The sequence below is a fragment of the [Mycobacterium] stephanolepidis genome (assembly GCF_002356335.1).
GTDB classification, from domain to species: domain Bacteria; phylum Actinomycetota; class Actinomycetes; order Mycobacteriales; family Mycobacteriaceae; genus Mycobacterium; species Mycobacterium stephanolepidis.
In genome coordinates this window covers 797246-854916 of record NZ_AP018165.1, presented here as the reverse complement: position 1 = coordinate 854916, position 57671 = coordinate 797246, and the positions used below count along the sequence as shown (strand labels likewise).

Annotated in this window: 44 protein-coding genes (2 of these 44 running past the window's edge); 16 read left to right on the top strand and 28 right to left on the bottom strand. The window is 63.9% G+C overall.

Annotation, left to right across the window (positions count from 1 at the left end; translation table 11 throughout):
• Both MSTE_RS04285 and MSTE_RS04280 read left to right on the top strand, forming a co-directional pair.
• Positions 1-58 carry the 3' end of a flavin-containing monooxygenase gene (locus tag MSTE_RS04285; RefSeq protein ID WP_157997629.1) on the top strand. Its footprint begins 1415 nt before the window's first position, so 58 of the gene's 1473 nt are visible here — the last part of the coding sequence; its start codon lies off the left edge, out of view; it ends in the stop codon at positions 56-58.
• 7 nt (positions 59-65) lie between these two features.
• The gene (locus MSTE_RS04280; protein WP_231896989.1) at positions 66-1595 is read left to right on the top strand and encodes a succinic semialdehyde dehydrogenase; all 1530 of its coding nucleotides are present in this window, start codon (positions 66-68) and stop codon (positions 1593-1595) included.
• A gap of 6 nt (positions 1596-1601) precedes the next feature.
• Here the strand turns inward: MSTE_RS04280 and MSTE_RS04275 are convergent, their stop codons facing one another.
• From MSTE_RS04275 to MSTE_RS04210, 14 genes are all read right to left on the bottom strand, one after another.
• The gene (locus MSTE_RS04275; protein ID WP_231896988.1) at positions 1602-2381 is read right to left on the bottom strand and encodes an RsiV family protein; all 780 of its coding nucleotides are present in this window, start codon (positions 2379-2381) and stop codon (positions 1602-1604) included.
• A gap of 13 nt (positions 2382-2394) precedes the next feature.
• Entirely contained in the window at positions 2395-3663 is a 1269-nt protein-coding gene (locus MSTE_RS04270) for an MlaD family protein (protein ID WP_096499269.1), read from the bottom strand.
• Entirely contained in the window at positions 3660-4724 is a 1065-nt protein-coding gene (locus MSTE_RS04265; RefSeq protein ID WP_231896987.1) for an MlaD family protein, read from the bottom strand. Before MSTE_RS04265 ends, MSTE_RS04270 begins: the two co-directional genes overlap by 4 nt.
• Positions 4725-4777: 53 nt before the next feature.
• Positions 4778-5878 carry an MCE family protein gene (locus MSTE_RS04260; protein ID WP_096499265.1) on the bottom strand — a complete coding sequence of 367 codons (1101 nt, stop codon included), beginning with the start codon at positions 5876-5878 and terminating at the stop codon, positions 4778-4780.
• Positions 5875-6888, bottom strand: a complete 1014-nt coding sequence (locus MSTE_RS04255) for an MCE family protein (protein WP_231896986.1) — start codon at positions 6886-6888, stop codon at positions 5875-5877. Before MSTE_RS04255 ends, MSTE_RS04260 begins: the two co-directional genes overlap by 4 nt.
• A 19-nt stretch (positions 6889-6907) precedes the next feature.
• The gene (locus tag MSTE_RS04250; RefSeq protein ID WP_096499261.1) at positions 6908-7948 is read right to left on the bottom strand and encodes an MCE family protein; all 1041 of its coding nucleotides are present in this window, start codon (positions 7946-7948) and stop codon (positions 6908-6910) included.
• Entirely contained in the window at positions 7945-9372 is a 1428-nt protein-coding gene (locus tag MSTE_RS04245) for an MlaD family protein (protein WP_096499259.1), read from the bottom strand. The genes MSTE_RS04250 and MSTE_RS04245 overlap by 4 nt, the downstream gene beginning before the upstream one ends.
• Before the next feature lie 2 nt (positions 9373-9374).
• Entirely contained in the window at positions 9375-10232 is an 858-nt protein-coding gene (locus MSTE_RS04240) for an ABC transporter permease (RefSeq protein ID WP_096499257.1), read from the bottom strand.
• 2 nt (positions 10233-10234) lie between these two features.
• Positions 10235-11071: an MlaE family ABC transporter permease gene (locus MSTE_RS04235; RefSeq protein ID WP_096505415.1), complete on the bottom strand. Its 837-nt coding sequence runs from the start codon at positions 11069-11071 to the stop codon at positions 10235-10237.
• Between the two features lie 658 nt (positions 11072-11729).
• Positions 11730-12488, bottom strand: a complete 759-nt coding sequence (locus MSTE_RS04230; RefSeq protein ID WP_096499255.1) for a DJ-1/PfpI family protein — start codon at positions 12486-12488, stop codon at positions 11730-11732.
• On the bottom strand, positions 12485-13462 hold the full coding sequence (locus tag MSTE_RS04225; RefSeq protein ID WP_096499253.1) for a GlxA family transcriptional regulator: 978 nt from the start codon (positions 13460-13462) through the stop codon (positions 12485-12487). Before MSTE_RS04225 ends, MSTE_RS04230 begins: the two co-directional genes overlap by 4 nt.
• Positions 13463-13524: 62 nt before the next feature.
• Positions 13525-14901, bottom strand: a complete 1377-nt coding sequence (locus MSTE_RS04220) for a DUF2252 domain-containing protein (RefSeq protein ID WP_096499252.1) — start codon at positions 14899-14901, stop codon at positions 13525-13527.
• A gap of 10 nt (positions 14902-14911) precedes the next feature.
• Complete coding sequence (locus MSTE_RS04215; RefSeq protein WP_096505413.1) at positions 14912-16189, bottom strand: MFS transporter; 1278 nt, start codon at positions 16187-16189, stop codon at positions 14912-14914.
• A gap of 110 nt (positions 16190-16299) precedes the next feature.
• Positions 16300-27405 carry a type I polyketide synthase gene (locus MSTE_RS04210; RefSeq protein ID WP_096499250.1) on the bottom strand — a complete coding sequence of 3702 codons (11106 nt, stop codon included), beginning with the start codon at positions 27403-27405 and terminating at the stop codon, positions 16300-16302.
• Positions 27406-27704: 299 nt separating this feature from the next.
• Between MSTE_RS04210 and MSTE_RS04205 the strand changes: the two genes are divergently transcribed.
• Genes MSTE_RS04205 through MSTE_RS04190 form a run of 4 tightly spaced genes read left to right on the top strand, consistent with a single transcriptional unit; the run spans position 27705 to position 35184 of the window.
• Entirely contained in the window at positions 27705-29126 is a 1422-nt protein-coding gene (locus MSTE_RS04205) for a condensation domain-containing protein (protein ID WP_096499248.1), read from the top strand.
• A gap of 33 nt (positions 29127-29159) precedes the next feature.
• Positions 29160-32180: an MMPL/RND family transporter gene (locus MSTE_RS04200; RefSeq protein WP_096499246.1), complete on the top strand. Its 3021-nt coding sequence runs from the start codon at positions 29160-29162 to the stop codon at positions 32178-32180.
• 52 nt (positions 32181-32232) lie between these two features.
• Positions 32233-33399 (top strand): acyltransferase PE, encoded by a 1167-nt coding sequence (pe, locus tag MSTE_RS04195; RefSeq protein WP_096499244.1) that lies wholly within the window; start codon positions 32233-32235, stop codon positions 33397-33399.
• Positions 33400-33414: 15 nt separating this feature from the next.
• Positions 33415-35184 (top strand): AMP-binding protein, encoded by a 1770-nt coding sequence (locus MSTE_RS04190; RefSeq protein ID WP_096499242.1) that lies wholly within the window; start codon positions 33415-33417, stop codon positions 35182-35184.
• Between the two features lie 24 nt (positions 35185-35208).
• On the opposite strand, the gene MSTE_RS04185 is transcribed toward MSTE_RS04190, so the two are convergent.
• Both MSTE_RS04185 and pdxH read right to left on the bottom strand, forming a co-directional pair.
• On the bottom strand, positions 35209-35862 hold the full coding sequence (locus MSTE_RS04185; RefSeq protein ID WP_070941989.1) for a GAP family protein: 654 nt from the start codon (positions 35860-35862) through the stop codon (positions 35209-35211).
• Between the two features lie 3 nt (positions 35863-35865).
• Positions 35866-36513 carry a pyridoxamine 5'-phosphate oxidase gene (gene pdxH / locus MSTE_RS04180; protein WP_162291363.1) on the bottom strand — a complete coding sequence of 216 codons (648 nt, stop codon included), beginning with the start codon at positions 36511-36513 and terminating at the stop codon, positions 35866-35868.
• Positions 36514-36623: 110 nt separating this feature from the next.
• Here pdxH and MSTE_RS04175 point away from each other — a divergent pair, with 110 nt between their 5' ends.
• On the top strand, positions 36624-37760 hold the full coding sequence (locus tag MSTE_RS04175) for a citrate synthase 2 (RefSeq protein ID WP_096499240.1): 1137 nt from the start codon (positions 36624-36626) through the stop codon (positions 37758-37760).
• 46 nt (positions 37761-37806) lie between these two features.
• Complete coding sequence (locus MSTE_RS04170; protein ID WP_096499238.1) at positions 37807-38274, top strand: VOC family protein; 468 nt, start codon at positions 37807-37809, stop codon at positions 38272-38274.
• Between the two features lie 3 nt (positions 38275-38277).
• Here MSTE_RS04170 and MSTE_RS04165 read toward each other — a convergent pair whose 3' ends face one another.
• Both MSTE_RS04165 and MSTE_RS04160 read right to left on the bottom strand, forming a co-directional pair.
• Complete coding sequence (locus MSTE_RS04165) at positions 38278-39960, bottom strand: FAD-dependent oxidoreductase (protein WP_157997628.1); 1683 nt, start codon at positions 39958-39960, stop codon at positions 38278-38280.
• Positions 39960-41015 (bottom strand): AurF N-oxygenase family protein, encoded by a 1056-nt coding sequence (locus MSTE_RS04160; protein ID WP_057966592.1) that lies wholly within the window; start codon positions 41013-41015, stop codon positions 39960-39962. Before MSTE_RS04160 ends, MSTE_RS04165 begins: the two co-directional genes overlap by 1 nt.
• A 214-nt stretch (positions 41016-41229) precedes the next feature.
• Between MSTE_RS04160 and serC the strand changes: the two genes are divergently transcribed.
• Positions 41230-42345 (top strand): phosphoserine transaminase, encoded by a 1116-nt coding sequence (gene serC / locus MSTE_RS04155; RefSeq protein WP_096499234.1) that lies wholly within the window; start codon positions 41230-41232, stop codon positions 42343-42345.
• Positions 42346-42425: 80 nt separating this feature from the next.
• On the opposite strand, the gene MSTE_RS04150 is transcribed toward serC, so the two are convergent.
• From MSTE_RS04150 to MSTE_RS04130, 5 genes are all read right to left on the bottom strand, one after another.
• Positions 42426-44294, bottom strand: a complete 1869-nt coding sequence (locus MSTE_RS04150) for a glycosyltransferase family 39 protein (protein WP_096505409.1) — start codon at positions 44292-44294, stop codon at positions 42426-42428.
• Entirely contained in the window at positions 44294-45517 is a 1224-nt protein-coding gene (locus MSTE_RS04145) for a bifunctional glycosyltransferase family 2/GtrA family protein (protein WP_096499232.1), read from the bottom strand. The genes MSTE_RS04150 and MSTE_RS04145 overlap by 1 nt, the downstream gene beginning before the upstream one ends.
• A gap of 66 nt (positions 45518-45583) precedes the next feature.
• A complete protein-coding gene (locus MSTE_RS04140; protein ID WP_231896984.1) occupies positions 45584-46429 on the bottom strand; it encodes an alpha/beta hydrolase in 846 nt (281 codons plus the stop codon).
• Positions 46430-46487: 58 nt separating this feature from the next.
• On the bottom strand, positions 46488-47966 hold the full coding sequence (locus MSTE_RS04135) for a flavin-containing monooxygenase (RefSeq protein WP_096499228.1): 1479 nt from the start codon (positions 47964-47966) through the stop codon (positions 46488-46490).
• On the bottom strand, positions 47963-48805 hold the full coding sequence (locus tag MSTE_RS04130; RefSeq protein WP_096505407.1) for a short-chain dehydrogenase/reductase: 843 nt from the start codon (positions 48803-48805) through the stop codon (positions 47963-47965). The genes MSTE_RS04135 and MSTE_RS04130 overlap by 4 nt, the downstream gene beginning before the upstream one ends.
• Before the next feature lie 71 nt (positions 48806-48876).
• On the opposite strand from MSTE_RS04130, the gene MSTE_RS04125 reads away from it, so the two are divergent.
• The 3 genes from MSTE_RS04125 (at position 48877) to MSTE_RS04115 (ending at position 51380) form a co-directional block, all read left to right on the top strand.
• Positions 48877-49893, top strand: coding sequence for an AraC family transcriptional regulator (locus MSTE_RS04125; protein ID WP_096499226.1), 1017 nt, complete (start codon positions 48877-48879; stop codon positions 49891-49893).
• Between the two features lie 99 nt (positions 49894-49992).
• Positions 49993-50991 carry an alpha/beta hydrolase family protein gene (locus tag MSTE_RS04120; protein ID WP_408645903.1) on the top strand — a complete coding sequence of 333 codons (999 nt, stop codon included), beginning with the start codon at positions 49993-49995 and terminating at the stop codon, positions 50989-50991.
• A 5-nt stretch (positions 50992-50996) separates the two neighbouring features.
• Positions 50997-51380 carry a hypothetical protein gene (locus tag MSTE_RS04115; protein ID WP_096505405.1) on the top strand — a complete coding sequence of 128 codons (384 nt, stop codon included), beginning with the start codon at positions 50997-50999 and terminating at the stop codon, positions 51378-51380.
• On the opposite strand, the gene MSTE_RS04110 is transcribed toward MSTE_RS04115, so the two are convergent.
• Entirely contained in the window at positions 51373-52233 is an 861-nt protein-coding gene (locus MSTE_RS04110; RefSeq protein ID WP_096499222.1) for a PaaX family transcriptional regulator C-terminal domain-containing protein, read from the bottom strand. The genes MSTE_RS04115 and MSTE_RS04110 overlap by 8 nt on opposite strands.
• A 67-nt stretch (positions 52234-52300) precedes the next feature.
• Positions 52301-53530, bottom strand: a complete 1230-nt coding sequence (locus tag MSTE_RS04105) for a saccharopine dehydrogenase family protein (RefSeq protein WP_096499220.1) — start codon at positions 53528-53530, stop codon at positions 52301-52303.
• A gap of 52 nt (positions 53531-53582) precedes the next feature.
• On the opposite strand from MSTE_RS04105, the gene MSTE_RS04100 reads away from it, so the two are divergent.
• The 4 genes from MSTE_RS04100 to sepH all read left to right on the top strand — a co-directional run bounded on the left by MSTE_RS04100 (position 53583) and on the right by sepH (position 55963).
• Positions 53583-53981, top strand: a complete 399-nt coding sequence (locus MSTE_RS04100) for a YidH family protein (protein ID WP_408645857.1) — start codon at positions 53583-53585, stop codon at positions 53979-53981.
• Positions 53978-54286 carry a DUF202 domain-containing protein gene (locus tag MSTE_RS04095; protein WP_096499218.1) on the top strand — a complete coding sequence of 103 codons (309 nt, stop codon included), beginning with the start codon at positions 53978-53980 and terminating at the stop codon, positions 54284-54286. Before MSTE_RS04100 ends, MSTE_RS04095 begins: the two co-directional genes overlap by 4 nt.
• 90 nt (positions 54287-54376) lie before the next feature.
• Complete coding sequence (locus MSTE_RS04090) at positions 54377-54838, top strand: lipoprotein LpqH (RefSeq protein ID WP_096499216.1); 462 nt, start codon at positions 54377-54379, stop codon at positions 54836-54838.
• A 312-nt stretch (positions 54839-55150) separates the two neighbouring features.
• A complete protein-coding gene (gene sepH / locus MSTE_RS04085) occupies positions 55151-55963 on the top strand; it encodes a septation protein SepH (protein ID WP_096499214.1) in 813 nt (270 codons plus the stop codon).
• 11 nt (positions 55964-55974) lie between these two features.
• Here the strand turns inward: sepH and MSTE_RS04080 are convergent, their stop codons facing one another.
• The 3 genes in view from MSTE_RS04080 to MSTE_RS04070 are tightly spaced (each overlapping or abutting the next) and all read right to left on the bottom strand, a layout consistent with a single transcriptional unit that may run on beyond the window.
• Positions 55975-56286 (bottom strand): DUF2537 domain-containing protein, encoded by a 312-nt coding sequence (locus tag MSTE_RS04080; protein WP_269458225.1) that lies wholly within the window; start codon positions 56284-56286, stop codon positions 55975-55977.
• Positions 56283-57095 carry a TrmH family RNA methyltransferase gene (locus MSTE_RS04075; protein ID WP_096499212.1) on the bottom strand — a complete coding sequence of 271 codons (813 nt, stop codon included), beginning with the start codon at positions 57093-57095 and terminating at the stop codon, positions 56283-56285. The genes MSTE_RS04080 and MSTE_RS04075 overlap by 4 nt, the downstream gene beginning before the upstream one ends.
• Positions 57096-57671, bottom strand: partial view of an MFS transporter gene (locus MSTE_RS04070; protein WP_096499210.1) — the final stretch only. It continues 747 nt past the right edge of the window; 576 of the gene's 1323 nt are visible here — the last part of the coding sequence; its start codon lies off the right edge, out of view — the gene reads right to left on this strand; it ends in the stop codon at positions 57096-57098.

Genomic DNA, 57671 nt, shown 5'->3' with positions numbered 1-57671 from the left:
GACAAGGCGGTTCAAAGCAGACCAATACGAACTGGAGGGCGTGAACAGCGCCGACTAGCGCGCGCGTGCGGCTGCTGCCGTCAGAGATCACCGACCGCCTCACCGCACAGCTGACCGGAACGGCCTCTGAACACGCCAACATCGCCCCGGCCACAGGCGAACCCATTGCCACCCTGCGCCATTCATCGACCGATGATGTCGCGGAGGCATTCACCCGTGCCCGGAAGGCACAGCAACGGTGGGCAGCCACCGCGCTGAGGCATCGCACCGGCCCATTTGTCCGATTCCACGACGGCATCCTCACCGATCGGCTCGCACTCGACATCGTCCAGGCCGAGACCGGCAAGGCGCGGGCATACGCGTTCGAAGAGGTCCTCGACGCGGCCGGAGTGGCGCTGTACTACGGTCGGAACGCTCCGAAGTTCCTGGCCTCCCGCCAGCGGTCGGGCGCAATACCGTTCGCCACCAGAGCAACTGAACTGCGGCACCCGAAAGGCGTCGTCGGCGTGATCTCGCCGTGGAACGCACCCCTGTCACTTGGCATCGTCGACATCATTCCCGCGCTGTTGGCGGGCAACGCGGTGGTGCACAAACCCGCGACGCAGACCGCACTGTACGCACGCAGCGTCCTCATCGAGAATGGCTTGGACCCCGACCTGTGGCAGATCGTGGTCGGATCCTCGAGCGTCGTCGGCCCGGCGATAATCGACAACGCCGACCACATCTGCTTTACCGGATCGACATCGGCCGGTCGCGCGATAGCCCAACGGGCTGCCGGTCGACTCATCTCATGCTGCCTCGAGCTCGGCGGAAAGAACCCGATGATCGTGCTCGACGATGCGGACGTGGGGAAGGCCGCAAAGGGCGCCGTACGAGCATGTTTCGGCCACACCGGACAGCTATGCCTCGGCATCGAGCGGATCTACGTCGCTGATTCCGTCTACGACGAATTCCTCGGTGTCTTCACCGAGTCAACACGCGCCTTGAAGCTCGGCAACTCCCTTGACTACGGCTACGACGTGGGCACGCTGTCCAGCGAACGTCAGTTGGACACAGTTGAAAGCCATGTCCGCGACGCCCGTTCGCACGGTGCAACGGTGCGTGCGGGCGGGCGGGCGCGCCCGGAGCTGGGGCCGTTCTTTTACGAGCCAACCATCCTGACCAACGTGACACCCGGAATGGCAGTCTATGCCGAAGAGACCTTCGGGCCGGTGGCCTCCGTTTACCGATTCGACACAGACGCCGAAGCCATCCAGTTGGCCAATGACACCGTGTACGGCCTCAACGCCTCCGTGTGGACCAAGAATGCCGCCCGTGGTCGCCGAGTGGGAGCGCAGATACGTTGCGGCACTGTCAATATCAATGAAGGATACGGATCGGCATACGCGTCCACCGATGCGCCCATGGGCGGCATGCGCGGCTCAGGACTGGGCCGCCGGCACGGTGAACACGGGCTGCTCGAATACACCGAATTGCAGACGGTGGCGAGTCAGCACCTGGTCGGCTTCGATCCCCCATGGGGCATCAGTGCCCAGAAAAATGTGTCGATCCTGACCAAGACATTCCAGCTCGCCAAGGCACTCCGAATCAAATAGCGCCGCTCACAGGCCGGCGCGCAGGATCGGGCGCAGGCTTGGCAGCGGAATGCGGACCGTGACGGCGCCACCGTCCATCGACCAGACCAGCCTGTCCCGCGGCGTCGGATTTTCATGTGCCATAGGAACATCGGGCATGTAGAGAATCAACTCATCGCCCGTGAGCGCGAATGCACGGTACTCCCCTGAGTAACCCGAGCCATCGGGCTGCGGTTCCCACTCCTGGGTTGCGAATGGATAGGAGCCCGGATCGTGGGGTGGCGCCGCGGCATCCAATGCATCCAACAGGAACGGCCGGGCAAGTGGCGGTAAGGCCGTCCGCGGGTCAACGCCCGGTCGGAATAGGTCGGCGAGCACCAGTCGCCTACCCTGGGCCAGGTCAAAGGTGAAAGTTCGGTACGCGTTATTGGCGTTGGTTCCTTCTGTCCGCCACACTTCGTGTAAAACAACGGATTTCACGGAATTTGAGTGTACGTACACACGCGAATCGATGGCTGACGAGCTGTCGCGGACGTTCGTGTCACCGGCCTTGCGCCACTCGCTGACACGCCTTTCGGCATATGCCCGGAGCACCGGACCCACGGTTGAATCGTCGATAACCTCGTCCGGCAACTGCACCGAGATATCCATCGTCGCCTTGCTGTTTGATGTCACTGTGACCAGGCACGCACCGCCGTCCCACGTGCCGCGCAGGCTACTGACGCACCAGTTATCGGGCGCAGCGGCCGCCGTCGGCACCGTCAGCGCCATCGTCATAAAGACAATCCCCGGCAAACGCATCATCATGTCAGCCCCATCCTTAGTTAGGAGGTACCACCGGCATCTGGGGTCCGCCGTATGGCAGCGGAACAGTGTGTGGGCCAACGGGTATTGGGTCGGTTGTAGCCAGCCGGTCATACCCAGGTGGTGGCCCAGCCGTATCGTCGCCGGGCGGCCGCGGGGCATTACGGGCACCCCGAACGAGGACCGCGGGGTCTGGATTCTCGCAGTAGGTGTAACGGTACGGTTCGTGCGCATCAGCACGTGAGGGCGCGTGCCGGGGCAACTTGTAATCACAGCTGTATCGCGGATAGATGTCGGCAACAGCCCAGATCCCACCGTCTCGGATCACAGATGTCGCAGCCTCCAGCATCGATCCGCGCGTCGTGGGGAACAACGCCTGAAGAGCGGGGACTCGAACATAGGACAGCTGTGCAATCGTGGTGAGATTTCCCAGCAGCTGCACCATCGAGTCGGAATTGTCGTTGATGACATTATCCAGCGCAGCTATCGGCTTCCCGCCGTCGTCGACGAGAGTACGGAAACCTCCATCCATCTTCCGTACTCCTTGCAGGGTCAACTGCAGATTCTTGCTGGTATCAATCAAGGCGGGCACGCCCTCCGACAATGTTGACAACACCGTGCGACTGTTCCGGATCACGCTCACCGTTTGGGGCAGAACAGAATCAAGAGTTGTCAACAGGAAGGCGCCCCCATCAAACACATCTTGGAGTTTCTCCGGCCCACGAACGCTGACACGGAGTTCATCGGATATGGCGGCCAACTTGTCCGGATCGAGCTGGGCCAGCGCCCCGTCCGCATCGCCCAGCAGCCGGGCCAGGGAGACCGGAATCGCGGTCTGGCGCTGATCGATTGAACTGCCGTCCGTCAACGCGGGGCCACCATCCCCGTTCGGGCGAAAGTCTAGGTATTGTTCGCCTGCCGGAGACAACGCGGATACGCGCACCGGACTGCTTCGCGGTATGCGGACGTCGGCGTCGATCGTGGCAACGGCTTCGACTCCGCCCGCAGTGAAATTCACCGCTGCTACACGACCTATCGACGTGCCTCGCAAGGTGACGTCTTGATTGGGCAGAAGTCCGCCTGACTCCACTAACTGCACCCGGACTGCAATCGTCGAACGCACAAGATTGAAGCGGAGCCCGCCCACCAGCACATAGGAACCCGCAATGAGCATCGTCAACACCAGACCGATACACGACGCCACCGCGCGATGCGTAGCACAAAAACGGACAGCGTCCACCAGCAATCGCACTGATCGTTCCAGCAGGTGGGGCTTGGCCGTCATCTGTCGCCACCCATCACCTTGCTCAGCATGAGGTTCCACTGATAGCGCAGGCTGCCAATCATGGCGTGGTAGTCAGTGCCATCCGGCCCATGAAATCCGGGATCACCGGGATAGTTCTTGTCCGGCAAGGAACCTAGGGCAAGTTTGGCAACCACGGCGTTAACGGCTCCGCCGGTGCCGGTCGTGGCCTTCATGACCGGGCCTACCAACGTATTCAGCGGTGTCAGCGACAGATTGGGATCAACGGCGATGGCATTGAATGTCGCAGAAAGACGATTGAGATCCGCGATCAGGCTCCGGGTATCGGTACCCTTCATCGAGGGAAAGCGCGCCAGTTGATCGGTGATGCGAGCGATGGCGCCGGTCAGATCGACTATCGCGTTGGTGTTGTCCGCGATGGTACTGGTTGCCGGATTCGCTGCGGCGAGAGCGGTGTTGAGGGTTTCCTGTTGAGCGGTGATCGCCGCGGCGAGATCCGATGTGTTGCGAAGGGCTCCATCTATCTGACCGGTTCGTTCATTCAGCCTGGAAACCAACAGCGTTGACTGGCGCAGCAATTCGGCGACTTTGTCGCCGCGCCCGCCCACTGCCGAACCCGCCCCGTTGGTGACTGTCACCAACCGCCGGATCACTCCGCCGTTCACCAGCAGCGCGGCCGAACTGAGAACGTCTTCGATCGTCGCCGCCGCCGTGGTGCCCGCTCGGGGAATGTTGTCGCCGTCACGCAGTAGGGACGTATCTGCGGCCGGCATGGGGTCAGGCCGAATCGCCACAAACAAATCACCGAGCGGGGTCGCCGACCGCAATTCGGCCGTGCTGCCGACATACAACGGTACATCTGCGCGAATCCGCAGCTTCGCAAGGGCATTGAAATCACGAGTGCCAATCGAGGAGACCTCGCCAATGTCTGCGCCGTTCAGCTTGACCTTCGCTTTGGCCGGCAGGTTCAGTGCATTCGAGAACTCGGCGGTCAGCACGATACTGTCGGAATTGAGGCCGGGTGCCGGCAACGGGAGTGAATCCAGTCCCGCAGCGCAGCCCGCGACAGGCAGCGATATCATCGCCGCCAAGAACCCCCGCATTCGGCGGCTGAATACATCAGGACACCAACGCATTAGCGTGTCTCGGCCATTATCTGCAGCATGCTGGTGAGACCAAAGTCTGGGGCATAGTCCTGCATGGTTCCCGTGGCGCATCCCAGTTGCTTCTTCTGGATGAGATTGCAGACCTCCTTCGCGAACTGGCCGTCGAGCAGCACCTTGTCGATGGACAGATGCGCCCGAACGACGCCCGCATTGGGATCGATGGCCCGATCGAAGTTGTCCACCACCAGGGGCAGAAGATCGAAGAACTCGGACATCTCACGGCGATAGTCCGAGATTGCGGTAGTCACTACCCCAAAGTCGTTGACCGTGTTCTTGAGACGGTCCCGATTGTTCTCCAGCAGCGCGGTTGCCTGAGCCAGAATCTGATTCACCTTTGCACCGGTGGTGCCGGCCCCGAGGTTCTCGTCTGCCAGGATGTCGCTGAGTTGACGAAGGTTCGAGCCGAACTCCCTTATCGCGGTGTCGTTGTCGGCCGATGCCTGTGTCAGCTCAGCGAGGTTGGCGACGATCGACTGAATGTTCTTCTGACTACCCGCGCCTTGGTCGGTACCGAGACGAAGCGCGTGCGACAGCTGACCGAGCGTCTCTTTGAGCTTCTCGCCATTTCCCGTGGCGATCTGTGAGCTCGCTCCAACAAGATCGGCGAGGGGGCCCTGGCCTTGCCCGTCACCACCAAGTGCCCGCGACAGCTTGTCAACCATCGTCAGCGTCCGATCGAACTCGACCGGTGTACGGGTTCGCATCAGCCCAAGGGCGTCGCCATTCTTCAGCTTGGGCCCACCGCGATAGGGCGGGGTAAGTTCCACATGCCTATCAGTGAGGATCGATGTCGACACGGTGACCGCATGAACATCGGCCGGAAGATCCACCCCGCCATCGACATCTATTTGCACTTCCACGTACCCATCCTGTGGGGCAATGGCAGTCACCTCGCCAATCTGCATGCCTAGCAACGAAACAGCATTACCTTCATACAGGCCGACGGTGTCTTCGAACTGTGCGGTAATCCGCAATGTACGTTCAGTGAATCGCGGGATTGCGATGGCAGCGACAATCGCCAACAGCGCGACCGTTACCGCGACCGCAATGACAGGGCGTCTCCGGTTCATTCGCAATCCTTGTAGTACTCGACGAGGTTGAACTGTTTGGCGCGTCCGCTGATCGCACACATCCACGAGTCGATCATCGGAACCCCGGGCGCCCCCACCTCAATGGAGTTCCCAGACCCGCTGGCATTGGCGAGATTTCGAATCGGCAACGGCAGCGCCTGCAGGGTGTTCCGCAGCAGCGCGTCATGCTCGCCGATCATCCGAGTGAAATCCTGCAGTGAGGCCAGCATCCCGTTGATTCCGGGCGAATCGTCCAAGATCCGTTTGAGGGTATCCACCAGCGCGGTGGCGCTAGCAAGCAGTCTCTTCAGCGCCTCGCGCCGAGTTGCAATCTCTCCGAGCACCTCTCGCCCCTGAAGCACCATGGAGCCAAGATTGGCCCGCTCGTCTCTGATCAGGGTGGTAACGGAGTCCACGTTCTTCAGGAGCGTCCCAATTTGATCGCGTCGTCCTGAGATCACCTCGGCAAGCGACTTGACGTTGTCCAGCGCCAGCGGAAGCGCGTCGGGTAGTCCGTTCAGACTGCGTGACAGCGTGGTAAACGATTCTGCGACCCGATCGGCATCTACTTGCTCGAAGGTAGTGGTCGAGTCGGCGAGCGTCTTTTGCAAATCGTAAGGAACTGTCGTGTTCGCGATGGGGATTGTCCTGTCGCGCAATGTGCCATCGGCGGCGGGCGTGAGCTGAAGGTATCGGGATCCGAGAATCGTGGTCAGCTTCACCGCGGCACGAGTCTGTGCGCCGAGGTGCACATCGTTACGAGCGACGAAGGTAACGACCACGTGATTACCAGCAAGCTTTAGTTTCTTGACCTTGCCCACCGAGATTCCGGCGACGGTCACTTGATCACCGGGCCGGATCTGCGCTGCTTGCACAAACTGAGCCTGGTATCTGGTGTAACCGATCCCGGCCGCACCGATCATCACGATGACCGCAACGATCACACCGATGAGGGCCAGTGAGATTGCTCCGAGCCAGATCTTGTTGTAGCTCTCAAGGGGTCGCTTCATTCCTTTGACTTTCATTGGCCTACCTGCACATCGGAGTGTGTTGAATGACGCCACCGGGTGTTGCGTGCTCCACGATGCTGGGGATGAGTCGTCCTAGGAACGCAAAGATGGTGATATTGAGATCGCACGGGTAGGCGTTGAGCCTGGCTCCATCCTCCGAGGCACGAGCAAACCCCTTGAGTAGATAGGGAAGATTCGCTCCAAAGAAGGCGAATCTATCTCGGCCATCTCCCGCGAGGTGTCCCGTAAATCCCGGTTCTCGGACGATCAATGACTGCAAGTCTGGGAACACTGAGCCTGTAATCGCGGCGAGCCTGCCCACCGCGCTGTTTGTTGAGCCCACCGCGCCGACCAACTCTTGGCGGCGATTGGCCAGACCGCTCATCACCTGACGCGCCTGCCGGATCACTGTCTGGATGTCTGACCGCTGCCGGGCCAAGTTGGTTACCACTGTGTTCAGGCTGTCGATGACGCCGCCGAGAATCTGATCGGGGCCCGCGAATGTCTCTGCAAGGGAAGATGTTTGGGTTATTAAAGCCAACAGTGATCCCGAATCACCTTGTAATGATTGAATTATCCCGTTGGTCAGGTTGTCCACCTGTTGCGGGTCCAGCAGCACGAAAAGCGGTTCGAACCCGTCAAGGAGGTAGGCGATGTCGAACGACGGGACAGTGTGCTCGAGCGGAATCTGGCCGTCCCTAGGCAGCAGCACCCGATCCTGCACATCGCCCTGCGCCAGACCAAGATATCGCTGCCCAATAATGTTCTGGTAGGTCACCGATGCGATCGTGTTTCGATAGAGAACCTGATCCTTCTGCACCCGGAAGGTGACCTTGGCGGCGGTGCCGACGAGATCTATCGCATCGACTCGCCCGACCCTGACGCCCGCGACGCGGACATCATCCCCTGGATGTAGTCCAGATACATCGGTGAATACCGCCGAATAGGTGTTTGTCGAGCCCGAGACTTCTCGCCGCAACGTCACGAACACCATGGAAGTCACAACGATCGCGAGCATCAGGAACAGTGACAGGCCAATCAGTGGCTTACGGTAGCTCATCGATCCACCTGACTGCTTGCCCGGATGACATGGACGTCGGACCCCCTTGCGAGAGGACCCAACAACAACTGGGTCGCCGGGCCAGCCTTGGCGCCCAAGATCTCACCGAGCTGCTGGCGCTCCCGCACGCTCCCCACTGGCCCCACATTCCCGCCGACAAACGCCGCCGGCTGCACAGGAGCAGGTTCCGGCGTTGGCGGCTCGGGGGAATCCGGCCGATCGGGTGCTCTCACCGAGTCACGCGGCGGCGCGAGATTGGGGCGATTCTCCGAAACACCAGGGGGTAGCGGGAATCCCATCGAACCCAGCGCCGACTCGAGCGAGGGCGTCGTCGGAATCTCGGGCGCCGTTTCGCAGCTCGGTCCGGACAGTGCGCCATAGCGGGGGCAGTCGGCACGCACGTAAGTGCGCGTCGGGGTGAACGCCACCACGCCCTTGAGCGTCAACTGGTTGGTCTCTGGGTTCCACGCCTCGCTGTAGATCTGGTTTGCGACGGCCTGCACACGAGAAGCGATAGCCGGGAACTGCTCTGCGTTGTCCGCGAGCACACCCACTACCGGCTCGAGTTGCGTGGTGATGTTGATCAGGCGATCAGTTTGGTGCTCAAAAGAATCACCGAGCAAGCCTGCGGTATTCAGTCCGGCAGACAGCAAGCCAGACAAGGCGACCCGCTTCTCGGCCAGACTCCTCATCGGTTGCACCGCGCCGCTAAGCGCATCGAAGAGATCCGGCGCCGCTTGCCGCAATCCGCTGGTAGCCTGCGTAAGCGCGGCCAGCGTTGAGTGCTCCGCACGGTCGCCCATGACCGCATTGAGCTGGGTAACGATCTCGTTCAGACTGCGACCCGCATTGAGCAGCCGATCGCCGCGCCCCTCCGTGGCTTTGCCCAGGGCCTCTAGCATTCCGACACTGTCGGGCGAGGGCGAGCGGCCCACCGCCTTGAGCAGCTGGCGGAACTTGCTCAGCGTCGTCTGGAACAACACGGTAGGCAAGCTTTGATCCTCATGAATAACCGCCCCAGGCCGCAGAGGCGCGGCACTGCCGCCGTTATCCACCAACTGAATCGATGACACGGCGAAGACGTTCGAGGGGACCACGCGCGCAGTCACCGTGCTTGGAATACCCTGCGCGTAGTTAGTTTTCAGGTCGATATAGACGATGTTGGGCCGGCCGACCTTCGCGGGTACGACACGGGTGACAAATCCGGCCAGCACCCCCCGGAACTTCACATCCGATTTCGCGGGCAACCCATCTCCGACATTCACCAGCTCGGCGGTCACTCGCACCATCCGATCGAGCCGACCTTGCGACTTCGCGATCAGAAGGGCTGCGACCACACACCCAAGCGCCACGAAGGCAACACCAGCGACGGCCAACCGGTGGTTGGACGGGCCACGGCCATCACCATCGAACGAGTTCGGCATGGTCAACCACCAAATCTCGCGCCGGCGTCGACGCCCCACATCGCCATGGTCATCAGCATGTTCAGGACGATGATTGCGGTGATGCTCGCGCGCATCGCCCGGCCGGCCGCGACCCCCACACCCTGTGGACCGCCGGATGCGTAGTACCCGAAGTAGCACTGAATCGCCGACGAAACAAACACGAACACAGCTGCTTTCGTGGTCGCAAAGATTACGTCGCGCCCGTTGACGAACAGTGAGAAGTAATGCAGATACGTTCCAGACGATTGACCGGCCGATATGCCCACAACGACCTGGCATGCCAGATAGGTCACGGCAAGACAAGCGATGAACAACGGGATTGCGGCGACCACTGCCGCTAGCGTCCGGGTGCCTACCAGATATGGGATCGGGTTGATGGCAATCGATTCCATCGCATCGATCTCATCGTTGATACGCATGGCACCCAGTTGGGCGGTGAATCGACATCCGGCCTGCGTGGTGAACGCCAATGCAATCATGACGGGAGCCAGTTCCCGAGTCGACCCGAATGACGATAACAAGCCGGTGGCGGGGCCCAGACCCAAAAGGTTGAGCGCGTTGTAACCCTCCACCCCGATCAATGCGCCCGCGGTGAATCCGAGCACCAGCGCCACCCCTACCGTGCCGCCGCCAACCACGATCGACCCATTACCCCACGCGATGTCGGAGAGAACACGAAAGAACTCGCGCGAATAGCTTCGCAGAGTGACCGGTACCGCCATCACGATGCGGACGAAGAAATACACGGAGTGGCCGATCTTGGCCAATGCCGTCTCTGCGGCAACAGCCGAGTTGACAATCGCTCGGGCGCCTGGCGGGTAGTGGCGTGCAACAACCATCGTCACAAGCTCTCTCGCGGGAACACCAGGATGTAGAGCTGACTCAATACAACATTGACAATCATCAGCAGCAGAATCGATTCCACCACAGACGCATTCACAGAGTTGGCGACTCCGGCAGGCCCACCGCGTGTATCAAGCCCCTTGTGGCAACTGACAATTGCCACAATTGCGCCGAAGATCACCGCCTTGACCAGCGCCAGCACCATATCCCCGACGGTGGCGAATGACGAGAAGGTCGCCAGAAATGAGCCGGCCACCCCGTTCTGCATGTACACGTTGAACAGATACCCGGCGATGAATCCCACGAAGCATGTCAATCCGGTCAGCGCGACGCCTACAACGATCACAGCGGCGAATCGCGGGACAACCAGTCGACGGATCGGTGAAACACCCATCACCTCCATCGCGTCGATCTCCTCCCGCATGGCGCGCGAACCGAGATCTGCAGAGACCGCCGAGCCGACCGCTGCCGCCAGCAGAATCGCAGCCACAAGAGAAGCTCCCTGCCGAATGACCACCAAGCCCGTGGCCGCACCCGACAATGACGTTGCGCCGACCTGCCCGGCGAGCAGACTGAACTGAATGGACAATGTCACCGCGATCGGCAATGTGACGAAAAGCGTTGGAAGAAAAGCCGTTCCTGCCATGAACGCGGCCTGATGAACGAACTCGGCATACCGGAAACGCCCGGTGAACAGGTCTGCAAAGAAATATTGGACGGTGCGAGCGCCCAAGACCACCTGTCCGCCGACGGTGTGCAACGACGCCAATGGGTGTGACCGCACATATCGCTTGGTCCAGGCGTCAACCTCCGCAATCGCAGAACGCTCCGCGATTTCCGGCTTGGGAATCTGCTGGGTTGTCACTGAGATCTCCTGCTCAACAGAAGATTTCGATATCTGCAGTCAGGGCACCGCCAGGCTGCCGATTGAGCCCTCATCGAGCTTACCGGCGCTCCGCCCAGCCTTCTCACGAGATGGTCATCCGACACGCGATGTCAACAAGATAGTTATGAGACAAGGCTGTTCACCGTTCATCCGCAGAGCACCAGGTAGCTTCCGCAAACCGTCACCATTCAAGGTGCGATAGAAGTTATCATGATGCTAATTATGCTGTCAACGGTTTGGCGCGACGCCCCACTCCGTGCTGCGGCCACCCGCGCGAACGCCGGTGCACGTGGGATGACGCGCCAGCCGGCGTGATGATGCCGGTTGCCAATCGGCAATGGTGGGGCTCTCGGTTCTCGCCCCGCCGGATTCCGGTCCTCGCTGAACTGAGATCTCGACCGGCTATGCCACACATGGCCTCACGAACATAAGCTGTTGCTGCCAGCGGCCTCGGCAAGGTATCAGCGGCATGTCCATCACACCATCAGATAACATCTACCGCCCGCCTCGGCGACACACCATGACCTTCGAGCGCTACACGCCAAGCGCAGTAGTTATCACCAAGATAATTGACTTATGGGTCTGCCCGCGCGAACCCATCCCACGGTCAGGGTCTGAGTCTGAAACGTCGGCCAACAGTCCGCGCCCGCACCGTCGCGAGCGCGCCATCCCACAACAACAGCGCACCCGCCGAGATGACCGTCGGCTTGAAAATGTCCTTGGCAAGCCCGGCGGTCGCCGTGGCCTTGGTGGCGGCACTGGCCTTGGACATGTGCCCGGAGTCGAAGGGCGGCTGCGGGTCGTATTCGATACTCAGCTGAATCGCCTTGGCCCGCTCCTCCCCGGCGATGAGGCCCGCGAGCCACAGCCCCAGGTCGATACCCGCGGACACCCCCGCCGCGGTGACCACACCGCCGTCATCCGCACGCACGATGCGCTCATCACCGACCGGGGTCACCCCGAACGGCTTCAGCAGCGGCAGCGTGGACCAGTGCGAGGTTGCCCGCTGGCCCTCGAGGAGACCGGCTGCCGCTAATACCAGCGAACCACTGCACACCGAGGTGGTCCACGCGGCCGTCGGATGCACTCGGCGCAGCCACTCCAGTAGCCCTTCATCGCGGGCCGCCATGGTCGTTCCCGGCCCTCCGGGCACCAGCACGACATCGGGTGCGGGGGTCTCGTCGAACGAGTGCGTGGCGCCGATGACCAGCACGCCCGAATCGGCGGTGATGGGTCCCGGCTTGTGCCAGACGAATCGGACTTCGGTGTCGGGCATGAAGCGCAACACCTCGTAAGGACCGATGAAATCCAGTGCGGTGAAATCCGGGTACAGCACGATGGCGATTTGAGTCACAGGTGAATTCATGAGGAAGCCCTTTCGGTGCGATAGAAGGTCTTGCGGTACTGGTCGGGCGATACGCCCATGCGGCGAACAAAGTTGCGGCGCAGGGATTCCGCAGATCCGAACCCGCAGCGATCCGCGATCACCACCATGGTGTCGTCGGTCTCTTCGAGCTGACGGCGCGCAGCCTCGGATCGGATGCGCTCCACGTAGGCCGACGGCGCCTCGCCGACTTCCGCGGTGAAGACCCGGGTGAAATGCCGCGGGCTCATCGCGGCCAGGCGCGCCAGCTCGGGTACTCGGTGTGATCGGCCGGGCTGCGCCTCGATGGCCTCCTGCACATCGCGGATCGGCATGCGTTTGGCCCGCGGCATCCACACCGGGGCCGCGAATTGGGACTGTCCACCCGGGCGGCGCAGGTACAGAACAAGCCAGCGCGCCACCGTCTGCGCCACCTCGGCACCGTGATCGTCTTCGACGAGGGCCAGCGCCAGATCAATACCCGCCGTCACCCCGGCCGCCGTCCACGTCTTGTCCGAGCTGCGTATGAAGATCGGGTCGGGATCCACTGTGATGCTTGGGAATTCACTGGCAAGGGTCTCAGCGATAGCCCAGTGGGTGGTGGCCCGGCAGCCGTCGAGCAGGCCGGCCTCCGCAGCCAGGAATGCACCGTTACAGACGCTGACCACCCGTCGTGCGGAGCGCGCCGAAGCGCGGATCCATTCCATGACGGCCGGGTCCCGCTGAACGGCGGGCACACCGACGCCACCCGGCAGGACCAAGGTGTCGCATCCGGCACCGGAATCAGGCAACGGACGGGTGGCCAACTCCATACCCGAACCGGTCGCGATCGGGGCGCCGTCGCTCGACACCAGCGACACGTCGTAGCCGGGGGTACCGGTCAAGTACTGGGATGCGGTCGCGAACACCTCGTACGGCCCCACCAGATCGAGGGCCTGGACTCCTGGGAAACCCAGAACCACCACCGAACGCGTCACGCCCCTTAGTGTTCGCCACCTGGGCAATGGCGTCCAGGTCGGGTATCCCACAAATTAGGACATCAGGAGCTCGGCAGCCACTGCTCCTCGGAGGCAGCGAGCAGCCGCTGGTGGTCCTCACGATTGACCCTCACGTAGGCATCGGCGAAATCAGCGAAGGCCGCATCGGCAACATTGGGATCGGCCCCCGCGCCGAGGTAGCCCGCAATCACCCCGGGCACACCCGATTGGGCGTGGGCACGCGCGAGCGCCATCGCACACAGGGACCCGTACAGCGCCAGGTCGTTGGGATCCGTGAGACTGGCGATCTCGACCGACCCCTTCATGTCGCGGAACTGCCGCACGTAGAAGCTGCCGCGACGCGACGAGGACACATAACCGAGGAAGGGATCACCGCTGGCCTGCATGATCCGCTGGCCTGCCACCACCCGGCGCCCATGGTCCAGCCGCAACTCCTGCGGAAAGTACGGCTCGATCACCGAGGCAGAAGCCTCCTTCATCTGCAGGAACAGCGGCGACCCATCGGCATCCGTGAGCAGGGCTAGATAGCAACGGGTGCCCACGCTTCCGACACCCACCACTCGCACCACGGCGTCCTCGAACTGATGGCATGCCAGCAGTGCCACGACGTCCTCGGGCACCGAACCGAAGTACTCCTCCACCATCGCGGCGGCTTCCGAGAAACCCACCTCCGGGACCCGGACCGCAATGTCCTGCTGCTCCACGATCCGGTAATGACCGTCGACGGTGGTGGCCGTCAGCTTCTTCAAGGCACGGTGCGAGGTGTTGCGGGAGGCCTTCGAGACCGTTTCGGTTGCCAGCTTGGACGCGCTCTTGGACAGTCGAGAGACCAGATCCAGCACCTCGAGCGCGGTCGTCTTGAGATAGAACCGCTCCAGGGCGGACAGCTGAGCCAATTCCTGCATCCGGGTGCGGTATGCGGCGGCGGTCTTGATGGCCGTCGCACGCACCGCGTCGCCCGACATCCCGAATTCCTGGCCGAGAATCGCCACGCTCGTAACCAGACGTTTGACATCCCATTCCCACGGACCGATCGCGGTCTCGTCGAAATCGTTGACATCGAACAGCAGGGCGCGCTCACGCGAGGCGAAGAGGCCGAAGTTGGAAAGGTGCGCGTCACCGCAGATCTGAATCGGTACCCCGGTGGTTGCGGTGTCGGCAAGGTCGGAGGCCATGACCGCGGCCGCCCCGCGGTAGAACGCGAACGGCGATTCCGACATGCGCTCCCGGCGCACCGGAACCAGCGACGGGATCCGGGACGTGTTCTGCGCGGCGAGCACCGCGATCGGATCCCGGTGCGGTTGATCGGGAAGTTCCGCAAGGCGTCGCCGTGGCATCTGGTCACGCAGCCCGCGACCAAGAGCAAGCTGCTTGTCCCGCGAAAGCCGCCGGAAGTCCACTGGCGTCAGAGCATCCATGGGGTGAAACCTACTGGGGTTGCACCGTGTCCTGACCGGCCTCGCTCGCATCCTCCGCTGTGATCTCGTCCGACGTCCGGAACCGTACGAACACCGGAACGAGGAGCGCGGCAATGATCACCCCCACCACCACAAGCGCACCACCACCGGCGGCGGCTGCCGTCGTACCCACGACCGCGGCGGCCGCACCGTGCGTGAAGTCGGCAACCCGCGGCCCTCCGGCCACCACCACCGTGAACACACCCTGCAAGCGGCCGCGCACATCGTCCGTCGCCACCGATTGCAGGATCGTTGTCCGGAAGGCCGCCGACACCATGTCGGCGATGCCGCCGATCACCAGGAACACCAGCGACAGCCACAGCAGCGGCGCGTGCGCGGTGAGCCCAAAACCCACCATCGCCAGCCCCCACACCACGATGCTGACCACCACCGCCAGACCCTGGCGATCGATCCGATGGAACCAGCCGGAGAACACCCCGCCGATCACCGCACCCACCGATATCGCCGCCGATAGCAGCGCGATCACGGTGCCGCCGTCGGCCGGGTCGCCGAACCCCTCGTGGGCAATCTGCGGGAACAGGATGCGCGGCATCCCGAAGATCATGGCGATGAGGTCCACCACGAAAGACATCAGGACGATCTTGTGCCCGGCCAGATAGCGGAAACCCTCGAGGACGTCACGAAGGCCAGAAGTGTTGGCTTGCAGATCTTTTGATGCACTACTCGGCGGCATCCTGTGCAGCCGGACTGTCGCCCAGATCGGCGCCAAGCACGCGATGGCGTCAATCAGATACAAGGTGGACAGATCCACCCACTTCAGCAGCACCCCGGCCAGCAGCGGCCCCGCGATGAACCCGAACTGCTGGACCGTCATGTTCAGCGCGTTGGCGGCCGGCAGCTGATCGAGCGGAAGCATCCGCGGAATCGCCGCGGCGCGCGTCGGTGAATTCACCGCGAAGAAGGCCTGCTGCACCGAGAGCAGGCACAGCACCACCCACACGTTGTCGACGGATAACGCGGCCTGCAGCCACAACAGCACCGAAGAAACACCCAGCCCGATGGCCGTAATGATCAGCAGGGTCCGCCGGTCCATCCGGTCCGCCAGCGCGCCGCCCCACAGTCCGAACACCACCAACGGCACCAAACCGAAAACGCCCGTCAGTCCCACGTACGCCGAACTGTGGGTGAGCGCATAGATCTGAACAGGGACCGCGAACAGCGTGAGCCCTGCGCCGATGACCGTGACGACCCCGGCCAGCCACAGACGCCGGAAATCGGCGTTGCGCAGAGGAGTGATGTCCGCAAAAAATCGACTCAGACCGCACCCGCTCCACTCATTACCGGCCAACAGATACCGCAGCCGTCCAGGCTGGCTAACTTACCTGGACGGCTACGGGTTCACCTCGCAGGCTCGGATACTTCGTCAGATGGCGCGGGCACCGGCTCCGACTCGGATTGTGCAGGCTCCGCGGCGGGTTGCGCCTCCTCTGATTCCGATTCCGCATCCGGCAGTTGAGCCACGAGGTACTCCGCGAGCCCGCCGATGGTCGGGTAGTCGAACACCGCCGTTGCGTTGATCGTGAACTTGCCGCCGAACTGGCTGTGCAGCCGGTTACGCAGCTCGATCGCCATCAGCGAATCCGTACCGAGGTCCAAGAACCGGCTCGTCGCAGCCGGCGGCTGCGCCAGGCGCAGGAAGTTCTGCACCTCGCGCTGCAGGAACTCGGTCACGAAACCAGCCCGCTGGGGCACCGGTATCTCCATCAGTTGCTTGAGCAACTCGCTGTCACCGGTCACCTCGCCCACGGCGCTCGGCAACACGAGGTCCAGGATCGGCGGACGCGAACTGCCCAGCACCTTCGCCGCACGCTGCCAGTTGGCCTTGATGACGGTGGCCTGGCCGGTGCCGTTGGCGATGACCTCGGCCAGAGCCGCGAGCGCCGCCGAGGGATCCAGCGGAATCAGGCCCTGCGCACTGATGTTCGCGGTCGCCGCCTCCGAGGAGGCCATACCTCCCTGACCCCAGGGGCCAAAGTTGACGCCGGTGGCGGGCAGGCCCTGCGACCTGCGCCGCGCGATCAGACCGTCGAGCCACGCATTGGCCGTCGCGTAGTTCGACTGACCAGGCGAACCGAACAGGCTGGACACCGAGGAGGACACGATGAAGAAGTCCAGATCCTCGTCCTTCGTCAGCCTGTCAAGGTAATCGGCACCGAACGCCTTGGGCGCCAAGGTGGTCCGGAACCGCTCCACGCTCTGCTGACCCAGCAGGGCGTCGTCGAGCACGCCTGCCAGATGCGCGATGCCGCCGAGCGGGGGCAGCTCCGCCCGAATCCGCTCCAGCAGCTTCACAACCTCGGACTCCTCGCCGACATCGGCGGTGAAGACGTGGATGCGGGCCTTGGAGCGCTCGCTGATCTCCTCGATCAACCGTTGCGCGTCCACATCTGGAGCACGGCGACTGGTCAGCACGATGTCACCGGCACCGAGCTGAGCCAGATACGACGCGGTGTGCAGGCCGATCGCACCCAGTCCACCAGTGATCAGATAGGTCCGATCCTGCTGTGGTGCCAGCGGATTCGGCATCTGGCACACGATCTTGCCGATATGGCGGGCCTGCTGCATGCGGCGGAAAGCCGTCCTGGCCTCCGTCAGCGGGTAGATCTCGGCGGGCAGTGGTGTCCACTCCCCCTTGGCCAAACCGTCCGAAACCTCCGTCAGCAAGCCCCGAATGCGTTCGGGCTCTTGGAACATCACCGTGTCCAACGCGACGATCTCGTAGGCGATATCTGGGCGGGCCTCGGCCATCTGCTCCGAAGTCCAGATATCACGCTTGGCGATCTCGGCGAAACGGCCGTTCTTGGCAGTGGCCCGCACGGTCGCCTCAACGAACCCTTCGCTGGTGAGACTGTTGAGCACCACGTCAACACCATACCCATCGGTGTCGGCGAGGATCTGGTCGGCGAAATCGGTTGTACGCGAGTCATACACATACTTCACGCCGAGCTTTCGCACGGTCGCCCGCTTGAAGGTGCTCGCCGTCGCATAAACCTCGGCGCCGCACTGTTGGGCCATCTGGATTGCGGCCAACCCCACACCACCACTGGCGGCATGGATGAGCACACGATCGCCGGGCTTCAGCTGCGCCCAGTCGAAGGCGAGCCGAACCGTCAGTGCCGCGGCCGGAATCGTGGCGGCCTCGACCGCGCTAACCCCGTCCGGAATCGGCGCCAGGAACTGAGCCGGCGCGTTGAACCGGCTGGCGAAGGCACCCTGCATGGAGCCATAGACCCGCTGACCCACCGCGACCTCGGTGACGCCCTCACCCAATTGCGTGACAACACCGGCGAAGTCACCACCGATCGGGCCCGGATCACCCGGGTACAGACCCAGCACGTTGAGCACGTCGCGGAAGTTGAGACCCGCGGCCTCCACCCGCACCTGCACGTAACCCTCGTCCGGTGCCTCAACCTCCTTCTCGGTGATCCGCAGGTTGTCGATGGCACCACGTTCGGTGGGCAACAGGGCGTAGTCACTCCCGCGCGGCACCGTGAGATTGCCACTGCGCGACCACGGCAACAACCGTGAGGCAAGCAGCTTGCCCTGCCGCACCGCGATTTCCGGCTCCTCGACCGGCGTTGCCAACAGATTCGCCAGCGCCTGCACGGCCTCGGGCGAGCCGTCACAATCAACGAGCTTGGCGCGCAGCGCCGGTTCCTCGTTGATGGTGGTGCGCCCGAATCCCCACAGGGAAGCCTGTATCGGATCCACAGGTTCGCCCGACTCGGTGGCCACGGCACGCTCGGTGACGATCCAGAGACCATCGGGAAGTTTCACGCCATTTTGCGCACCGTTCTGCACCGTGTGCACGGCACTGAGCAGGTTGGCGATCTCGGTCTCCAGACGCGCGATCTCATCCGTGCTCGACTCCTGCGCACCCGAAGCGGCAGCACGCCAGACGACACCGGAGAACGGCACACCGCGCTCCTTGGCCTCTACCAACACCTGTCCGAGAAGTTCCGGATTGCTCGCCCTGTCGAACGGGATGCAGCCCGGCACCCTGGCGGCCAGCTCGTCGAACCCGGCGATCAGCCAGGTACCGCTTGCCGCTGCGGTGCCGTCCTCCGAAGGCGGCACCGGAACCTCGTGCCAACCAAGGGTGTACAGCAGGCGGGTGGCATCGCCGCCCAGCCCACGCAGCAGTGCCTCGCGCGGCGCACGTTTCACCGTGAACTCACGAATCCCACCCAGGTGGCGGCCATCGCGATCCAGGTATTCGAGATCGAAGACCTGGGTCTCGCTGTCCAGGGCGCTCTCATGCCACCGGGCGCGGCAGTAGAAGCGCCGTGGCATCTTCTCCTTCAACGTCACCTGGCCGTACCGCAAGGGCAGGAACAGATCGTTGATGCCCTGTTCGGCCGCGAGTAGGGCCGGGAACGCGGGGAAGGCGACACCGGTGCACAGATCCATCAGCACGGGGTGCATCGGTTCGGTACCGAGCTGTTCGGCGAGTTCTTCACCGACGAGGACGTCGCCGATGGCCTCACCCTGACCAAGCCAGAGCGACTTCAGAGACCCGGACCAGGTTGGGCCCCAGGACAGTTCCAGATCAGCGAAGGTTTCGAACAGCTCGTTCGGACGCATGCGCTCCATCCGCTCGATGGCCGCGTCAACCGGCTCGGCCTCCGAGGTTTGGCCGGCCGCATCGTCGGCGCTCTCATCGATACCCGGCACGACGGTGCCTTCGGCGTTCAACGACCAGTCGACATCGCGTTCGCCGTAGGGGCGGCTGTGCACCTGGAACTTCGATCCACTGCCGTCCTCCAGTGGATGCAACGTCAGCTGCACCTCACGAGAGCTCTTCTCCGGCAGAATGATCGGCTCGTAGAAGAACACGTCCTTGGCCCGTGCCGGAGTACCGACGGCAGCCAGGGCCATCGCGGCATAGGTTGCGCCGGGGACGACGACGGTGCCGTAGATGACGTGGTCGGACAGCCACGGCTGCGACCTGACCGACAACCGGCTGATGTAGACGGAATCGCCGGAGGCCAGATCCTCGCCTCTACCCAGGATGCCCGCGGACAAGCCGCCCCCGCCTTCGATGGCGGCGCCGGACGACTTCGGCCAGAAGCGGCGACGCTGGAAAGGATAGGTCGGCAGTTCCAGCGTGTTACGCGGGTGGCGCTGCAGCGCAGCGAAATTGGGTCGATGACCACCGACGTACGCTGCGGCCAGGGCCTCGGCGATCTGGCGTCGGTCGCCGACTCCCTTGCGCAGCGAGACAATTGCCCGCGGAGCGGCCAAGTGCTCCGGCCAGACCTGCACCGCGGCACCGGTCAGCACCGGCTGCGGGCCGATCTCCATCAGCACTGAGCATCCCAGTGCGGCCACGGTGCGCACACTCTCGGCGAACTGCACCGGCTGACGGGAATGCCGTCGCCAGTACTGGGCGTCGATCGGGGTCTGCGCCGTCAGCACCGCACCCGTGCGGTTGCACACCAGCGGCAACGTGGGCGTCGCGAACTGCACTTGCGCTGCATACGACTCGAATTCGTCGAGAACCGGGTCCAGCAGCTCGGAATGGAAAGCATGGCTGGTCTCCAGCCAGGTGCACCGGATTCCCTCTTCCTCGAAGCGCGCGACCGCCTGCTCCACGTCCTCGCCCGGACCCGAGAGCACGGTGTTCGGTCCGTTGTAGGCGCCCACAGACACACGTGGAAAATCACTCGCGATCTGTTCGACATGCTTGGCGTCGCTGAAGACGGCCACCATCCGACCGCCCGCAGGAAGACTGCCGAAGAGCCTGCCGCGCTCGGCGATCAGTCGCGCACCGTCCTCCAGACTGAACACTCCCGCGACGCATGCGGCCGCGTACTGGCCCACGCTATGGCCCAGCACCACATCGGGCTCAATGCCCCACGACTGCCACAGCCGGGCTAGACCCATCTCCACGGCGAAGATCGCCGGCTGTGCGAATGACGTGTGCCGCAGCACCTTCCCTGCTTCTCCGCCGGTTTCGCGGTCGGTGGCGAACATCACCTCCAGCAAGGGGCGCTCGACGATGTCCTTGACAGCTTCCGCGCAACGCGTGACGGTCTCGGCGAAAACCGGCTCTGCGTCAAACAACTCACGCGCCATGCCGGGATACTGACTGCCCTGTCCGGTGAACAGCCACGCCGTCGTCGGGTGATTCGTGTGCTCGCCACGAACTACACCGGGGCGTAAGCGATTCTGAACCAACTCGGCCAGACCCTCGCGCGCGGACTCCACCGAGTCCACGACGAGAGCGGCACGATGTTCGAAGTGCGACCGGCCACTCCCCGCCGTGAGGCACACATCCTCGATGTCGACCTCTGGATGGGCGCTCAACCAGGACTCATAGCGCTGCGCCACCGCGGCCAGCGCCTCCGGCGACCTGGCGGACAACGGAAGGACTTTCACCTTGTCGCCCTGGGCTTCTGGTGTAGCGGCGGTGCCGTCGGGGCCACCTTCATCTGTCACCACTGCCCGTCGCGGTGCCTCCTCGATGAGCACGTGGGCGTTGGTGCCGGTGAATCCGAACGAGCTCACCCCGGCGCGCCGTGGTCGACCGTTGGGCTCCCACGGAATGGCCTTGTCCACCACCCGAACTGGCAGCGAATCCCACGGGATGTGCGGCGACGGCTTTTCGAAGTGCAGACTCTGCGGCAGCACCCCGTTTTGAAGAGAGAGCACCACCTTGATGAGACCTGCTGCACCGGAAGCCGATTCGGTGTGGCCGATGTTGGATTTGACCGAGCCCATCAGCAGCGGCCGGTCCGCCTCGCGCGAGCCACCGTAGGCCGCGGCGGCAGCCTGAACCTCGATCGGATCACCCAGCGGGGTGCCCGTTCCGTGCGCCTCGAGGTAATCGACGTCCCCACCCGCCAGACCGGCCCGCGCGAGCACCGTTCCGATGAGTCGTTGCTGCGCCCCACCGTTGGGAACGGTCAGTCCACTGGATGCGCCGTCCTGGTTCACCGCGCTACCCGGAATCACGGCCAGGACCCGGTCCCCGTCGCGCTCCGCATCGCTCAATCTCTTGAGCACAAGAATCCCGCAGCCTTCACTGCGCACATAGCCGTCGGCAGACGCGTCGAATGTCTTGCAACGTCCGACCGGCGAAAGCATTCTGGCGCGCGAGGCGGCAATGACTGTCACCGGGCTCAGCAGAACGTTCACACCACCGGCCACCGCTAGATCGCAGTCACCGGAGTGCAAGGCCTGGACAGCTTGGTGCACCGCCACCAACGCCGAGCTGCACGCGGTGTCCACTGCCACCGCCGGCCCCTCGAATCCCAGCGCGAAGGCAACGCGCCCGGAGATCGCGTTGAGCGCGTTACCGGTGATGAAGTAGGGCTCGATCTTGTCGATCGATTCCGACGACAGCAGGTGTGCGTATTCGTTCGCGCCCACACCTGCGAATATTCCGGTTCGGCTGCCGCGCAACGCGGCCGGCGAGTATCCGGCGCGTTCCAAGCCCTCCCATACCGTCTCGAGCATCAGTCGCTGCTGCGGCTCGATCCAGACGGCTTCACGCGGGGAAATACCGAAGAACTCGGGATCGAATCCATCGATACCGTCCAGGAATCCGCCAAATCGTGTGTACGTCTTGCCGGCGGTCTCCGGATCCGGGTCATAGAACTCGTCGATGTCGAAGCGGTCCTCGGGCACCTCGCGAATCGCGTCGACGCCCCCGGAAAGCACCTCCCAGAAGGCCTCCGGATCCGGCGCGCCGGGGAATCGGCATGACACCGAGACGATCGCGATCGGCTCGTCGGTGCGATCCGTGACAGCCGGTACCCGTTGTGCCGTCGGCTTGGCTTGTTCGCTGAGGCCCAGCACCTCGCCGAGCAGATAGTCGGCAACATCGGAAATGCGGGGATGATCCATCACCAGGGTGACCGGAATCTCCTTGCCCACACCCTGTTCCATGCGTTGGCGAAGTTCGACGGCCATCAACGAATCCATGCCGAGATCGAAGAACCCCGCATCCTCGCGGATCTCCGAGACATCCACGCGCGTCACCTCGGCCACCGCATCGCGCAGGTAATCGGTCAGAAGCTTCTTGCGCTGCTGCACCGGAGCGCCCGCGAGCCGTTCGACCAACTGCGTCGTGCCCGACTGCGTGACACCCTGCGATGCGGCCAGATGCGAAGGCACCTCACGCTCCAGCTCCGCCAGGAATGCTCGCCTCCCGGCCTGCTGGTAGAGCGGCAGGAAACGGGCCCAGTCGATGCGGGCGACGACGCCCTGCGCCCCGCCGTTCGATTGGGAGGCCGCCACCACATCGGCCAGGCCGGCCAATGCATCGGCCGGGGACAACGTCTTGATTCCACGTTGTTCGAGTCGCGCACGAGATTCCGCGTCCGCCATGCCCGCCGTCCACGGACCGAAATTGACGCTGGTCCCGGCGATGCCCTGTTCACGCAAACGCCAGGCGAGTCCATCGAGGAAGGCGTTCGCCGCGCTGTAGGCGGTCTGACCGAAGCCACCCCACACCGAAGCGATGGAGGAGGTGCTGATGAAGAAGTCGAGCTTCAGGTCGGCCGCCGCTTCGCTCAGATGCCAGGCACCCCACACCTTGCCTGCGAAGACACGGTCTACTTCGGAGTCGTCAAGGTCGCTGAGCGGGGTGGTGCCGATCTCTCCCGCGGCATGGACGATGCCCACCAACGGCGGCAACTCGGCCTGCACGCCTGCCAACAGTCGTGCCACGTCATGTGCGTCCGCGACATCGGCGGTAACCACCCGGACCTCGCAGCCGTGCTGCGCGCCCAGTGCGTCGATACGCTGCTGTGCGGTCTCGTTCGGTTCGCGCCGACTCGTCAGCACCAGGTTCTTGGCGCCGCGCGCGGCGAGGTACCCGGCGATCTCCAGTCCGATCGAGCCCAACCCGCCGGTTACCAAGTACGTCGCGTTATCGCGTACTTCCAGCGGAGTGCCGCTGGGCAGATTCTCCCGCCGAACAAGCCGGGGAACGTAGACCGACTGATCGCGCAATGCGATCTGATCCTCCCTGGCGGACGCATCGCTCGACGCGGAAGCGCGGCTGATGAACTGTGACCATTCGGCGGCACTGGCCTCGGCCAGATCAGCGAGTCCACCCCACACCTGCGGAAGTTCAAGTGCCGCCGCACGGCCAAATCCCCACAGGACACTCTGCTCCGGCGCCACGGTGTCGGCATCGGTGATCCGCTGGGCACCACGTGTTACCAGCCAGATGGGTGCGCGCAGTTCGGCAGCGGCGGCCGCGCGGAAGAGCCGCCGGGTTCCGCCCAATACCTGGTGTTGTATCCGCAGCAGCGAACGCGCCGACGAGGCACCCCCATCGAGAGCCGCGACATGCACGATGCGGAGCGCGGAATCGTCTGATACCGCGGAACGGAACTCATCGGCGAGCTGCTGCTCGTCGGCGTCGGACGTTGGCAACCCGAGAATCCGGTACCGCTGTCCACGCGCAGTGAGCGCATCGACCAGCGGCGCGGCCGCGCCTGCCACATCACCCACCAGAAGCCAGGTGGTACCCGTGCCGGTATCCGCACCCGTTAGCGGCGTGGGCGACTTGTCCCATCGGAACTGGTAGCGATCATCCGCGATGGATTGCGTGGTGCGTTGCTGATTATGTTGTGCAGCAAGCTTTGTCAGGACTGCGAGAGTCTGTTGGTCACCACGTGCACCGCCAAGCAGGTTCGCGAGTTCCTCGATCTTTCCGTCCTCAAGCAGACGGACGGCCTCGGTGCGCGGCCCGGAAGCACGCTGTTGCTGGTTCGTGGCGTCACGGTTGTCGCCGTTTCGCTTATCGCTGAACCAGTACTGGCGATGCTCGAACGGATAGGTGGGTAGGTCGAGCTTTCGCGCGTGACCGTGGCGGAAAGCACCGAAATCGGGCACGTGACCCAGGACGTACGCATCGGCAGCGGCTTCGGTGATCTGCCTGTGGTCCGCGGTGTTTCGGCGCAGGGAGGCGATCGCCCGCGGCGCGGTGGCCGGGTCGGGCCATGCACGAAGGGCTGCGGCAGTGAGCACCGGTTGCGGGCCGATCTCGAACAACACCTTGCAATTCATGTCGGCAAGGGTGCGCACACTCTTGGCGAACTCCACCGGTTGACGTGCGTGCCGACGCCAGTACGCCCCGTCTAGTTTCACGCTTCTGCCGAGCGCGGTGCCCGTGCGGTTATCGATCAGAATCCGTTGAGGTGTCTTGTAATTGAACTTGTTGGCATATGCCTCGAACTCGTCAAGGATCGGGTCAAGCAAGGCCGAGTGGAACGCATGACTGGTCTCCAGGAAGTCGCACCGAACGCCCTCGGCGACCAACCCCGCCACCGCTTTCTCCAGATCCTGTGCAGGACCGGACAATACGGTGTTGGCACCGTTGTAGGCGGCAACCGACAGGCTGGGGAAATCGTCGGTCAGGCTCTCCACCCGCTCGGCGGCGGCGAATATCGCTGCCATCCGCCCACCGGCGGGCAGACTGCCGAACAAGCGGCCGCGCTCGGCCATCAACGCAGCGCCGTCCTCAAGACTGAACACGCCCGCGACGCAGGCCGCCGCGTACTGACCAACGCTGTGACCCAACACCACATCCGGCTCGAAGCCCCACGATTGCCAGAGCCGGGCCAAGCCCATCTCCACCGCGAACAAGGCGGGCTGCGCGTAAGAGGTCTGCCGCAGCGTCTCCTCGGCATCTGGACCGTCTACATCGAAAATGACATCCAGCAGATGCTTTTCGAGAACATCGTCCACCACCGCCGCGCAACGCTTCAGCGTCTCGGCGAACACCGGCTCGGTCTCGAACAACTCCCGGGCCATACCCGGGTACTGGCTGCCCTGGCCGGTAAACAGCCACGCGGTCTTCGGCGTGTCATGAGATTCTCCACGCCCCAGGCCCGGTGCCGGGCGGTCATCGGCGACGGCGCCGAGCAGTTCCACCGCGGCCTCGCGGGAATTGACCACCAGCGCGGCGCGATGCTCCAAGTGCGCGCGCCCCACTCCGGCGGTGAAGCACAGGTCCGCCAACGTGGACTCGGGGTGCCTGTTCAGCCAGCTGCGGTATTGATCGGCGATCTGCACCAACGCGGCGGGTGTACGTGCCGAGAGCGGCAGAATGCTGAACCGGTCCCCCGTCGACTGAGGCTCTTCGGCCGATTCACTCTCGGCCGCTACCGGGGCCTCTTCGAGAATGACGTGAGCGTTGGTCCCGGCGAACCCGAAGGAGCTAACTCCGGCAATACGCGGGCGCTCGTTGCGCTCCCACGCAGTGGCCTCCTTGACGACCTCCACCGGGAGCCGGTCCCAGGGGATATGCGGCGATGGATTCTGAAAGTTACGGTGCTGCGGCAACAATTCGTTCTCGAGTGACAGCACGACCTTGATGACACCCGCGATACCCGCGGCCGCCTCCAGATGGCCGATGTTCGTCTTCGCTGAGCCGATCAACAACGGATCGTTCGCCGCGCGGCCGATGCCATACGCCGCGCCGGCGGCCTGGGCCTCAATCGGATCGCCCAGTGATGTTCCAGTGCCGTGCGCCTCCAGATACCCGACGTCACTCGGCGCGATGCCGGCACGCTTGAGTGCATCGGCGATAACACGCTGCTGAGCAACGCCATTGGGCACCGTCAGCCCGCCCGATGCGCCGTCCTGGTTAATCGCACTGCCCCGAATCACGGCCCGGATTCGATCACCGTCGCGGATCGCATCCTCAAGGCGCTTGATGACGATGACGCCAGATCCCTCACCACGCACGTAGCCGTCTGCGGCCGCGTCGAACGTCTTGCATTTGCCGTCGGGCGCCAGCATGTGCGCGTGCGAAAACGTGATCATTGTCGCAGGGGTCAGCAGGACATTCGCACCGCCGGCCAGCGCGAGGTCGCACTCTCCGAGTTGAAGCGCTTGGCACGCTTGATGAATTGCTACCAACGACGAGCTGCACGCCGTGTCGACGGCAACCGAGGGTCCCTGCAACCCCAGCCGGTAGCTGATGCGGCCCGCAGCAGCAGCGTTGGAGGTACCGATGGCCATGTAGGCCTCGATCTCCGGGAAAGTCAGCTCATCGGATGCCATTCCCAGGTAGTCATGGGTGGCCAAACCCACGAACACGCCGGCGTTGGTCTCGGCCAAATCCGTTGGGGCGATTCCGGAATGCTCCACCGCCCGCCACGCCATCTCCAGCAACAGTCGGTGCTGCGGATCCATCAGCCTGACCTCGCGTGTCGACATACCGAAGAACGGTGCGTCAAACCCCGTCACGTCATCGACGAAGCCGGCACGGCGGGTCACGACCTTGCCGGGCGCTCCGGGTTCAGAGTCAAAGAATTCATCGGCATCCCACCGGTCGGCGGGTACGTCCGATATCGCGTCACGGCCCTCACGCAGCACGTCCCAGAACTCGTCCGCGTTCGCGGCACCGGGAAAACGCGCTGCATATCCGATGATTGCAAAACGTGGGGCTGGATTGATCGGATGGTCAGCGGATTCCATGCTGTGGCCTCCTTGCGTCGGCGGGTGGGGAGAGTGGTCCTCGACGTCGTCGGGCGAGAGTGTGACTCTGGACATCGGCGGGTGCGAACGCGACTCTAGCCGAACAAGTATCGTGCGCACTGTTGTTCCCAAACTTCGTGGTAACTAGGACAGTAAGTTCTAGTTATTCCCGGTATGCCATGTGGCGCATGGGGTTTCCGGGTCTTGGCCGACCGCGCGTTGCGCGGTCAAACCGAGGGTATGTTGGGCCACCGACGAGAGATGCCGGAGCGGGGCCGGCCGAGCGAGAGGACGGCGCTTTGCGCATAGGCACGATAACTGTTGGCGCACTTGATGAATGGACGTTGAGCCCCGGCTCCGTCACCTCGTGGCACGCCACCTCGGCCGCGGCCGAGAAGGCCCGGCAAGCACCTGTGAGTTTGGTGCCAGTCAGCTACATGCAGAGCCAACATCTGCGAAATTACTACGAACGGAACGAAGCTGGCCTAAACTTCTCGCGCCAAATTATCGCCAGCTGTGATGTCGCGGGTCAGTGCGACATCTCCGCGATGGACCATGCCCTCAACGCGTACCTGCGTAGGCATGACACCTTCCGCAGCTGGTTCGAGCGCGCCGAGGACGGCACGTTCGTACGGCACTCCATCAGCGATCCAAGCGAAATCGAGTTCGAGCCTGTAACACAAGGGCATATGACGGTCGATGAAATACGCAACCACGTCATCGACATACCGAGCCCACTGGAATGGGGATGCTTCACCTTTGGAATCATCCAGAGCGAGAACCACTTCACGTTCTTCGCTGCCATGGATCACGTACATGGTGATGCGACGTTGATCGGCACCACCATGATGGAAGCCAACGGAATGTACTCCGCGTTGAGCGGAGGAGGGCAGGCCCTCACGCTTCCCGACGCAGGCAGCTTCGACGACTTCTGCACTCGCGAGCGCGAGTTCACATCGGCATTAACCCTGGATTCGCCCGGGGTGCGCGCGTGGATCGACTTTGCCGAGAACAACAATGGGACGTTTCCCGAGTTCCCGCTTCCGCTGGGCAATCCGGCCGAGGCGACCACCAGCACCATGACCTCGCTGTCGCTGATGAGCCCGGAGCAGACGGACCGATTCGAGTCCGCCTGCTCGACTGCCGGGTCACGGTTTGTCGGTGGTCTGTTCGCCTGCCTCGGTCTGGTCGAGCACGAATTCACAGGGGCGGTCACCTATTACGGTCTGACTCCGAGGGATTCGCGTACAGCTAGCGACAATTTCATGACGCAAGGCTGGTTTACCGGCCTGATCCCGATCACCGTTCCGATCGCGGCAACCTCTTTCAACGAGGCGGCGTACGCCGCACAGACCGCCTTCGATTCGAGTCTGGACATGTCCCGGGTGCCGTACTACCGGGTCCTGGAATTGGCGCCGTGGCTGAAGTGGCCGGAACCGAACTTTCCGGTGTCGAACTTCTTCCACGGTGGCGCCGCTCCGCTCAACGCCATCCTGGCGGCGGGCGAGCTGGGCCTTGCCGACAACATCGGCATCTATCCGGACGGCCGATTCTCCTATCAGTTGACCATCTACATATTCCGGTACGGGGAAGGGACTGCGATGGCGATCATGCATCCCGACAACCCCATCGCCGAGAAGTCGGCACTGCGCTACATGGAGGCCATGAAGTCGGTGTGCGGGCGAGTCGCGGACACCGGTCACTGGGGACGCGTCGCGTAGCTTGAGCGACATCAAAGTGAGGGTGAGGAAGATATGCGGCGGCTAGCCGATCTCGTGGTGCGATGGCCATGGGCGGTGATAGGCGCCTGGGTGGCGCTGGCCATCGCCCTGCCGCTGACCTTCCCCTCACTGACCGAAATGGCGGAGAAGCATCCGCTCGCCATTTTGCCGGCCGATGCTCCGTCGAGCGTCGCCGCCAAGAAGATGACCGAGGCGTTTCACGAATCGAGCAATGACGACCTGCTCCTGGTCGTGTTCATCAACGAGAACGGACTGGGGCCCGAGGACACCGCGACCTACCGCAAGGTGGTGGATGCGGTCCGACACGACCTGACCAGCGTCGTGTCGGTCCAGGACTTCATCGGCACGCCCGAACTGCGAAAATTTCTGACTAGCCAGGACAACAAGACCTGGATCCTGCCGATCGGCCTTGCGGGCGAGCTGGGCACGCCCAAGGCCTTCGACTCCTACAACCGGGTTACCGGCCTCATCCAGCGCAGCGTCGAGGGCAGTTCGACGACCGTGCACATCACCGGTCCGGCGGCCACGGTCGCCGACCTCACCGTCGCAGGACAACAGGACCGTCTACCGATCGAACTCGCGATCGCCATCCTGGTGCTCGCGGTACTGCTGCTGGTCTATCGCAGCGCACTGACGATGATGCTTCCGCTGGTGACGATCGGGTCCTCGCTGGTAATCGCGCAGTCCGTGGTGGCTGCCTACTCGCAGCTGACCGGGGCAGGCGTCTCAAACCAGTCCATCGTGTTCCTCAGCGCGATCCTGGCCGGCGCAGGCACCGACTATGCGGTCTTCCTCATCAGTCGCTATCACGACTATCTGCGGGCGGGTAAGACCTACGACCAGGCGGTCCGGGCCGCGATGATGTCGATCGGAAAGGTGATCACCGCATCCGCCACGACGGTGGGTATCACCTTCTTGCTCTTGAGCTTCGCCAAGATGGGCGTCTTCCAAACGGTCGGAGTGTCGTCGGCCATCGGAATCGGTGTCGCATACCTGTCCGGAATGACCCTGCTGCCCGCAATCCTGGTGCTGGCCGGACCACGCGGCTGGGTCAGGCCACGGCGCGAACTCACCGCCCAGTTCTGGCGGCGGTCCGGCATACGCATCGTTCGTCGTCCGATTCCACATCTGGTGGCCAGTGTGGTGGTGCTGGCCCTGCTGGGGAGCTGCGCGCTACTGGCGCGCTACAACTACGACGACCGCAAGGCCGTGTCGCCGTCTGCGCCCAGTTCGGTCGGGTACACCGCGCTGGAACGGCACTTCCCGCTCAGCCAGTCCATCCCCGAATACATCCTCATCCAATCGCCGCGTGACCTACGCACCCCACAGGCTCTCGCCGATTTGGAACAGATGGCGTCCCGCATCGCCCAGCTGCCCGACGTCGGCCTGGTCAGCGGTGTCACCCGGCCACTCGGTGAGGTGCCGCCCGAGTTCCGGGCCACCTATCAGGCAGGGCTCGTCGGCAGCCGGCTGGCCGACGGCTCCAACCAGATCAGCCAGCGCAGCAGCGACCTCAACCGGCTCACCGCCGGCGCCAACACTTTGGCCGGCAGCCTCGGCGACCTGCGCACCCAGCTCAACAAGATCGTCCCCGGCCTGCAGAGCCTGCTCGATGCGTCCAACTCGCTGAAGACCAAATCGGGCGGCGACGAACTGGTGCGGAACGTGGACAACGCCGCTAAGCTCGTCGACGCCATCAACGCGCTCGCCAATGACATGGGGTGGAAATTCTCCGCCGCAAAGGACATGTTCGCCTGGATCAATCCCGTGTTGAACGCATTACAGGCCAACCCGGTCTGCGATGCCGATGTCTCCTGCGCCACCACCCGCGGCCAGTTCGAGCGACTCGTCGGCGAACGCAACAGCGGACGCCTCGACGAAATCAATCAGCTCGCCCATCAGCTCGGGAATTCACCGGGCAACAAGGCAACACTTTCCGCGACGGTGACCAAGCTCAACGCCTCGCTCATGAGCGTCATGAACGGGCTGCAGGCCATGGGCCTGGACAAGCCCGGCGGTCCGCAAGCCGGACTCAACCAGCTGCGGCAGGGCGCCGACCGCCTGGCCGGCGGCAGCCAGCAGGTGGCCGGCGGTGTGGATCAGCTCGTCGGGCAGATCAAGGTGATCGTCAACGGACTCAACCAGGCATCGGCCTTCCTGCTGACGATGAAGACCAACGCCGCGGACCCGGCGCAAGCGGGATTCAACATTCCCGCCGAAGTGCTGAACAATCCGGACTTCCAAAGGGCGGCCAAGGCGTTCATCTCACCGGACGGCCATTCCGTGCGGTACCTCGTTCAGACCAAGCTCAACCCGTTCAGCCCCGAGGCGATGGATCAGGTCAACCAGATCAGCGATGTCGCCAAGGGCGCCCAGCCCAACACCACACTGGCCGACGCCACGATATCGATGGGCGGGTTTCCGACTGCCTTGCGCGATACGCGCGACTACTACCAGCACGACATCCAGTTCATCATCGCGGCGACACTCATCGTCGTGCTGCTGACACTGATGGTGTTGCTGCGGGCGATCGTCGCACCCCTGTACCTCGTCGGGTCGGTGGTGCTGTCCTATTTCGCGGCCATCGGCATCGGGGTCCTCACGTTCCAATTCCTGCTCGGCCAGCAGTTGCATTGGACCGTGCCGCCTTTGGCCTTCGTTGTGCTGGTCGCGGTGGGCGCCGACTACAACATGCTCTTCGTGTCACGAATGCGGGACGAGTCGACCAACAGTGTGCGCTACGGAATCATCCGCGCCCTGAATTCCACAGGTGGCGTGATCACCGCGGCCGGGCTGATCTTCGCTGCGTCGGTCGGTGGCCTGCTGTTCTCTAGCATTGGAATCGTGGTCCAGGGCGGCTTCGTGATCGGCGTGGGAATTCTGCTGGACACCTTCGTCGTCCGAACCATCACCGTGCCCGCCATCGCGGCACTGGTGGGATGGGCCAACTGGTGGCCGTCACAGGTCAGCAAGCGCCAGAGACCGTCGGTGACGTCACCGCCACCCGCAGCACCCGCGACGCAGGCGGGCTAGCACCAGAAATGTATGTGACACTGAAAATGAAGCCGAGCGGTCAGGAGCACGGATGAAAGACCTCCTCGCAGGAGCGGCCCTGCTGGTAGTCGCCAGCATGACAGGCTGTTTTGGCATCCCGTCCGCTGTCGCCGATGACCCACAGGTGCCCGGACCGCCTATCCCCCGAATCGCGGCAGACGGGACTGCGATGGCCGCGCCGGTATCGCCGGATCGGACCGCATATGCCCTGGGCGGTGCGCACGTGCTCGGCATCCCCTATGACGAGTACATCCGGATGACCGGTAAGGACTGGTTCCCGGGTATGAAGCGGGAAAACATCTGGTACCCCGCTGGGCAGGTCCAGGGGCACACCCTGGAGCGTCTGTTCCCCGGCATCGGCCCGGTCGGGGAAAAGATCATGCCCGGCCTTGGTCTGGACGGCCCCAGCATCGGCGAGTCGATCGACGTCGGGGAACCCAACCTCGAAAACGCCATTCGCGCCGGCGGTCCTGGCACCGCGATGGGGCTCTCCGAAGGGGCACTCGTCCTCAACGCCGTCAAATCAGCGCTGGCAAGCGATCCGACCGCGCCGGCGCCGGACTCACTGACGTTCGCGACGTTCGGCGATCCGGTCGCGCGGCACCCGTTCGGTGAGAGCTTCCTGACGCAGAACTTCGCACCCGGATCGGTGGTGCCGTTCATGGACTACACCGTGCCGGCTCCGGTCGAAAGCCAGTACCACACCGACCAATTCATCTCCGCGTACGACAGCATCGCGGACTGGCCGGACCGACCGGACAACCTGTTTGCGGTTGCCAATGCCATCGCGGGTCTGGCCACCGGCCATACGGCGATTGCCTTCACCAATCCGAAAATGGTTCCGCCGCAGAACATCCGGACGGAAGTCAACTCCCGGGGAGGAACGACGACGACGTACTTCATCCCCGAACAGCACCTTCCCCTGGTGCTGGGTTTCAAATACCTCGGCGTTCCCGAGGAGACGCTGAACAGGCTCGACGCAATACTGCAGCCTCGAGTGGATGCGGGTTACTCCCGTAACGATGACCCGGCGACGGCGCCGATCGCAGTGGACCCGGTGCGCGGTTTTGACCCCGCCAAGGTCACGGCTCCGGCCTCGCAAGCGACATTCGGCGGCGGTGCCGATCCGCTTTCACAGATCACCAGCGGCGCTCTGGCCGTGCTGGGCAACGGCACACGCTCAGCCCCTCCCAATTAGTACGGACGTGACACCATGACACCTTCAACCCAGTCATCCATCCTGTCGATGCTGCACGGCCGGGCGAGCCTGCGCCCGGATGACATCGCATTCACCTTCACCGACTACAGCCACAGCCCGACCGGTGTCGCCGAGAGCCTCACCTGGTCACAGTTGTCGCGTCGCACCTTCAACACGGCTCGCGAACTCAGCCAGCACGCGGCGGTCGGCGACAGGGCGCTGATCCTGGCTCCGCAAGGCCTTGAGTACATCCTGGCCTTCCTGGGTTCCATGCAGGCCGGCCTGATCGCCGTGCCGCTCCCGCTGCCGCACCGCGGTTCGAGCCTTGACCGGGTGAGCGCCGTCTTCGATGACACCTCGCCCTCGGTGGTGCTCACTACCTCGGCGGTTTCCTCGGATGTGGGCGACTATGTCGACCAGTCGCGCCTTGAGATCGCCCCCAAGATCATCGAGATCGACGCACTGCGGCTCGACGTCGACGGCGGGCCGAGCATCGCACCGGCCGACGTACCGGACATCGCGTACCTGCAGTACAGCTCGGGTTCTACCCGAACACCCACCGGCGTCGTGCTGTCGCACCGCAACCTTCAGTCAAATTTCGAACAGTTGATGCGCAGCTTCTTCGTGGACACCGGTTCCCGGATCCCGGCGGACGCCACCATCGTGTCCTGGCTGCCCTTCTATCACGACATGGGTCTGGTGCTGGGCGTCTGCGCCCCGATCCTGGGTGGCTACCGCGCCGACTTGACCAGCCCTATCGCGTTCTTGGAGAGCCCATCACGGTGGGTGCGGGCACTGGCCAAGAACCCGCACGCATGGTCCTCGGCACCCAACTTCGCCTTTGATCTGGCGGCCCGCAAGACGACCGACGCCGATCTGGCCGGGCTCGACCTGGGCGGAGTCCTCGGCATCATCAGCGGGGCCGAACGCGTCGAGCAGGCCACCTTGCGCCGCTTCGTCGATCGGTTCGCGCACTTCAACTTCCAGGACCACATGATGCGTCCGTCCTACGGGCTGGCCGAGGCGACCGTCTTCGTGGCCTCGGGCACCTGGAGCGAGACCAAGCCAGCTGCTCATTTCGATGTCGAAGAGCTGTCCGCGGGCCGCGTGCGGCGCTGCCCGGCCGGGACCGGCACGGCGCTGGTCAAATACCATGTGCCGCAATCCCCCACGGTACGGATCATCGACAGTGACACACACCGAGAGTGCCCGCCGGAGGCAGTCGGCGAGATCTGGGTGCACGGCGAGAATGTCGCCTCCGGCTACTGGCGCAAGTCACCCGAGGAACAGCGGTGCTTCGGTGCGAAGGTGACCGAGCCGTCGCCCGGCACTCCGGAAGGCCCCTGGCTGAGAACCGGTGACCTCGGGTTCATCTCCGAAGGCGAGCTGTTCATCGTCGGCCGCATCAAGGACCTGCTGATCATCCGCGGGCGCAACTACTACCCCGAGGACATCGAGGCGACGGTTCAAGAGATCACGCGCGGTCGAGTCGCGGCGATATCGGTCCCGTTCGACAGCACCGAGAAGCTGGTGACCGTCATCGAGCTCAAGAAACGCGCAGATTCCGACGAATCGGTGGCGCACTGGCTCCATGAGATCAAGAGCGAGGTCACCTCGGCGATAGCCAACGCCCATGGCGTGAATGTCGGAGACCTTGTGCTCGTGCCGGCCGGGTCGCTTCCCACCACGACGAGCGGCAAAATCCGGCGCGCGGCCTGCGTCGAGCAGTATCTCCAGGACGAGTTCACCCGACTGGACTCGGACACCCGCGTCGGAGTTTCCTGACCCCGACGCGACTGGCGAATGCCGTCAGATCGCGGCTAACCCGACGGCGAGCAGCACGCATCCGACCACGGCCAGCACCAGCGCGATGTTGCGGCGACGGTTGGACTGTATCCAGCTGTTGAGCCTCGCCATCACCTCGGCCGTGCGCTCCGGCGCCACAACATGAGCCAGTAGCGGAACCTCGATCAGCGCGAAGGCGATGATGTTGAACATCAGCAAGGCGGTGACCTGCGTGGCAGCCGGGGTGCCCGAGGCCACGATCACCGCCAGCGCGGCCAGGAAGTCGACCGAGGGCAGCGCGATTCCCAGCCCGGCAACCAATGCCACCCACAGCGATCCGCCCGTCGCGATGGACTGAATGCGTCCGGTGACCTTGTCCAACTGCGCATTTGAGGATGGGCCCCGCACTCGCGACGCCAGTAACGCGGCGACGAGCAGTGCCGCCACCCCGATGCCGATCTGCACTCGCGGCAATGTGAACTGCGCCGAACCAGTCGACACGTGCCGGAAGGTGAACAGCACCACGAGCCCCACTGTCGTGCCCATGGCGAATCCACCACACAGAAACGCCAGCAGCTGCAGCTGTGGGCGCGGCCGATTCAGCATCAGCACCGTCATGCCCAATCGGAACGGTTCGAAACTGACCGCAAGGGCCATCACCAGCAATGTGATCCACATATGTCAGGGCTGCAGCCGCTCAATCCGTCCGTCATGCAAGACAATCCGGTTGTGTACGCGGTTTTCACGGCCCTGCCAGAACTCGACCGTCTCGGGAGCGATCACGTAACCGCCCCACTGCGGGGGCACCGGCACCGTCTCCACATCGGCGAACCGAGCAGTGACGTCGTCAAGCTGAGCCAACAGTGCCGCGCGCGATTCGATGGGTGCCGACTGCTGTGAGGCCCAGGCTCCCAACTGCGATCCGCGCGGACGGTTCGTCCAGTAGTTGGCGGTCTGGGCCGGATCGACCTTGGTCACCGCACCACGCACGTGGACCTGTCGCCCCAGCGCGTACCAGGGAAAGGTGACGCTCGCATAGGGCGCTTGCTGGAGTTGGCGCCCCTTGGCGGAGTCATAGTTTGAGAAGAACGTCACACCTGCCGAGTCGAACCCCTTGCACAGCACCGTGCGCGTCACGGGCCGGCCGTCATCGACGGTGGCAAGCACCATCGCATTGGGTTCGGGGATACCGGAGGACACCGCAAGGTCAAACCACTTGCGCAGCAGGGGAAGCCAGCCTTCGGCAAGCCAATCGACATCCAGATCACCACTGCCGTCCTTTTCTCCGGGACGGTAGTCCGAGCGCAGCCATTCGGTCACGAAAATCACGCTACAGGCGAGCGTCTAAGAGAGATCGAGGTGACTAAGAATCACCCTTATTTGCAGGTGCAAGAATCGCCTTTACCGAGTTGTTACCCACAGGTAGGGAGTCGAGAATCATGACGGTTGCAGCGCCGCTACCAGCGGATTTCGCACCTGGACTGGAGGGCGTGACCGCCTTCGCCACCGAAATCGCCGAGCCCGACAAGGACGGCGGAGCCCTGCGCTACCGCGGTGTCGACATCGAGGATCTGGTCGCCCAACGGGTGACCTTCGGTGATGTGTGGGCACTGCTGGTCGATGGCAAGTTCGGCCAGGGTCTCCCGCCGGCCGAGCCCTTCCCCATCCCGGTTCACACCGGTGACGTCCGTGTCGACGTGCAGGCCGGGCTGGCGATGCTCGCACCCATCTGGGGCTTTGAACCGCTGCTGGACACCGAGGAATCCATAGCGCGAAATCAGCTCGCCCGCGCCTCGGTGATGGCGCTTTCGTACGTCGCCCAGTCCGCACGAGGCAACGCCGAACCCGCCGTACCCCAACGTTTGATCGACGAATGCTCCACCGTCACAGAACGTTTCATGACTCGCTGGCAGGGCGATCCCGACCCCAAGCACATCGAGGCCATCGACGCCTACTGGGTGTCGGCCGCCGAACACGGTATGAACGCCTCGACGTTCACCGCCCGGGTCATCGCCTCCACCGGTGCCGATGTGGCCGCCGCTCTCTCCGGTGCGGTGGGCGCGATGAGCGGTCCGCTGCACGGTGGCGCACCCGCTCGCGTACTGCCGATGATCGAGCAGGCGGAAAAGACCGGCGACGCCCGCGGTGTCATCAAGGGCATCCTCGATCGGCGCGAGAAGCTCATGGGCTTCGGCCACCGGGTGTACCGGGCCGAGGATCCGCGGGCGCGTGTGCTGCGCAGCACCGCCAAGCGCCTCGACGCCGCCCGCTACGAGGTGGCGGCCGCTGTGGAGCAGGCCGCCCTCACCGAGCTGCGTGAACGTCGTCCCGACCGCGTCATCGAAACCAACGTCGAGTTCTGGGCGGCGGTCATTCTCGACTTCGCGCAGGTACCGACCCGGATGATGCCGGCGATGTTCACCTGTGCCCGCACCGCGGGCTGGAGTGCGCACATCCTGGAGCAGAAGCGTCTCGACAAGCTGGTGCGGCCGGCCGCACTGTATGTCGGACCCGGGCCGCGTCCCATCGAGTCCGTGGAAGGGTTCGGGCTGCTGCGGTCTCGGGTAGACGCATAACCTGAACTTCTGGCGTCACTACGCGTGAGGTGGTTGGGTGGGGCCTATGACCCCTCCCGACCTCCCACCAGTAGAACCCTCCGTCTCTCCCTACATCATCGTCGAGGATTCCCGCGCGGCGATCGAGTTCTATAAGAACGCCTTTGGCGCCGAAGAGCTCGGCCTACTGGAGACTCCCGACGGCAAGGTGATGCATGCCGCCGTCAAGATCAACGGCACGACCATCATGATGAACGACGATTTCCCCGAGTACAACGACGGCAAGTCCAGCACGCCCACCGCCCTCGGCGGCACCCCGGTCACCATCCACCTCACGGTGCCCAATGTCGACGAGTGGTTCAGCCGTGCCGTCGACGCCGGAGCGAGCATCGAGATGCCACTCGAAGACCAGTTCTGGGGCGACCGCTTCGGCGTCATCAAAGACCCGTTCGGACACCTGTGGTCGTTGGGTCAACCGGTGAAGATCGTCAACCCCGAAGACCTCAAGAAGTACGTCGCCAGCGGCGGCGAGTAAGCCCTACCGGAGCAGCTCTTCCAACGCCGATCCGCGGATCGCCTTGCGCCACAACGGTGGTTGTGGGGCGTTCGCGGCTACGCGAAGCATTTCCGGCACCGAGACGAACTTGTCACGCGGACGGCCCTCGCCCTTGCCGCGCGCGATCTCCGCACGGTCGATCGCCAGCCAGCCGTCGTGATCGACAATCGTGGGCTGGCGCCGCTGGATCAGCTTGGACAAGCCCGACAGCCGTTGCACGGGATCGGCGAGCAGCCCGTTGTTGTAGTCCTCCACCAGCGAGGTAATGGTCTGCTGTGAGCAGGACTTGTTGGTCCCGATGAACCCGGTCGGACCGCGCTTGATCCATCCCGCCACATAGGTTCCGGGATGCGCCTTGCCGGTGGCCGGATCCGTCACGCGCCCTTGCTCATTCGGGATAACCGCACGCTGATTGTCGAACGGCACATCGGGCATCGGCACTCCGCGGTAACCGATCGAGGTGAGCACCAGGCCCGTGTCGATGGTGTCGGCGGCATCGCCGTGCTGGAACTCGATGCCCGCCACGTGACCCTCCCCCAGCACCTTGACGGGGGTGCGGTTGTAGGCGAACCGGATGGTCTTGCCGCCCGGCTCACGCGCCTCACGCGGGCAGGTGCTGAGCACCTCCAGCTTCTGCCGGGTCAGGGGCTCCAGATGCGTCTGCAGCGCCTCGTCGACCAGCTTGGCGGTTTCCTCGTCGATCACCACTGTCATATCGGGCAGCCCCACGAGACCAAGCAGCTCGGGCAGCGTGAACGCGGAGTGTTCCGGTCCACGGCGCCCGACGATGACCACCTCGCGCAGTGCGCTGTTGCGCAACGCGGTCAGGGCGGTGTCCGAAATATCCGTACGTGCAAGGCGGTCGGTGCTCCCGGTGAGCACACGCGCCACGTCCAGGGCCACGTTCCCGTTACCGATCACGACGGCACGCTCGTGGTCGAGGTTAACCCGGAAGTCGCTGTAGTCGGGGTGGGCATTGATCCACGCGACAACCTCGGTGGCGGTGGCGTTGCCCGGCAATTCGATCCCCGGGATATCCAGGCGACGATCGGAGGAGGCCCCGACGGAGTAGATCACCGCATGGTGATGCGCCAGCAGTTCGTCATGGCTGACGTCCTTGCCTACCTCGACGTTCAGGAAGAACTCGAAGTTGGGCTGCGCGGCCATCGTGTCGAAGAGCTTGGTCACCCGCTTGGTCTGCTGGTGATCGGGGGCCACCCCGGCACGCACCAAACCGTAAGGAGCAGGCAACCTCTCGAACATGCTGACCTTCACGTTCGGTTGGGTCAACAGTTCGTCGGCGGCGTACATGGCCGCGGGGCCGGAGCCCACGATGGCCACCTTCAGCCCGCGCCCGCTGGAACGGACGGGCGGTGCCTGGATGACCGGAGCCAAACTGGCGCGGGGGATTTCGCGCGGATAGAACTCCGAGTTGATCCGCAGGAAGGGCAGCTGCTCTTCCTTGAGCACCGAGTCCGGCTTGATGGCATCGACGGGACAAGCCGCGACGCACGCACCGCAGTCGACGCACGCGGACGCGTCGATGTGCAGCATCTCCGCCTTGAGGAAATCTGGCTCATCCGGCGTGGGGTGGATGCAGTTCACCGGGCATGCGTAAACGCACGAGCCCTCGTTACAGCACGCCTGGGTAACGACGTGCGGCATCAGGCGGGAACAGCGCTGTGTGAATCAGCCACTGCGGCTTCGGGAGCCGAGTAGTTCACCAGCGGGCCGCGCTGCGGCTCGCTGCGGTAACGGGCTGCGCGGCCATCGATGTGCAGCACCCGCCACACCAGCTTGGCCACGGGGTTCATCATCCCGGTTTCCCGGACCAGCATCCGCACGTCGGAGAAGACCTCGCTCATCGTCTGCCGCGATGCCGGGCTCTTCCAGAAGATCTCCTTCATCACGTCCTGCGGGATGTCGAACTTCTTGGCGAAGCTGCGCGGCGGCGTCATGATGGCGCCCATCAACACCCGCATCGTGATCGGGGTGGCGATCGACAACACAAATCGGTTGAACCAGTGCATGGCCGGTACACGCTTACGCAGGTACTCGTGCGCGAAGGAGATGTGCCGGGCTTCCTCGGCCACATGGATCTCCATGACGCGCTTCATGATCGGGTGCAGATTGTCACCCTCGCGCAGCACGTTCTTCTGTGTGTGATCGATGGGCTCCTCACCGGCGAGCACGCCCACGAAGAACATCTCCGGGAACGGCGTGGAGGCCAGCGGAACAAACGGGGACAGCCAGCGCAGCAGGCGCGGCATGCCGGGCACGTCGACACCGAGGCGGTTGACCATCTCCTGGAACATCAGGGTGTGGTTGCACTCTTCGATGGACTCGTGATTGAGGTACCGGAACTCCGGTGAGCCGTTGGGCACGCTGAACGCGTACTGGATCAGACCGCGGATCAGGATGCTCTCGAAGTGCAGACCCACCTTGGCGACGTTGGCCTGACGCCACATGCCGATCTCGATCTGCTTCTCCAGCGGCTGCGCCTGGTACCAGGGGTGGCGGCCGAAAGGGTCGGTCCGGTGCGGAAGCACCCAGCGCGGGTCATTGGGGACGACGGCATACTCCGGGTTATCCCAGTCGATATCGATGAAGGGATCGAAGTTCCGGTTCGTGGAGCCGTGCGACAGGGTCTCGAGCACCTGGACGTAGCTCGCGTCGGCACGGACTTCCTTCTTCGCGCGGAGCTTCTCGCGGAGCGACATGGCTTTATCTCCTTTGATTCGTCCAAAGACGCGGTAACGGACCTGCAAACTTTTACGTTCTGGGGCTACTTGGAAGTCTACAAGCTCTGGGCGAGTGTAAACAGGGCGGGAAGGCCCAATCTAGGTTTGGGACGAAACGTCCCATGTGACGTTCTCTGCAGGCTTTGTTTTGCGTGAGGCAGGTCTCAATGGGTCACCGTTTAGGCTGGTAGCCGTGGCTGAATTGACCATCCCCGCTGACCTCCTGCCCGCCGACGGACGTTTCGGCTGCGGCCCCTCCAAAGTGCGGCCCGAACAGCTGCAATCCCTCGTGGATGCCGGAGCCGCCCTTTTCGGTACGTCGCATCGGCAAGCACCCGTCAAGAACCTCGTCGGCCGTGTCCGCGAGGGCCTCAAGGAGCTGTTCAAGGCTCCCGAGGGCTACGAGGTAATCCTCGGCAACGGTGGCTCCACGTTGTTCTGGGACGCCGCCGCGTTCGGCCTGATCCGCGAGAAGTCGCTGCACCTGACCTTCGGTGAGTTCAGCGCCAAGTTCGCCTCCTGCGTGGCCAAGAACCCGTTCGTCGGCGACCCGATCAAGGTGGTCGCCGATGCGGGCAGTGCTCCCGCTCCGGTCTCGGATCCATCTGTTGATGTGATCGCCTGGGCGCACAACGAGACCTCGACCGGTGTCATGGTTCCGGTCCAGCGTCCGGCCGGCTCCGAGAACGCGCTGGTGCTCATCGACGCCACCTCCGGCGCCGGCGGACTGCCGGTGGATCTGTCGGAAGTAGACGCGTACTACTTCGCGCCGCAGAAGAACTTCGCCGGCGATGGCGGGCTGTGGCTGTCATTGATGAGCCCGGCCGCCCTGGAGCGGGTGGAGGAGATCGGCGGCAGCGGACGCTGGGTGCCCGACATCCTGTCGCTGCCGATCGCCGTGGAGAACAGCCTCAAGAACCAGACCTACAACACGCCGGCCATCGGCACGCTGCTGCTGCTGGCCGATCAGATCGACTGGCTGCTGAGCAACGGCGGCCTGGACTGGGCCACCAAGCGGACCGCCGATTCGGCATCGCGGCTGTACTCCTGGGCCGAAGCGACCGCGTTCACCACACCATTCGTGGCGGACCCGGCGCAGCGCTCACAGGTGGTGGGCACCATCGACTTCAACGACGACGTGGACGCGGCCGCCGTTGCGAAGGTGCTGCGCGCCAATGGTGTGGTGGACACCGAGCCGTATCGCAAGCTGGGCCGCAACCAGCTGCGGGTGGCGATGTTCGCGGCCATCGACCCCGAGGACATCTCCCAGCTGACGCAGTGCATCGACTGGGTCGTCGAGCGTCTCTGATTCACAGCCTTATGCCCGGAGTGGGAACCTGACGTGGAAAATCACCACAAAGCCGCGTCAGGTTCCCACTCGACCGGGTGCTAGTGCACCGTGAGGTTGTAGACGTCGACGTCGTCGATGGTCTGTTTGACGAACGTGCGCTGCACCCATTCCTGGATGGCTTTCGAGGTCTCACTGCCCGGGGGACTGAATCCCTCGCCACCATGGCCACCGCCCTCCCCATCGATGAAGTAATGGATCTGCCCGTCGGCCACGTATTGCTGAAACTGCGCCAGTGTCGGTGATGGGTCGGTCCCATTGAATCCACCGATGGGCATCACCGGCCGACCGGTGGCCAGCTGATACCCAGACGCCTTGTTAGAGCCGACGGCGGCGGCCACCCAGGTGTAACGATCCGCGTTGGCTTCCAGCGCGGCAACGATATCGGGGCCAGGATCACTACCATCGAGCAAACCGCCGCCACGTTGTGAACCGGCTTCGAATTCCGAACGATGCTCTCGCTCCGGCATATCCGGGAAGTCCGGGAACCCGCCGCCCTTGACCTCGGGCCCGGCCGAGGGAAGCGCTCCACTATGTGGAGTCGCGATGGTCTGGACCGAGTATGCGACCGGACCGGCCAACGCCACGATGAGCGCGGCGGCGGCGGCAGCCTTGGGATACCTGCGCAAGACGATGCCGATGACAGCGCCGAGCCCCAGGACCAGAATCACCCAGCGCAGCCAGGGCACAAATTCCGGGGAACGCCCCAGCAAGACCCAGGCCATCACCACCGTGAGCAACAATGTGGCCGCCAAAAACCAACGCACCCAAGACCGTTCACGCTCTCGCCAGGCGATGGACGCACCCGCTCCCACAAGTGCGGCGACTGCGGGCGACAGCGCCACCGAGTAGTAGGGGTGAAAGATCCCTTGCATGTAGCTGAAGACGGTGCCGGTGGTGAGCACCCACAGCCCGAAAACAATCAGCACCGCACGACGCATGTCCGTTCGGGATTCCTTGCGCAGCAAGACCAATCCCAGCACCGCCAGGACCACCGCACTCGGCAGCAGCCAGGCGATCTGCCCGCCGAGCGCCGGTTGGAACAACCTGCCGAACCCCGGTTCACTCCCGAAATGGCCACCGAATCCATACATCTCGTCGCGCGGACCGGACGCGCTACCCTTCTCGTTGCCGTTGAGTCGACCCAACCCGTTGTAGCCGAGGGTGAGCTCCAGAATCGAGTTGTCTGGCGATCCGCCGATCCACGGGCGTGAGCCCGGAGGCCACAGCTCCACTGTGACTATCCACCAACCTGCCGAAACCGCCGCCGCGGCAGCAGATCCGGCGAGCTGCGCCAGCCTCTTCCCGATACCTACCGGCGCGGCGATCAGATAGGTCAGCGCGATGGGCGGGATGACGAGCAGCACCTGCAGCTGCTTGGTCAGAAAGCCGAATCCGACCAGCGCGCCGACGAGGAGCAGCCAGCGGGTGCGGCCGTCCTCGATAGCGCGCAGCATCGTCCATACCGCGGCGATCATCAGCAGGACCAACAGCGGGTCCGGGTTGTTGAATCGGAACATCAGCACCGCCACCGGTGTCACCGCGAGCACCAGGCCGGCCAGCAGACCCGGCCCATGGCCGAAGTACCGGCGAACGGTCACATACAGCAGCCCGACTGAGGCCACACCCAAAAGCACTTGGGGCACCAGAATGCTCCAACTACTGAGCCCGAAGATGCGCGCGGAAAGTTCCATGAGCCAAAGCGAAGCCGGCGGTTTGTCAACAGTGATCGAGTTGGCGGCATCCGAGGATCCGAAGAACGCGGCCTTCCACGAGACCGAACCCGCCTGCACCGCAGCAGAATAAAAGGAATTGGCCCAGCCGTTGGAGCCGAGGTTGACCAGATACGCTGCCGCGGTGCCGACCAACAGGAAAGCAACGCTGATCCGCTCCCGGGACTGTTCCCGCACTAGCGAGTGCTCGCGCTTCGGAACACCCACCGCAATCCGACGAACCGAACGAGGGTGGCAACGAGGTTGGCCACGGTCAGCACGATCAGCAACAGATGCTTGGAGGCGTCCGGGACCAGGTGGTGCATGGCCACCAGAGAACCGCTGGTGAGGGCCAATCCGATGCCGAAGATGACAAGTCCCTGGAACTGATGCTTGGCCACGTCACGCCGACCCCGCACGCCGAAGGTGAAAAACCTGTTGGCAGACGTGTTGAGCACCGCGGTGATGAGCAACGCCAGGAAGTTGGCGGCCTGATCCCCCACCGCCCCGTGCAGGACCAGGAATAACAGGGCATAGGCCAATGTGCTTGCCACACCGATGATTCCGAACCGGACCAATTGGCCGACCATGCCGGCAGGCACACCCTCGACGAGCGGCTCACGGCCGAGGCTGTGACGCAGCTCGTCCAATGGCAGGGTACCGAGCATGAGTGCGCGGCCCAGCCGCCAGATGCCGAGCAGGTCCTTGCGAACGGTGTCGACGATGTCGACGCGACTGTCCGGGTCATCCACCCAGTCGACCGGTACCTCGTGGATACGCAGCCCAACCCGCTCGGCCAACACCAGCAGTTCGGTGTCGAAGAACCATTCCTTGTCTTCGACCAACGGGAGGAGCTGACGCGCCACGTCGGTACGGATCGCCTTGAATCCGCATTGCGCGTCGGAGAACCGGACCTGCAGCGAGGCATGCAGAATCAGGTTGTAGGTGCGTGAGATGAATTCGCGCTTGGGCCCACGGACCACTCGCGAGTTGCGGTTGAGCCGAGAACCGTAGGCGACATCCGAGTGCCCCGAGATCAGGGGTGCGACGAGCGGCATCAGTGCGTTGAGGTCGGTGGACAAATCCACATCGCAGTACGCCACAACCTCCGCGTCCGAGGACAGCCACGCAGCGGCCAGCGCCCGCCCCCGCCCCTTCTCCTCCAGATGCAGCACGTCGACATGGTCGAGCTCGGCAGCAAGCCGGTGCGCGATCTGCAGAGTGCCATCGGTACTGGCGTTGTCGGCAATGGTGATGCGGGCCGTGTACGGAACCTCGTTGGCAAGGAACGCGTGCAGTCTGCGCACGCACCGCTCCAGGTCGTTCTCCTCGTTGTAGACGGGGATCACGATGTCGAGGGTCGACGCGAGTACTGCGGTCGGTGCCGTCGCGGTGTCGATCGGCTGCATCACACTGGTCACAGGAGTGACAATGGTGCCCCCCGCTCTGACGCAACTGGGTCGCCACTGTGAGTTTCCTGTGAGGGGTTACGCGACCACCGAGCTCTCCAGGAATCGTGCCGCGATCTCGACGCTGCGACGAGCCTCCGGCAGGAGTCCAGGGACGATCCAGTAACCGTGGACAAACCCCGGCCATTCGTACGCCGTACAGCTTCCCCCGGAACCACGCACCTGCCGCGCGAACTGCTCGCCATCGGCACGCATGACCTCCAGGCTGCCGTAGTGCAACTGCACCGGAGGCAGATTTCCCAGGTCGCCGTTGAGCACTGACAACCTGGCGTCGGCGATATCGTGATCTGCCACGTACAACGCGAGGATTCGACGCGCACCGCGGGGGTTGAACGGGTTTCCCGTGATCCGGGTATCCGTGAAGGACGCGGCGAACGAAGGATCGATCAGCGGGCCGAACAACGCGAGCGACGCCGGTGGCGACACCCCCTCGGCCATCGCACGAGCGGACAGTGTTATCGCCAGGTGCCCTCCCGCAGAGTCGCCTGCGACCGTGATCTGGTCGGGCCGGTAGCCCTGAGAAAGGAGCCATCGGTACGCGGCAAAAACGTCGTCTTCTGCCGCGGGGAAAACAGATTCGGGTGCTCTGCGGTATTGCACGGTGAAAACCGGCAGCCCCGAGTACTGCGACAGGTATGACGCGAACCCGCGGTGAGTCCGGGGAGAGCAGATCGCGTAACCGCTCCCGTGGCACAGCAGGATGACCCCAGCGCCGTACTCCGCGGCGGGCGCCGTGACCCACTCACCACGAACCGGCCCGTCTTGTCGCCGAACAGCGGTGCCACGCACGGGAATGCTGGCCAGACACGCGATATGGATTGCCCCACGGGCCACCAGGATTGCCAGCCGGTTGGCGGGGAGCACGGTAGTGACCGGCCACAGGAGAACGTAGAGCAACCACGCCAGGAGGCGGGTACGAATGTCAGGTCGTCGAGTAGGTTCTGACATCCCCCATCACCAGGTCGTAGTCGGATAGGTTCGGTTCGGCGGCCAGTCGATGGCGATACGCATCGGGCGTCCATGGCCACAGTTCGGGTACGCCGTCCTTACCGAGATACCAGCTGGTGCAGCCCGTGGCCCAGACCGTGCCCGGCATGGCGGCCCGCATCTCGGAATTGAAAGCCGCTGTCGCAGCGGCGGAGGGTGCCACCGCGTCGATCTGGTTGTCCTGCCAGCGGCGGACCCAGCGCAGAATGTGCTCGCACTGGTGCTCGGCGATCGCGGTGAGTGAATAGTTGCCCACCGGGCTATGCGGACCCATCAGCATGAAGAAATTGGGGAACCCCGGCAGGCCCACCCCCAGATGCGCCACGGGCCCGTCGGACCACAGCTCGTCGATCGTAATACCCTCTTGCCCAAAAAGATTCATCGGGCGCATGAAAGCATGTGCATCGAATCCGGTGGCCAGCACCATGGCATCCACCTTGTGTAGCCGACCCTCGGCAGTCACTATCCCCTGTTCTTCGACGTGATCGATCGCCGTGTCCACCAGTGCGACATGGGGACGCTGCATCGCGCGATAGAAGCCCGCGGATATCACCAGCCTGCGACACATCGGCTGGTAGTCCGGGGTGAGCCTGCGCCGCAAGTCCGGATCCGCCACGGTCCGCAGGTTGGCCCTGCACAGTGCCGAGATCAGGCGGCGTTGCCAGCCGGGACGAACCAACGCCGCGGCAAGGAATTCGAACACACTGCGGTATCCGTGGTACGCCGCCGCACTGAGGATGGGCACCTTGGCCCGCACCATGTCCGCCAACTTCGTATAGGACGGATTGGGGACCGGCACCACCCATTGGGCGCTGCGCTGAAACAGTTTCAGCTCGCCCACAACCGGTTCGAGGCCGCAGACGATCTGAACCCCCGTCGATCCGGTACCGATTACCGCGACGCGCTTTCCCTTGGGGTCGAAGGAGTGGTCCCAGCGCGCCGAATGCATCACCGGCCCGTGGAAATCGGCGAGTCCGTTGATGGTCGGATATCGCGGTTCCCGCAAGATACCGGTGGCCGAGATCAAGAAGTCGACGACCAGGACATCGCCTTGATCGGTCCGCACCCGCCACCGGCCGTCCTCGAAGCGGGCCTCGGTGACCGTGGTGCCGAACCGAATGCGTCGGCGAATGTCGAACTCGGTGGCGAAGCGCCGGAAGTACTCACCGATTTCGCCCCCTGGCGAGAAGAACCTGGACCAGTCCGGCTTCGGCGCAAAGGTGAATTGGTAAAAACGAGAAGGGATATCACAGCTCAGGCCGGGGTAGGTGTTGTCTCGCCAGGTGCCGCCGACCTCATCCGCCTTCTCTAGAATGGTGACATCGGTAATGCCCGCCTGGTGCAGCATTGCCGCCATACACAGACCGGACATGCCGGCTCCGACGATCGCGACAGAGGGTGACCGGCGCATCATGCCGCTACCCCCGCATCCGCTTCGCGAATCGCCTTCCGTAGTCGTCTATTTCGGCCGAGAAGTCCGTCTAGGTGATAGACGGCCGTCCTCAGGTCCAGCAGCAGCGGCACCCAGCGAGGTGCGTACACCCGACGGCTGCGCCGTGCGATGCCCTCGACAATGGCCGTGCCGGCGGTGCTGACGGGAGCAGCCTTCCCAACAAAATCCGGGAGGGTGGACATGATGGCCCCAAGACCGTGGTTACCCGCTATCGAATTCCCCAACTCGGTGTCGATCAGCCCGAAATACGCGATACCGACACCGACTCCACTATCGGACAGCTCGATTCGCAATGCGCGCGCCAGCGCCTCGACACCCCACTTAGCGGCCATGTAGGCACTGAAGGTCGGACCCGGGAGCCCGGCCGCCGCGGAGGCCACCACCATCACGTATCCGCGTCGCGCCCGAACGTGCGGAATAGCGATCCGTGCGGTGTGGAACACACCGACCAGGTTCACATCGATCACCTGCTGCCACTCCTGCGGCCGAACGCTCGCGACCGTCGCGATGGGCCCGGCAATGCCCGCGTTCGCGAGCACGATGTCGATTCCACCGAATCGTTGGACAACAGCGTCCATTGCCGTGGCGATCGATTCGGGATCGGTGACATCGGCGGCGAACCCGGCCACCCCGTCCCCCAACTCAGCAGCCAGTGCATCCGCCCGGGCTGCGTCCCGATCCAGCACCGCCACCGAAGCTCCCCGCCGCGATAGCTGCCGCGCCACCTCGGCACCAATGCCATTGGCGCCGCCGGTGATGACCGCCACCTGCCCGAACATGTGATCAGACGTCCTTGCCATGGCCTGAACGTATTGATCGCACATCCAGCATTGAATGACTTCATCCGCCAAAGACTTGATAAATTCGGACAGTGCCCGATGATGGTGGTCGCCCATTCTGGGACTATCCGCGCTCGCCCACCGCGACACGGAACCTCGTCGAAGCGGCCAGAGACCGCGGTTTCGGCACGGACCTATGCCTGACGGAGACGGGCCTCACCGACGCCGACCTGGTAGGGCCCGATGCCGTCGTGAGCGGGGCTCAGGAACTGCAGATCGTGCGGAACTTGTTGGCGCTCACGGGAGATCCGGTGGGGCTCGGGATCGAGGTGGGTACCCGTTATCAAATCGCCAGTGCTGGAATCTTGGGATTCGCACTGCTGTCCAGCCCGACCATGCGCGACGCGCTCGCGGTCGGGTTACGTTTCAGTCAGCTCAGTTCGACATTTCACCGCTTCACGCTGACCATCGGCGACGCGGACAGCATTTTCGATCTCGACGAGAGCGACATCCCGCCCGATGTCCGCCGGTTTCTACTGGAACGCGATCTGGCGGCGATCGCCGGCATAGTTCCCATCCTGTTCGGCGGCGCGATGCCGGTAGGAGCACGCGTGCAGCTTCGGAGCGGTCCCGACACGCCCCTGCGCCTCCTGGCCGAGCTACTCGCCGTCGAGTTCGAATCGCCGCGAAACGCGCTGGTGTTTCCCACCGAGCTGCTGGCGGCACCGTTGCCGACCGCCGATCCGCACACGGCCGCCCTGTGCGTGCGCCAGTGCGAGGAGCTTCTCGAACAACGGCGCTCCCGTGACGGTATCGCCGGTGAGGTGCGCCACCAGCTGCTTCGAGTCCCCGGGCAGGTGCCCACCATGGGCCACATCGCCGCGGGCATGCACATCGCCGAGCGCACGCTGCACCGTCGGCTGGCACGCGAGGGAACCTCCTATCGGGCACTGCTCGACGAGGTACGCGAGACCCTGGCCAAGGAGCTCCTCGCCAACGGGCTCACCGTGAAAGAAGTCTCCGACCGTCTGGGGTACTCCGAACCCGCGGCATTCACGCACGCCTACACGCGCTGGCACGGCGCTCCGCCACGGGCGCGTCTGATGTGACGACACGTTCCACATAAATATTGATTCATATACGATCGTCTAGTGTTCGATAGTTTTGGTGCCTCCTTTCGGTCGAATCGCCGGCGCGCGCGGCTCCTCATCACCGTGGTTTGCGTCATCGCACTGATACTGGGCACAGGTGGCTGGGTGATCTGCGCGAACGACTTCGCGATCAGGACGCAACAGGTGACCATCCCCGGCTCGACTGGGCCACTTCAGGCGATACTCGCCTTACCCCGGCACGGCGCCGCCCCGTTCGGGCTGGTCGTGTTCGTGCACGGCGACGGCGCGGCGAATGCGACACGAGACGGCTTCTACGAACCGATCTGGGAATCATTCGCCAAGGCGGGATATGCCTCGCTGTCCTGGAACAAGCCGGGAATCCAAGGCGCTCCGGGTAATTGGCTGAATCAAAGCATGCACGACCGGGCCAACGAAGCGGAGGAAGCGATCGACTGGGCGCGCAAGCGCACCGATATCGACCCGCGGCGGATCGGGATATGGGGTATCAGCCAAGGCGGATGGGTGGTACCCGAGATCGCCTCGCGCCGGCCGGATCTACAGTTCGTGATTCTCGTTGGCGCAGCGGTGAATTGGCTACGACAAGGGAGATACCACCTACTCGCCGATCTTCGACACCGTGGCGCCTCCGAATCCGAGATCGCCACCGCGTTGAATCGCCGCGAGACGGGATTGCGACTACTGCGTGACGACGCGACCTACGAGCAGTACCTTGCGGCGCAGCAGGATTCTGATCCCATGTCCGCCGATCGCTGGAACTTCGTCCGCAAGAATTTTCGGTCCGATGTCACCGACATCCTGCCGCTCGTCACGACGCCGGTTCTGCTCGCAGTCGGCGACGACGATCTGAATGTCGATGTCGACGAGACCGAACAGATCTACCGTCGGATCCTGCCGCCACAGCAGCTGACGGTGCAGCGCTACCCCAACGCATCACACAACATCGTGAAGGCCGATTTGGACAACGATCAGAATTGGCGCTCGACGATGGTCGCGGTGCTGTTCCCACGTTCGCTCTACGCGCCCGGCTACCTGGAAAACCTACGGAATTACGTTGCGAGGCAGCCGGTGCGCTGAACGTGATGAGCAGTGGGGTCCTCATACGACGGCTGACGTTCTGCGAGGCCGCGGGTGCGGTGCTACTCGCGGCGGCGACGCTGCCGTTTTCCTCACCGTGGACGGGCGCCCCGCCGCTGTGGGTCCAGCTGCTCGGACTGACTTTTCTGCTCGGAATGTTCACCGCCAAGTTGGTTGTCTTGCGGCGCATCACCTCTGCGGTGACATTGGCGAGTCTTCACGGTGTGCTGCGCCTTCACCTAGCGGTCGGCGCGTACGCCCTGGCGGTGTCCCTGCTGTTTCCGCTGCCACCGTCATGGAGCTGGTTCTGGTTCGCACTAACCTTTCTCGGCGCCGTGCTGGGCGGTGTCGCACTGGCTCGGATGCGGCGCACAGCGCCGTTCAGATGATCTGCTGAATCGCATCGGCATACCATCCGAACAATCGGATTGGTTGTTCGGCTTCGGTTTTCGCAAGCTCTGCCCAGCACGCGGCGACCGCCGCACGCGCGGCCGCGCCCACCCACGGCTGTGGGAGCAGCTGCGGCGGCAGGAGCGGGTCGGGTTCAACCGCCCGTGTGAACTCTGCCGCCAGCGCCACGGCGAGAGTGAGTAGTTCGGTTCGTGACGCCGTGCGAATCGCGGGAAGAACAGCTTCGGCCACCGCCAGCAGCCTGCGGTGGCGCTCGGCGATTGCGTCGACCGGCCAGAGTCGGTCGGCCAGCTCTCGAGCTTCCGATCGGCCACCCAGTGCGAGGTCGGTCGTGGTGAACGACGTCACGTGCTCGGTCACGCCGAGTTGTTCGGCGGTGTCCGCGATCCGGGCTTCCCAGGCATTGGCGCACACATACAAGCCACCCTGGATCGGCGCACCTCCCAACCGCAGAATCGCGTCGCGCATGGCATCGCGTGCCGTACGGGCCGATTCGGGTACCGCGAATGCGATGAGGTGCCAACACCCATCCCACGGTGCGAGGCCGCGATCCTGCTCGTACATGTAGCGCACGTATTCCAGGTCCGGTTCCAGTGAGTTCCTCGTCGCCCCCGTCGCATACAGAATCGCCCTGCGCCCCCGCCCCTCCTGCGTGAAACGGCCCTCGGCAACAAGGCGTTTGACACACAATCGGACCTGCTGGTCGCTCATGCCCAAGATGCCGGCGACGTCGTAGAGCTCGCCGGCGGAAATCGTCGCGTCCTCACGGATCATGCTCTCGACGACGCTGCGGGTGGAGATATCGGAGTTCAGGACGTGTTGGATGTCCAAACGTTCACCTCATGAAAGCCGCTGTATTGTGTTCAATCATCCTACGTTCGGTGAACCGCCGAACGAATCAGGGCCGCGGCGCATGCTCAACCAGATACGGCGGGATCCCCGGCGCACACCCCAGCGCCGTCCCAAGGTCGGCGAAGAACCGCCGTGGCTCGATAACCGCCTCGGGCGGGTGAACTCCCACGCGGCGCGCAGTGCCATCGATCACCTGTGCCATCCCGAGGGCCAGGGGCACACCGGTGATGCGGGCCATGTCACGTAACGCGCTTCTCATCGGTTGTGCTTGTGGTCCGGTTAGATTCAGGCGCGCAAGCGCGGTATGACGATCTCCGCCCCGTTCACCGACGACTGCGGCAAAGAACGGTGGCAGGGTCCCGGGCCCCCGCAAGCGAACAGCCGCATAGGCCGAGCGCACCGCACGCCGCATTCCGGGGACCGCGAACGCCGCAGCGGCCTGTTCCCGCGTAAGTAGTCCGGTGTCGATATCACGACGCAGCGTGTCGAGATAGGCCACCGTCCACGGTTTGATGACCATGAGGTTCAGAACGGTGCCGATCGGTTTCAGACTGCGCCGCAGCGTGATCGGCTCCGGATGGCCGATCGAGTAGGCAGTACCCCGATGTCCGGCGGGCAGGTCCAACGCGACAGGGGCCAGCGGACGCTGCTCGACGAGCTGCCCGTCCCCCACCGCGGTGATGGTGCCGCTGGCCTGCTCCATCCAATGCACCGCCGCAGCAGTTGGCCTGCCACCGGAGCCGAGCAACTGAGCCTTGCCTTCGGTGTCGTCCCCGTCGGTGCCGACGTCCACGGGCCACGCCGTGTAGATGTCGTGGATCGAATCGAATTCCGCTGCGGCCGTGGCGGCAAGCAGGTTACTGATTCCCGGACTCGCGCCCATACCGATCACCGCACAGACGCCGTATTCGCGCGCCGTCTCATCGAGCTCAAGCATCTGCAACGTCGGCTCCCAGTCGTCGCAGATGTCCAGATAGTGCGTTCTTGTCTCGATCGCCGCAAGCAGCACCGTCAGCCCGAAACGGAAGTATGGCCCAACGGTATTCAGTACGAGGTCAACCGTCCCCAGGACGGCGCGCAATGCCGCGTCATCGGTGACGTCGACCTGAACAGCCCGGACCGGTACACGGCCCGCCCCCAACTGCCGCACCAATCCTTCGGCCGCGCCGAGGTCGCGGTCGGCGATGACGATCTCTTCGATGCCCGGTATTTCTCGAGCGGTCCGCACGGCGACAGCCCCCATCGCCCCTGCTCCACCCAACGCCAAAATCTTCATGCGCCCCATATTACCTATCGAACTAAATACGATCGTTTTTTAAATGATAGATATGGAGAATCCAACTCGTCCCGCCACCGGTCTCACGCTCGGTAAGTTGGTCGGGGTGACAGAACCGCACGAAGATCACGAGATCGACTACCGCTTTACGCTGGCCAACGAGCGCACGTTCCTCTCGTGGATCCGGACCGCCCTCGGATTACTCGCCGGCGGCGTGGCGGTACAAACCCTCGTCCAACCGTTTCACCACGCCGGGGTCCGACATGTATTGGCGGCATCCTGCCTGGCCCTGGCAGTGGTGGTGTCCATCGGCGCATATGTTCATTGGCGCGATGTGAAAGACCGGATGGACCGGGACCAACCCCTCAAGGGCACCCTGCTGGTGCCCCTGCTCGCAGTCAGCATCGGACTCGTCGCGATCCTGGCGTCGATTGCCGTCTTCTATCGATGAGGACGGACCCCGAGACTCACGCCGTCGAACGTACGGCGCTGGCGTGGCTTCGCACCGGGCTGGCCGCAGCCGGAACCGCCGCGGTATTTCTGACCCACGCACTCATCCACAAACAGACCGCGGGGGCGTCATTAATCGCGACCGCGGTCGTGCTCGGAATCGCCGCCATCAGCACCGTGCGCCATCACGCGCTGGCCCGAGGGCACTGGCATCACGGCAGCAGGCCCATCGCTCTGACCACCCTGACCGTGGTCGTGGTGATCCTGTTGTCGGCAGGCATCGACATCTCAAATCTGGGTACGTAGGTATACCTGCGATTCCGCAGACCACACCCCCTCACGACCCCATACTTCTCCTGTTCGGCTCCACCCCTCATCACACATAAGGAGAACGCAATGAAGCGTGGGCTTGTGGTCGCCATTGGCGGCGCGGCGGTTATCGCCGCAGGTTTGGTCGGCTGCTCGAGCGATAAGTCCAGCACCACGGTCAGTGGCAACGGCGGCGCGGTGGCAACCAACAGCAGCGCCAGGGTCGTCATCGACGGCAAGGAGCAGAAGATCGAGGGTGCCGTCATCTGCCAGGCCTCAAACGGCAACGTCAACATCGTCATCGGCAGCGGCGCCCAGGGCTTCGGCGCGGTGGTGACGGACGGCGATTCCCCGACGGTGAAGTCCGCGGGCCTGGGCAGCCTCAATGGGCAGTCGTTGGCATTCTCCGAAGGCACCCCCGGAGCGAACGCGAAGGCCACCAAGGACGGAAAGAAGTACCACATCGAGGGCACTGCCATCGCCGTGGACATGGCCAACCCGATGCAGCCTTCCAACAAGCCATTCGAAATCGAGGTCACCTGCCCATAAGGCAGATGGGCGTCTAGCCGGGTAACCGCGACAGATCCGCGCTACCCGGCTAGACCTCCAAACAGCAGGATTCTGGCGCCTCTCATGTGCCGGTCGTCCCGGCCTGCGCGAGGTGGCTCACCGCCCAGACCGACCCTGCCGGGTCGACGCGATCGATACCGGTGGCAAACAACACCTGCCACATGCGTCACATAGCGCGAACTGTCCACAAAAGCAAGTAGCCCACACCCCCGCGTGTCACCGCGGAATGGCCCTCTACCTGCACTAAGGTCCCAAGAACTGGGCCATCCAGGCCAGGGCGAGGAGGACATCGTGCGCGAACTGAAAGTCATCGGCCTATCAGCCGACGGCAAGCGAGTGGTCTGCCAGGATGCCAACGGCAGCGACAAGTTCGTCATCGACGCCGACGACAGGCTCCGCGCAGCTGCCCGGGGTGATCTGTCCCGCCTCGGGCAGATCCAGATCGAAATGGAGAGCTCGTTGCGACCCCGGGAAATTCAGGCCCGCATCCGGGCCGGTGCCACCGTGCAGCAAGTCGCCACCACCGCCGGAGTCGATGTCGCCCGGATCGAACGGTTCGCCCATCCTGTATTGCTGGAACGGCAGCGCGCCGCCGAGATGGCAACCGCGGCCCACCCCGTGCGCAGCGACGGCCCCACCGTCAACTCGCTCGCCGATACCGTTGCCGGCGCAATGTTCGCGCGAGGACTTGATCCCGATGCCATCGAGTGGGACGCCTGGAAGGTCGAAGACGGCCGATGGACCGTCCAGCTGCAATGGCGAGCCGGCCGGTCGGATAACAAGGCGCACTTCCGATTCACCCCCGGGGCACATGGCGGCACGGTGACCGCACTCGATGATTCCGCCCGGGAGCTCATCGACCCGACCTTCACCCGCAGCCTGCGCACCGTCGCGCCGGTGGCTCCGCTTCTTCCTGAGCCCGAACCGGAGTTGTTCAACGAGCGCCCCGCACCGCAGCCCGAGCCCGTCCGCGAACCTGAGCCGGTCGAGGAAGTCAACGACGTCGAGCCGACTCCCGCGCCACGCCGCTCACGACGGAACAAGCCTGCGGTACCCACCTGGGAAGACGTGCTACTCGGCGTTCGCTCCAGCGGACAGAATTAACCAGAGCTGCCCTAGGCGATCAGGGCGGTCACCACGGCCGCCAGCCATCCGCCGGCGATTCCGATCGCGATGCCCAGCACGAACCATCGCAACACGGGGCGTTCCCGCCAACCCCATAACGTTGGCGAAAGACCGCCCACTGCAACAATATTGAGCAGGACTGCCCACAGCGGATGCACCTTCGCCAATCCGAGGCTCAGTACCACCACACCCACCGCTACCACCACGGCCACACACATCGCCGAGACGATGCCCTCGACCCATGGGGTGTCGGAATCCGCCGAGCTCTTTGTCCGTCGTGCGGGCTGCTTGTCGCCGGTCACGGCGCGAGCCTAGCGCGCTCATAAAACGCCAATGCCGCGGCGGTGGCCACGTTCAACGAGTCGGTGCCGTTGGCCATCGGGATGCGCACGCGGAAATCGCTGGCACGCAAAGCCACGTCGGTCAACCCAGGCCCCTCGGCGCCCACCATCAGGGCCACCCTCTCGTTATGAAGTGGCGGGATCACATCGGCCAGCGACCGCGAGTCGCCGGCAGGCGTCATCGCCAACAATCGGAAACCGTTGTCCCGCAATCTGTACAACGACTTCGGCCATTCCGGAAGACGAGCGAACGGCACCAGCAGTGCGTGCCCCATCGATACCCGCACCGCCCTGCGGTACAGCGGGTCCGCGCACCCGCTGCCAAAGAGCACCGCATCCACTCCCATTCCCGCGGCGTTGCGAAAAATCGAACCCAGATTCTCGTGGTCGTTGACGCCTTCCAGCACCGCCACCGTGCGCGCGGTCCGCATGAGTTCGGTCGCCGACAGTTCTACGGGTCGCCTCGCCGCGGCAAGTACCCCACGGTTGAGGTGAAAGCCAACGGCCTCCGCCATGACTTCTGGACTTGCCCGGTAGTACGGAATATCGACAGGTTCGAGATCGCCTGCAAGCTCGGTCAATCGACGGTCGGTACCCAACAGGGCAAAAGGTGCGAATCGTGAGGCCAGCATGCGTTGCACCACCAATACACCCTCGGCGATCACCAGCCCCTTCCCACTGGGCAGATCGGGCCTGCGGTCGACACTGTTGAGATCGCGGAAGCTGTCCAAACGTGGATCGGCAGCGTTGTCGATATCGATGACCAGCACCTACACCCGCCTCGCCAGCGGCGTCGGTTCGCACACCGGGGTGGCGACCGGGGCGGGCGGAATAAGCCCGGCACGTATCTGACCGCCTTCGGGAACCACCTCGGCGACAACCGGACACGGGTGACGGCGCAGATACACCGCGCAGGTCAGCCCGGCAGCCACCGACACCACCCCGCCGATCAGCAGCGGCATCCGCCCGCCGTGCAGATCGGCCAACCAGCCCACCAACGGGCTGCCCAGCGGAGTGCCACCCAGGAAAGCCACCATGTAAATGCCCATCACCCTTCCCCGCAGCTGCGAATCCACGGACAGCTGAATGATATTCATCGCCGACGTGGTGAACGTCAGCGCAAGTAGACCCGTCGGGATGAGCGCTATGGCCACCGAAAGATACGTGGGCATCGCACTGACGACAGCCTCGGAAACCCCGAAAGCCATAGCGGCGCTGTAGAACAAATTCATACGCACCTTCTCGGTGCGCCGGGCAGCCAGGGTGGCGCCCAACAATGTGCCGACCGCCAGCGCCGTCGAGAGCAGCCCGTATGACTCGGCGCCGCGACCGAAGGTCTCTCGTGC

Bases quoted from the DNA above. Each gene is read 5' to 3' on its own strand.
- MSTE_RS04275 (WP_231896988.1), bottom strand. From the start codon at position 2,381: ATGATGATGCGTTTGCCGGGGATTGTCTTTATGACGATGGCGCTGACG.
- MSTE_RS04270 (WP_096499269.1), bottom strand. From the start codon at position 3,663: ATGACGGCCAAGCCCCACCTGCTGGAACGATCAGTGCGATTGCTGGTG.
- MSTE_RS04265 (WP_231896987.1), bottom strand. From the start codon at position 4,724: ATGATATCGCTGCCTGTCGCGGGCTGCGCTGCGGGACTGGATTCACTC.
- MSTE_RS04260 (WP_096499265.1), bottom strand. From the start codon at position 5,878: ATGAACCGGAGACGCCCTGTCATTGCGGTCGCGGTAACGGTCGCGCTG.
- MSTE_RS04255 (WP_231896986.1), bottom strand. From the start codon at position 6,888: ATGAAGCGACCCCTTGAGAGCTACAACAAGATCTGGCTCGGAGCAATC.
- MSTE_RS04250 (WP_096499261.1), bottom strand. From the start codon at position 7,948: ATGAGCTACCGTAAGCCACTGATTGGCCTGTCACTGTTCCTGATGCTC.
- MSTE_RS04245 (WP_096499259.1), bottom strand. From the start codon at position 9,372: ATGCCGAACTCGTTCGATGGTGATGGCCGTGGCCCGTCCAACCACCGG.
- MSTE_RS04240 (WP_096499257.1), bottom strand. From the start codon at position 10,232: ATGGTTGTTGCACGCCACTACCCGCCAGGCGCCCGAGCGATTGTCAAC.
- MSTE_RS04230 (WP_096499255.1), bottom strand. From the start codon at position 12,488: ATGAATTCACCTGTGACTCAAATCGCCATCGTGCTGTACCCGGATTTC.
- MSTE_RS04220 (WP_096499252.1), bottom strand. From the start codon at position 14,901: ATGGATGCTCTGACGCCAGTGGACTTCCGGCGGCTTTCGCGGGACAAG.
- MSTE_RS04210 (WP_096499250.1), bottom strand. From the start codon at position 27,405: ATGGAATCCGCTGACCATCCGATCAATCCAGCCCCACGTTTTGCAATC.
- MSTE_RS04200 (WP_096499246.1), top strand. From the start codon at position 29,160: ATGCGGCGGCTAGCCGATCTCGTGGTGCGATGGCCATGGGCGGTGATA.
- pe (WP_096499244.1), top strand. From the start codon at position 32,233: ATGAAAGACCTCCTCGCAGGAGCGGCCCTGCTGGTAGTCGCCAGCATG.
- MSTE_RS04190 (WP_096499242.1), top strand. From the start codon at position 33,415: ATGACACCTTCAACCCAGTCATCCATCCTGTCGATGCTGCACGGCCGG.
- MSTE_RS04185 (WP_070941989.1), bottom strand. From the start codon at position 35,862: ATGTGGATCACATTGCTGGTGATGGCCCTTGCGGTCAGTTTCGAACCG.
- MSTE_RS04175 (WP_096499240.1), top strand. From the start codon at position 36,624: ATGACGGTTGCAGCGCCGCTACCAGCGGATTTCGCACCTGGACTGGAG.
- MSTE_RS04170 (WP_096499238.1), top strand. From the start codon at position 37,807: ATGACCCCTCCCGACCTCCCACCAGTAGAACCCTCCGTCTCTCCCTAC.
- MSTE_RS04165 (WP_157997628.1), bottom strand. From the start codon at position 39,960: ATGCCGCACGTCGTTACCCAGGCGTGCTGTAACGAGGGCTCGTGCGTT.
- MSTE_RS04160 (WP_057966592.1), bottom strand. From the start codon at position 41,015: ATGTCGCTCCGCGAGAAGCTCCGCGCGAAGAAGGAAGTCCGTGCCGAC.
- MSTE_RS04135 (WP_096499228.1), bottom strand. From the start codon at position 47,966: ATGATGCGCCGGTCACCCTCTGTCGCGATCGTCGGAGCCGGCATGTCC.
- MSTE_RS04130 (WP_096505407.1), bottom strand. From the start codon at position 48,805: ATGGCAAGGACGTCTGATCACATGTTCGGGCAGGTGGCGGTCATCACC.
- MSTE_RS04115 (WP_096505405.1), top strand. From the start codon at position 50,997: ATGAGCAGTGGGGTCCTCATACGACGGCTGACGTTCTGCGAGGCCGCG.
- MSTE_RS04105 (WP_096499220.1), bottom strand. From the start codon at position 53,530: ATGAAGATTTTGGCGTTGGGTGGAGCAGGGGCGATGGGGGCTGTCGCC.
- MSTE_RS04100 (WP_408645857.1), top strand. From the start codon at position 53,583: ATGGAGAATCCAACTCGTCCCGCCACCGGTCTCACGCTCGGTAAGTTG.
- MSTE_RS04095 (WP_096499218.1), top strand. From the start codon at position 53,978: ATGAGGACGGACCCCGAGACTCACGCCGTCGAACGTACGGCGCTGGCG.
- MSTE_RS04090 (WP_096499216.1), top strand. From the start codon at position 54,377: ATGAAGCGTGGGCTTGTGGTCGCCATTGGCGGCGCGGCGGTTATCGCC.